General features: G+C 67.2%; 39 protein-coding genes (2 of these 39 only partly in view). 19 read left to right on the top strand and 20 right to left on the bottom strand.

What is annotated here, in order from left to right:
* From C8J40_RS04445 to C8J40_RS04395, 11 genes are all read left to right on the top strand, one after another.
* Nucleotides 1-580, top strand: partial view of an AcvB/VirJ family lysyl-phosphatidylglycerol hydrolase gene (locus tag C8J40_RS04445; RefSeq protein ID WP_132895979.1) — the 3' portion only. The gene continues 188 nt to the left of window position 1, outside the view; 580 of the gene's 768 nt are visible here — the last part of the coding sequence; its start codon lies off the left edge, out of view; it ends in the stop codon at nucleotides 578-580.
* Nucleotides 581-728: 148 nt separating this feature from the next.
* On the top strand, nucleotides 729-1022 hold the full coding sequence (locus C8J40_RS04440) for a DUF2147 domain-containing protein (RefSeq protein ID WP_243643278.1): 294 nt from the start codon (nucleotides 729-731) through the stop codon (nucleotides 1020-1022).
* A complete protein-coding gene (gene mprF, locus C8J40_RS04435) occupies nucleotides 1007-3574 on the top strand; it encodes a bifunctional lysylphosphatidylglycerol flippase/synthetase MprF (RefSeq protein ID WP_347812455.1) in 2568 nt (855 codons plus the stop codon). The genes C8J40_RS04440 and mprF overlap by 16 nt, the downstream gene beginning before the upstream one ends.
* Nucleotides 3575-3593: 19 nt before the next feature.
* A complete protein-coding gene (locus C8J40_RS04430) occupies nucleotides 3594-4253 on the top strand; it encodes a thymidylate kinase (RefSeq protein WP_132895978.1) in 660 nt (219 codons plus the stop codon).
* A gap of 82 nt (nucleotides 4254-4335) precedes the next feature.
* Nucleotides 4336-5133: a TOBE domain-containing protein gene (locus C8J40_RS04425; RefSeq protein ID WP_132895977.1), complete on the top strand. Its 798-nt coding sequence runs from the start codon at nucleotides 4336-4338 to the stop codon at nucleotides 5131-5133.
* A 214-nt stretch (nucleotides 5134-5347) separates the two neighbouring features.
* Nucleotides 5348-5800 carry a MarR family transcriptional regulator gene (locus C8J40_RS04420; RefSeq protein WP_132895976.1) on the top strand — a complete coding sequence of 151 codons (453 nt, stop codon included), beginning with the start codon at nucleotides 5348-5350 and terminating at the stop codon, nucleotides 5798-5800.
* Entirely contained in the window at nucleotides 5797-7854 is a 2058-nt protein-coding gene (locus C8J40_RS04415) for an FUSC family protein (protein WP_132895975.1), read from the top strand. The genes C8J40_RS04420 and C8J40_RS04415 overlap by 4 nt, the downstream gene beginning before the upstream one ends.
* Nucleotides 7851-8057 (top strand): DUF1656 domain-containing protein, encoded by a 207-nt coding sequence (locus C8J40_RS04410; protein ID WP_132737194.1) that lies wholly within the window; start codon nucleotides 7851-7853, stop codon nucleotides 8055-8057. Before C8J40_RS04415 ends, C8J40_RS04410 begins: the two co-directional genes overlap by 4 nt.
* Nucleotides 8054-8953, top strand: a complete 900-nt coding sequence (locus tag C8J40_RS04405) for an efflux RND transporter periplasmic adaptor subunit (protein WP_132895974.1) — start codon at nucleotides 8054-8056, stop codon at nucleotides 8951-8953. The genes C8J40_RS04410 and C8J40_RS04405 overlap by 4 nt, the downstream gene beginning before the upstream one ends.
* Nucleotides 8954-9114: 161 nt before the next feature.
* Nucleotides 9115-10494 (top strand): efflux transporter outer membrane subunit, encoded by a 1380-nt coding sequence (locus tag C8J40_RS04400; protein WP_243693232.1) that lies wholly within the window; start codon nucleotides 9115-9117, stop codon nucleotides 10492-10494.
* Nucleotides 10491-11990, top strand: a complete 1500-nt coding sequence (locus tag C8J40_RS04395) for a DHA2 family efflux MFS transporter permease subunit (RefSeq protein ID WP_132895972.1) — start codon at nucleotides 10491-10493, stop codon at nucleotides 11988-11990. Before C8J40_RS04400 ends, C8J40_RS04395 begins: the two co-directional genes overlap by 4 nt.
* 118 nt (nucleotides 11991-12108) lie before the next feature.
* Here the strand turns inward: C8J40_RS04395 and mdoH are convergent, their stop codons facing one another.
* The 20 genes from mdoH to C8J40_RS04295 all read right to left on the bottom strand — a co-directional run bounded on the left by mdoH (nucleotide 12109) and on the right by C8J40_RS04295 (nucleotide 46454).
* On the bottom strand, nucleotides 12109-13917 hold the full coding sequence (mdoH, locus tag C8J40_RS04390) for a glucans biosynthesis glucosyltransferase MdoH (protein ID WP_243693204.1): 1809 nt from the start codon (nucleotides 13915-13917) through the stop codon (nucleotides 12109-12111).
* On the bottom strand, nucleotides 13917-15410 hold the full coding sequence (locus tag C8J40_RS04385) for a glucan biosynthesis protein (RefSeq protein WP_132895971.1): 1494 nt from the start codon (nucleotides 15408-15410) through the stop codon (nucleotides 13917-13919). The genes mdoH and C8J40_RS04385 overlap by 1 nt, the downstream gene beginning before the upstream one ends.
* A gap of 87 nt (nucleotides 15411-15497) precedes the next feature.
* Nucleotides 15498-15743 (bottom strand): hypothetical protein, encoded by a 246-nt coding sequence (locus C8J40_RS04380; RefSeq protein WP_132895970.1) that lies wholly within the window; start codon nucleotides 15741-15743, stop codon nucleotides 15498-15500.
* Nucleotides 15744-16044: 301 nt separating this feature from the next.
* The gene (locus tag C8J40_RS04375) at nucleotides 16045-16734 is read right to left on the bottom strand and encodes a response regulator transcription factor (RefSeq protein ID WP_132895969.1); all 690 of its coding nucleotides are present in this window, start codon (nucleotides 16732-16734) and stop codon (nucleotides 16045-16047) included.
* On the bottom strand, nucleotides 16731-19391 hold the full coding sequence (locus tag C8J40_RS04370; RefSeq protein WP_132895968.1) for a sensor histidine kinase KdpD: 2661 nt from the start codon (nucleotides 19389-19391) through the stop codon (nucleotides 16731-16733). The genes C8J40_RS04375 and C8J40_RS04370 overlap by 4 nt, the downstream gene beginning before the upstream one ends.
* A complete protein-coding gene (gene kdpC / locus C8J40_RS04365; RefSeq protein WP_132895967.1) occupies nucleotides 19388-19969 on the bottom strand; it encodes a potassium-transporting ATPase subunit KdpC in 582 nt (193 codons plus the stop codon). The genes C8J40_RS04370 and kdpC overlap by 4 nt, the downstream gene beginning before the upstream one ends.
* A 277-nt stretch (nucleotides 19970-20246) precedes the next feature.
* Nucleotides 20247-22277 carry a potassium-transporting ATPase subunit KdpB gene (gene kdpB / locus C8J40_RS04360; RefSeq protein WP_132895966.1) on the bottom strand — a complete coding sequence of 677 codons (2031 nt, stop codon included), beginning with the start codon at nucleotides 22275-22277 and terminating at the stop codon, nucleotides 20247-20249.
* Nucleotides 22278-22291: 14 nt separating this feature from the next.
* A complete protein-coding gene (kdpA, locus tag C8J40_RS04355) occupies nucleotides 22292-23995 on the bottom strand; it encodes a potassium-transporting ATPase subunit KdpA (RefSeq protein WP_132895965.1) in 1704 nt (567 codons plus the stop codon).
* Between the two features lie 12 nt (nucleotides 23996-24007).
* Nucleotides 24008-24097, bottom strand: coding sequence for a K(+)-transporting ATPase subunit F (gene kdpF / locus C8J40_RS04350; RefSeq protein ID WP_055875324.1), 90 nt, complete (start codon nucleotides 24095-24097; stop codon nucleotides 24008-24010).
* Nucleotides 24098-24212: 115 nt separating this feature from the next.
* Nucleotides 24213-25061 (bottom strand): TorF family putative porin, encoded by an 849-nt coding sequence (locus tag C8J40_RS04345; protein WP_132895964.1) that lies wholly within the window; start codon nucleotides 25059-25061, stop codon nucleotides 24213-24215.
* Nucleotides 25062-25189: 128 nt separating this feature from the next.
* On the bottom strand, nucleotides 25190-26308 hold the full coding sequence (gene nhaA / locus C8J40_RS04340; protein WP_347812454.1) for a Na+/H+ antiporter NhaA: 1119 nt from the start codon (nucleotides 26306-26308) through the stop codon (nucleotides 25190-25192).
* A gap of 5 nt (nucleotides 26309-26313) precedes the next feature.
* Nucleotides 26314-27708, bottom strand: coding sequence for an FAD/NAD(P)-binding protein (locus C8J40_RS04335; RefSeq protein ID WP_243693203.1), 1395 nt, complete (start codon nucleotides 27706-27708; stop codon nucleotides 26314-26316).
* 329 nt (nucleotides 27709-28037) lie between these two features.
* Nucleotides 28038-30029, bottom strand: a complete 1992-nt coding sequence (locus C8J40_RS04330) for an alpha-L-fucosidase (protein ID WP_132895962.1) — start codon at nucleotides 30027-30029, stop codon at nucleotides 28038-28040.
* Entirely contained in the window at nucleotides 30026-32335 is a 2310-nt protein-coding gene (locus C8J40_RS04325; protein ID WP_132895961.1) for a GH92 family glycosyl hydrolase, read from the bottom strand. Before C8J40_RS04325 ends, C8J40_RS04330 begins: the two co-directional genes overlap by 4 nt.
* Nucleotides 32332-33780 carry a glycoside hydrolase family 125 protein gene (locus C8J40_RS04320; protein WP_243693202.1) on the bottom strand — a complete coding sequence of 483 codons (1449 nt, stop codon included), beginning with the start codon at nucleotides 33778-33780 and terminating at the stop codon, nucleotides 32332-32334. Before C8J40_RS04320 ends, C8J40_RS04325 begins: the two co-directional genes overlap by 4 nt.
* Entirely contained in the window at nucleotides 33777-36245 is a 2469-nt protein-coding gene (locus C8J40_RS04315; RefSeq protein WP_243693231.1) for a glycoside hydrolase family 3 C-terminal domain-containing protein, read from the bottom strand. Before C8J40_RS04315 ends, C8J40_RS04320 begins: the two co-directional genes overlap by 4 nt.
* Before the next feature lie 254 nt (nucleotides 36246-36499).
* Nucleotides 36500-39112 carry a glycoside hydrolase family 2 protein gene (locus tag C8J40_RS04310; RefSeq protein ID WP_132895958.1) on the bottom strand — a complete coding sequence of 871 codons (2613 nt, stop codon included), beginning with the start codon at nucleotides 39110-39112 and terminating at the stop codon, nucleotides 36500-36502.
* Nucleotides 39112-41400 (bottom strand): family 20 glycosylhydrolase, encoded by a 2289-nt coding sequence (locus C8J40_RS04305; RefSeq protein ID WP_132895957.1) that lies wholly within the window; start codon nucleotides 41398-41400, stop codon nucleotides 39112-39114. Before C8J40_RS04305 ends, C8J40_RS04310 begins: the two co-directional genes overlap by 1 nt.
* Entirely contained in the window at nucleotides 41397-43571 is a 2175-nt protein-coding gene (locus C8J40_RS04300; RefSeq protein ID WP_132895956.1) for a glycoside hydrolase family 2 TIM barrel-domain containing protein, read from the bottom strand. The genes C8J40_RS04305 and C8J40_RS04300 overlap by 4 nt, the downstream gene beginning before the upstream one ends.
* A 57-nt stretch (nucleotides 43572-43628) precedes the next feature.
* Entirely contained in the window at nucleotides 43629-46454 is a 2826-nt protein-coding gene (locus C8J40_RS04295; protein ID WP_243693201.1) for a TonB-dependent receptor, read from the bottom strand.
* Between the two features lie 377 nt (nucleotides 46455-46831).
* Between C8J40_RS04295 and C8J40_RS04290 the strand changes: the two genes are divergently transcribed.
* From C8J40_RS04290 to C8J40_RS04260, 8 genes are all read left to right on the top strand, one after another.
* The gene (locus tag C8J40_RS04290; RefSeq protein ID WP_132895955.1) at nucleotides 46832-47596 is read left to right on the top strand and encodes a copper homeostasis protein CutC; all 765 of its coding nucleotides are present in this window, start codon (nucleotides 46832-46834) and stop codon (nucleotides 47594-47596) included.
* Nucleotides 47597-47683: 87 nt separating this feature from the next.
* Nucleotides 47684-48421 (top strand): GntR family transcriptional regulator, encoded by a 738-nt coding sequence (locus C8J40_RS04285; protein WP_132737137.1) that lies wholly within the window; start codon nucleotides 47684-47686, stop codon nucleotides 48419-48421.
* Nucleotides 48422-48500: 79 nt separating this feature from the next.
* The gene (locus C8J40_RS04280) at nucleotides 48501-49508 is read left to right on the top strand and encodes an SIS domain-containing protein (RefSeq protein WP_132896249.1); all 1008 of its coding nucleotides are present in this window, start codon (nucleotides 48501-48503) and stop codon (nucleotides 49506-49508) included.
* A gap of 26 nt (nucleotides 49509-49534) precedes the next feature.
* Complete coding sequence (gene nagA, locus C8J40_RS04275; protein ID WP_132895954.1) at nucleotides 49535-50686, top strand: N-acetylglucosamine-6-phosphate deacetylase; 1152 nt, start codon at nucleotides 49535-49537, stop codon at nucleotides 50684-50686.
* Between the two features lie 4 nt (nucleotides 50687-50690).
* On the top strand, nucleotides 50691-53279 hold the full coding sequence (gene ptsP, locus C8J40_RS04270) for a phosphoenolpyruvate--protein phosphotransferase (RefSeq protein WP_132895953.1): 2589 nt from the start codon (nucleotides 50691-50693) through the stop codon (nucleotides 53277-53279).
* The gene (nagE, locus tag C8J40_RS04265; protein ID WP_132895952.1) at nucleotides 53276-54973 is read left to right on the top strand and encodes an N-acetylglucosamine-specific PTS transporter subunit IIBC; all 1698 of its coding nucleotides are present in this window, start codon (nucleotides 53276-53278) and stop codon (nucleotides 54971-54973) included. Before ptsP ends, nagE begins: the two co-directional genes overlap by 4 nt.
* Before the next feature lie 213 nt (nucleotides 54974-55186).
* A complete protein-coding gene (locus C8J40_RS20695; protein ID WP_243693200.1) occupies nucleotides 55187-55816 on the top strand; it encodes a TonB-dependent receptor plug domain-containing protein in 630 nt (209 codons plus the stop codon).
* Nucleotides 55817-56002: 186 nt separating this feature from the next.
* On the top strand, nucleotides 56003-57671 hold the 5' portion of the coding sequence (locus tag C8J40_RS04260) for a TonB-dependent receptor (protein ID WP_243693199.1). It continues 80 nt past the right edge of the window; only the first 1669 of its 1749 coding nucleotides appear in the window; it begins with the start codon at nucleotides 56003-56005; the stop codon falls past the right edge of the window.

Below are 57671 nucleotides of genomic sequence, written 5' to 3'. Positions count from 1 at the left end.
CCAGCGCCGCTATGCGGTCGTGTTGCTGAGTGGCGACCTCGGGCTGAAGATCGGCATGGCGCCGGAGATCGCGCGGCGGCTGGCCACAGACGGCGTGCCGGTGGTCGCGGTCAACACGCTGACCTATCTACGCAAAACCCGGACACCCGCGGACATCACCACGCTGATCGCGCGTGCCGAACAGCGCGCGTTGCGGCTCGGCCATACCGACCAGGTCATCCTGATCGGCCAGTCGTTCGGCGCAGACATGCTCCATGTCGGGCTGGTCGGACTCCCTCAGCCATTGCGCGCGAAAATCGCCCGCGTCGCGCTGATCGTGCCCGAGGACAACGTCCAGTTCCGCGCCTCGCCCAGCGAGGTGTTCGATCTCTGGACGCCGACCACGCCGGCGCTGCCGACTGCGCGCCACCTCACCTGGGCGCCTCTGCTGTGCGTCCAGGGCGTCGTCGAGACGAATAGTCTTTGCCCGCTGTTAACGCAGGCCAATGCAAGACGCGTCGCGCTGCCCGGTGGGCATCCGCTTCACCGCGACGCCTATGCGCTCTACGACGTGATATGGCGGTTCGTCTCCGCAGCTTGAGGATCGATTGATGGTTGCTGCACTGTTGGCGCTCGCGATGATCGCGGGAAGCCCCGCTTCCCCGTCTCCCGCCCCCGCGTCTCCCGCTCCCCCGTCTGCCGCTCCCGCGTCTGCAGTCGAGGGAATCTGGCACAATCCGAAGAATAGCGTGGCCGTGAAGACGGGCGCGTGTGGCGACAAACTCTGCGGCTGGGTCGTCCGCGCCAATGACGAGGCGCAGGCCGATGCCCGCGACGGTGGCACGCCGAAACTGATCGGTACCGCCTTGCTCCGCGAGTATCGCCCCAGTGGACGCGACACATGGTCGGGGCAGATTTTCGTCCCCGACATGGGACGCACATTCGGATCGACGCTGAAGCTGGTCGACACGAACACGATCACGGTGAAGGGCTGTCTGATCGGCGGCTTCTTCTGCAAGACACAGACGTGGCACCGCGGTTGACGCACATGACCGGTATCCGCGACTGGATCGCGCATCGTCGCGGCACGCTGATCGCGCTTGCGGTGCTGGTCGTCGCCGTGCTGGGCTTCGCCGCGATCCACAAGCTGACCGCGGAGATCCGTCTTTCTGAGGTGCGCGCGGCCTTCGCGGCGCTCGGCTGGCCCGAATTGTCCGCGTCGATCGCGCTCACCGTCGTCAGCTATATCGCGCTCACCTTCTACGACACCATCGCGCTGAAGGTGATCGGTCACCCCTTGCGATGGCGCACTGCGGCGGTCGCTTCGTTCACCAGCTACACGATCAGCCACAATCTCGGTCTGGCGATGCTGACCGGGGGCTCCGCGCGCTACCGCGTCTATAGCCGCGCCGGTCTCGACGAGGCGGCGGTGGCTCGGGTCGTGCTGATTGCAGGTGTCACCTTCTGGGCAGGAGTGATCGCCGTTGCGAGCCTGTCGATGGCGATCCATCCGGGGATGCTGCCGATCGTCCACTGGACGATGCCACCGCTGCTTGAGCGGACGATCGGGATCGCGATCCCGCTGGCGATGCTGGGGATCGTCCTGCGCTATCGGCATGGCGGCGCGCTCGGACTGTTCGGCTGGCGGCTGCCCTTGCCGAACTGGCGACAGGCGATCGCCCTCCTGCTGGTGTCCACCGTCGACCTCGCGGCGGCGAGCGCCGCGTTGTTCGTGCTGCTGCCGAACGCATCGCCAGACCTCTATCCAGTGCTGTTCCTCGGCTATGCCGTCGCGATCGTCGTCGCGTTGATCAGCCATGTCCCCGGCGGGCTCGGCGTGTTCGAGGCGGTGATCATCGCGACGATGCCGCAGGACAACGCCACGGTTCTCGCCGCGCTGCTCGCCTACCGGATCATCTATTATGTCGCGCCGCTGATCCTGGCGGCGATGCTGATGGCGTTTCACGAGGGGCGGCAATGGCGCAATCGGGATCGGGGCAAGGGTCGCGGCACCGATCCGCTGACGATCGCGCTGCCGCTTGCGCCGCTGCTGCTCGGCGTGCTGGTGTTCCTGAGCGGGGCGATGCTGCTCGTGTCAGGTGCGCTGCCCGCCGCGCCCGGCCGGATGGACACGCTGGCGACGATCCTGCCGCTGCCGATCAGCGAGATGGCGCACGTCGCTGCCAGCCTTGTCGGGGTGATGCTGCTGTTCGTTGCGCTTGGCCTGTACCGGCGGCTCGACGGTGCGTTCTGGGCGGCGCGCACCCTGCTCGTCGCGGGCACGCTGCTGTCGATCGCCAAGGGCCTCGATTACGAGGAGGCGACGATCCTGCTGCTCACCGCCGTCGCGCTGCAATGGACGCGCGCGGCCTTTTATCGGCGAACGCGACTGACCGCCGAGCCGCTGTCGCCCGAATGGCTGGTCGGCGTCGGCGCGGCGATCGGGCTGTCGGTGCTGATCGGGTTCTTCGCGTACCGCCGGGTCGGCTATTCGAGCGACCTGTGGTGGCAGTTCGAGACCAATGCCAATGCGTCGCGGTTCCTGCGCACCAGTCTCGCGGTCGGGCTCCTGTTGATCGGTGCGGCGATCTGGCGGATGTTTGCGGCGGCGCCGGTGCCGGTCGTCCACGACACGCTGCCCGACGACGTGGCTCAGGCAGCACTCGCACACGCCGACCGCACCGACGCGATGCTCGCCTTCACCGGCGACAAGCGCTTCCTGGTATCGGACAGCGGCGATGCGTTCCTGATGTACCAGGTCAAGGGCGCGAGCTGGATCGTGCTTGGTGACCCGGTCGGCCCAAGCGAGGCGTGGTCCGAACTGCTCTGGGCGATCCGCGCGCGCGCCGATGCCGCACAGGGCCGGCTGCTGCTCTACCAGATCGGCCTCAGGATCGTGCCGATCGCGATCGAGATGGGGTTGAAGCTCGTCAAATACGGCGAAGAGGCAACCATCGAACTCGAGGGCTTCACGCTGGAGACTCCCGAGATGCGCAGCGTCCGTAAGGCGGCGCGGGTCGCGGAACGCGCGGGCGCGCAGTTCGCGGTCGTCCCCGCCGCCGAGATGCCCGCGATCATCCCCGAGTTGCAGCAGATCTCCGACTGGTGGCTGGCCGACAAGGATCATGCCGAGAAAAGCTTCAGCGTAGGCCGGTTCGAGCCAGGCTATATGGCCAAGTTCGACTGCGCGGTGGTGCGGATCGAGGGCAAGGTCGTCGCCTTCGCCAACGTCTGGGGCACGCCCAATAGGCAGGAGCTGTCGGTCGACCTGATGCGCCATTCGAAGGACATGCCACAGGGCGGGATGGACTTTCTGTTCACGCGGCTGATGCTGTGGGGGCATGAGAACGGCTATCGCCATTTCTCGCTCGGGATGGCGCCGCTGTCGGGGATCGAGGCGCGGCGACTGTCGCCGACCTGGTCGAAGGTGGCGGCGTTCCTGTTCCGCCACGGCGAGCGCTTCTACGGATTCGCTGGCCTGCGCGCGTACAAGGAGAAATTCCGCCCGAACTGGACGCCGCGCTACATCGCGTCGCCGGGCGGCACGTCGCTGCTGCGGGGCCTCATCGATTTGCAGGCTTTGGTGAGCCGGTAAGGCTTGCTAGGGCTCCCCTATGAGCTTCCTAATGGCAATCGAAGGCGCCGACGGCGCGGGCAAGGCCACCGCCTCGGCGTTGGTGGTCGAGCAGCTACGCGCCGCCGGCCGCACCGCCGAAATCATGTCGTTCCCACGCTATACCGAAACGGTCGGCGGCTGGGCGCTCGGCGCGATGCTGGCGGGCACGCTCCCGCGCGGTACGACGCCGAAAGCGGCTGCGGTGCTGTATGCGCTCGATCGTATGGAATCGCGCGAGCACCTGCTGGCGACGATGGCGGCGAACGAGGTGGTGGTGTTCGATCGCTATATCGCCTCGAACATGGCGTATCAGGCGGCGCAGGTTCCTCGGCACGAGGCGGACGCGATGATGACCTGGATCGCCGACCTCGAGACGGGCTCGTTCGCGCTGCCGAAGCCCGACCTGTCGGTGTATCTCGACACCCCCGCCGACATCGCCCGTGGGCTGATCCTCAAGAAGCGCAAGCGGTCCTACACCGACGATGCGTTCGATGCGTACGAGGCGGATACCGGACTGCAGGACCGCGTGCGGACCAACTATGCGGCGATGGCCGAGGCCGGTCTGCTCGGACGCTGGGCGACGGTGTCGACCGTGACGGACGGCGCGTCGCGGTTACCCGCGGAGATCGCGGCGGAGATCGTAGCGCTCCTCGCCTGACCTGCCGTCATCCTCGCCACGCCGAGCCACGCGCGCACGATCGGGCTTACCTTCCCCATTCGCCAGTGAGTATGGAGGTCGGATGACGGACCCCGCCCTCCATGCCACGATCCTGCTCGCCAAGGATCAGACCGGTCGCGTCGGCGCCGACCGGATTGCGCTGCTCCGCGCGATCCGCGACGGCGGCTCTATCACCAGCGCGGCCAAGGTCGTCGGACTGAGTTACAAGGCGGCGTGGGACGCGGTGCAGGTCATGAACAACCTGTTCGACCGCCCGCTCGTGCTCCCTGCAGCGGGCGGCAAGGACGGCGGCGCGAGCCCGATCACCGAGGCGGGCGTGGCGGTGCTCGATGGCTATGCGGTCGCCGAAGCCGAGCTCGCCAGCGCGATGGCACGGATCGAGGCGAGCGTGTCGAACGGGTTGTCGTTGAAGCCTTTGCTATGGGGAATCGGGATGAAGACGAGCGCGCGTAACGTCTTGCGGGGGACCGTATCGCAGGTGACGCCGGGAACGATCGATGCCGAGGTAACGCTGGCCGTCGCCGAGGGAGTGGAGATCGTCGCCACGATCACGCGCGGCAGTGCGAAGGATCTCGGGCTGGTGCCCGGCGCAACCGCGCTGGCACTGATCAAGTCGAGCTTCGTCATCCTGGCGCGGGGCGACGAGAACCTACGGACGTCGGCGCGCAACACGCTGGCGGGGACGGTCATCGCGCGCGAGGACGGCGCGATCTCCAGCGAAGTGACGCTCGAACTCACGCTCGGCAAGACGCTGACCGCAACGTTGACCAAGGAGAGTGCGGACGCGCTCGACCTACAGATCGGCACGCGCGCGCTGGCCTTGGTCAAGGCGAGCCATGTGATCGTGGCGGTCGAGTAACACCGCTCGCTCTACCCGATACCACCCCGGCGAAGGCCGGGGCCCAATTGGGTAACGTTGCTAACTGAGTTCGGCCTTCCGTTACTGCAACCTTTCCACTTGGGCCCCGGCCTCGGCCGGAGTGGTTCCTATCAGTCCGCGGACGTTTCTAACTTTTTCGTCACAAACCGATTCCGCATTGCAGCATAAGTAAACGGCATTACTTAGCACGCTAATGACTTCCCCCCGTGCCGCCCTCGAATCCGCCTACGCGCGCACGCTGCTCCCGCTCGCGAAGATGTGGCGGCAGGCAGCGGATCGTGCGCTGCGCGATATGAACGTCTCCGCATCCACCGGCTGGGCGCTCGTCCAAGTCGGGCGGCTCGGCGACGACGTTCGTCAGACCGATCTCGCAAGCCAGCTCGACGTGACGCAGGCCTCGCTGGTCCGCTCGATCGACCAGATGACCGCGGCGGGCCTGGTCGAGCGTCGGCGCGACCCCGCCGACGCCCGCGTCAGCCGTATCCGCCTGACCGCACACGGCCGCGCACTCGTGACCACCATCGAAGCGAAATTCGCAACCTTGCGCGCCGCAATGCTCGACGACGTGTCCGACACCGATCTCGCCACCGCCTTGCGCGTCGCAGAGCAACTCGGCGCGCGTTTCACGGCGGATCGCGCGCGATGACCCTTACCCGTTTCGGGGGGAAGGAAGCGCTCTTCTCCGTCAAATGCTTCGTCGCCGCGATCCTCGCCTACTACATCGCGCTGAGGATCGGGCTGACGCGCCCCTATTGGGCCGTGACGACCTCGTACATCGTCGCGCAGCCACTCGCGGGCGCAGTCCTGTCGAAGGCGGTGTTCCGCGTCGCCGGCACCGTACTCGGCGCGGTCGCTGCGGTGGTGCTAGTACCCAATTTGGTCAACGCGCCCGAGTTGCTGTCGCTCGGCCTCGCGCTGTGGCTCGGGCTGTGCCTCTATATCTCGCTGCTCGACCGGACGCCCCGCGCGTACCTGTTCCTGCTCGCGGGCTATACGGCCAGCATCATCGGCTTTCCCGCTGTAACGACGCCGGGCGCGGTGTTCACGATCGCCGCGTTGCGCGTGCAGGAGATCACGATCGGCATCCTCTGCGGCAGCCTGATCCACGGCTTCGTCTTTCCGCAGACCGTTACCGCGACTCTGCTCGCCCGGATCGACGCGATCCTGGCGGATGCGGAACGCTGGTCGCGCGATTCGCTGGCCGGCGCGTCCGACGCCACGCTCGACCGCGATCGGCGGCGGCTGGCGCTCGACATCAACGAGCTTCACCAGCTCTCGATCCACCTGCCGTTCGACACCGCGCGGCTGCTGCCCCGCACGCGAACGCTCCACGCGTTGCAGGCGGAGTTGTCGATGCTGCTCCCCTTGGCCAGCGCGGTCGACGACCGCATCGTCGAGCTGAAGCGCGGCGCCGACGCGCCCCGTCCCGAAGCGCTCGCGCTGATCGAGGACGTCCGCGAGTGGCTGCGTGACCCTCCGCCTGTAGCGGACCGCGGCTCGACCGCGGACGCACTGATCGAACGCGCCCGCGCGCTCGAGCCGCCGGTCGGTGAGACGCTGATCTGGCGCGACGCGTTGCGGCTCAGCCTGCTGGCCCGGCTCGGCGAGCTGGTCGATGCGCACCGCAACGCACGCGACCTGCGCGACCAGATGCGCTCGCCGTCGCGCGCGCCGGTCACCCCCGCGGTCGCGCGCCTACTCGCCCGAATCGCCAGGCGACCGCTCCACCGCGACCGCGGCATCGCACTGCGCGCCGCCGCGGGCACGGTCGCAACGATCCTGCTAGGCTGCGTCTTCTGGATCGGCACCGGCTGGGCGGACGGCGCCGGCGCGGTGCTGATCGCGGGCGTGTGCTGCGCGCTGTTCGGCAACAGCGACGATCCCGCGCCGGCGATCAAGGCGTTCTTCTACGGCACCATCCTCGGCCTCGTCATATCCGCGATCTACGCCTTCGCGATCCTGCCACGCGTGACCGATTTCGTGACTCTGGTCGCGGTCCTCGCGCCGCCGATGCTGATCGGCGGGATGTACCTCGCGCGCCCGACGACTCTGCTCGTAACGCTAGGCGCACTGCTCGGCGGCCTCAACACGGTCGGGCTGAACGACCGCTTCGGCACCGATTTCAACAGCTTCATCAACGGCGGCATCGCCCAGCTGGTCGGCACGTTGTTCGCGGTGGTCACGGTCGGCCTGTTCCAGACGATCGGCGCGGACACCAGCGCGCGGCGGCTGATCCGCGCAGGCTGGCGCGAACTGGCGGCGCGCAGCGACTCGATGAGCCGCCCCGATGCGGCCGGCTGGATCGCACGGATGCTCGACCGGATCGGCCTGCTCGCGCCGCGGCTCGCCTCGCAGGGCGAGGATCCGGGCAAGCCGCTGCTCGACGCGCTGACCGATCTGCGCGTCGGCGTTGCGGTCGGCGAACTCAAGCAGTTGCGGCTCGACGGCACGCCCGACGAGGCCGCGACGATCACGCCGGTGCTGCGCGGGATCGGCGCACATTATCGCGCCCTGCGCCCCAACCAGCCTGCGCCTCCGGAGCCCGATCTGCTCGCCGGGATCGACACCGCGATGGCGGCGATGGCCACATCCACGCCTGATCGCCACCGCACGAGCGTCCTCGCGCTGACCTCGCTGCGGCGCAACCTGTTCCCGTCGGCGCCCCCTTATCTGGCACCAGCGTACGGAGTGGCCGCATGACCGGCGAAATCTCGATCGGCGGCGTCTATCTGCCGAGCATCCTGCTGCTCGCGGTTGCAGCCGTCATCCTCACCGGCATCGCCACGCGGTTGCTCGCCTTCGCCGGCGCCTATCGCGCGGTCACCTATCGACCGCTCGTCGACCTCGCCTTGTTCATCCTCATCCTCGGGCTGCTCGCCCTGCTGACCGGACCTTCCGCATGAATACCCGCCTGAAATCGCTGCTCGCCCCACTCGGTCGTTCCGCCGTCACGCTGATCATCGTCGCGCTCGCGGTGCTGGTCGCGCTGTGGTTGTGGCAGCGCTACGAGACCGATCCGTGGACGCGCGACGGGCATATCCGTGCCGATATCGTCCGCGTGACGCCAGACGTCGCAGGGCTGGTCACGCAGGTCGCGGTGCACGACAATCAGGCGGTGAAGCCCGGCGACGTGCTGTTCGTGGTCGATCGCCCGCGCTTTCAGCTGACGCTGGCGCAGTCGGATGCTTCTATCGCAAGCGCCCGCGCGACGCTGTTGCAGGCGCGCCGCGAGGCACAGCGCGACCTGGCGCTCGGCGATCTGGTCGCGAAGGAAACCCACGAGCAGAACGTTGCGCGCGTTGCCACCGCCTCGGCCGCACTCGCTCAAGCACAAAGCGCCCGCTCCACGGCGGCGCTCAACCTCGCCCGCACCACGGTCCGCGCGACGGTGCACGGCATCGTCACCAACCTCGATCTCCACCCCGGCGATTACATCGCGACGGGCGCGCAGGCGATGGCGCTGGTCGACACCGATTCGCTCCGCGTCGAGGGCTATTTCGAGGAGACCAAGCTCGGCAGCATCCACCTCGGCGACCCGGTGATCGTCCACCTGATGGGCGAGCCGCAGGCGCTGCACGGCCGCGTCGACAGCATCGCCGCGGGGATCAACGACAGCGAGCGGACGAACACGACGAACCTGCTGCCGAACGTCAACCCGACCTTCAACTGGGTGCGCCTGGCGCAGCGCATTCCGGTGCGCGTGAAGCTGACCCATGTGCCGAAGGGAACGCAGCTGATCGTCGGCCGCACCGCAACGGTGACGGTCGAGCCGAGGGTCGCTCCGGGGACGACGGCATGAAGCGCGCGACCAGCCCCCTTCCCGTCCGTCATCCTGACGAAAGTCAGGACCCAGGATCACAAGCGCCGCCCTTCGTGGCTCTGGGTCCTGACTTTCGTCAGGATGACGGAAGCAGAGGTAACCGTCCGGCGCATGCCCGCTGCCAAGGCCTCGCCCCGGCGATACTCGCACTCACCCTCGCCGCCTGCACCACCGCCGGCCCGAACTACGCCCTCCCCGACCGCGCCGCCGTCAACAACCCCTCCGCCCAGGGCCAGTTCGACAGCGGCCGCGAAAAGGCGTTCGTCGACACCCCGCTCCCCGACCATTGGTGGCAGCTCTATGGCGACCCCCGCCTCGACGGCTTCGTCACCGAAGCGCTCGCCGCCAACACCGACCTGCGCGCCGCCGACGCGAACCTGCGCCGCGCCGATGCGGTCGTCGCCGAAGTCGCCGCGGGCCGTACGCTGTCGACCGTGCTCGGCGGCGGCACCTCGCTCGACCGACCCTACACGACCGGCGGCAACCTTCCCGGCACGCTCGACTACAACCTCGGCATCACGCTAGCCTATCCGCTCGACCTCTCCGGCCGCATCCGCCGCGGGATCGAGGCCGCGCAAGGCGATGCCGAGGCGGTCGCCGCCGCACGCGACAATGTCCGCGTGACGGTCGCTGCCGAAACCGCGCGGAGCTATGCCGCCGCGTGCACCGCCAATTCGGTTCTTGCTGCAAACAACCGCATCCTCGCCTTACAACGCCAGACTCTCAACGTAACGCAACGCCTGCAACGCGGCGGCCGCGGGACAGCCTTCGACGTGACGCGCGCCAGAACCGCGGTAGACCAGAGCGAGGCGCTGATCCCCGCGCAGGTCGCGACCCGCACCGCCGCGCTGTACCGGCTGGCGACGCTGATGGGTCGCGCACCTGCCGATTACCCGAAGGACGTCGCCACCTGCGCAAAGCCGCCCGCACTCAATCGTCCGCTCCCGATCGGTGACGGTGCAGCGCTGATCCGCCGGCGCCCCGATATCCGCGGCGCCGAACGCACGCTCGCCGCCGCCACCGCGCGGATCGGTGTGGCGACCGCGAACCTCTATCCGCAGGTCAGCCTCGGCGGATCTGCAGGCTTCACCGGCCCCGTCTCGTCGCTAGGCTCGACCAACGCGTTCCACCTCGGGCTCGGGCCACTGATAAGCTGGAGCTTCCCCAACCGCCCGGTCGTTCGCGCCCAGATCGCGCAGGCTGGCGCAACTGCGGACCAGGCACTCGCCCAATTCGATTCGACCACGCTCGAAGCCCTCCGCCAGACCGAGACCGCGCTCTCAGCCTATGCGCGCGAAGGCGACCGCAACGCAGCCCTCCGCCGCGCGCAGTCCAGCGCCGCGCGCGCCGCGGACCAGGCCGGCACGCTCTACCGCTTCGGTCGCACCGACTTCCTGTCGCTGCTCACCGCGCAGGCCGCGCTGACCACTGCACAGGCAAACCTCGCCGCATCCGACGCGCTGCTCGTCGATCGCCAGGTCGACGTGTTCAAGGCGCTCGGCGGAGGGTGGCAGACGTGAGGCTCCGCAGACGCGGGCTCGCCTCGATTAACAGCGAGATCCGCGACGGCATCATGCCCGCCGCCGACACCATCGCGCGCGTCGCCAAGGACCCGGACGCGCTGCCGCATACGCCGAGCAACTACCGCATCACCGCGCTGATCATCGCGTGTGCACTGTTCATGGAACAGATGGACTCGACCGTGCTGGCCACCGCGCTGCCGACGATGGCACGCGATTTCGGCGTGCCGGCGACCAGCATGAGTTCGGCGCTGACCTCATACCTGCTCGCGCTCGCAATCTTTATCCCCGCCAGCGGGCGGCTCGCGGATCGGTTCGGCTCGCGCACCATTTTCCGCGCGGCGATCCTGATTTTCGTCGGCGGATCGATGCTGTGCGGCCAGGCCACCAGCCTGCCCTTCATGATGGTCGCCCGCTTTCTGCAAGGGCTCGGCGGCGCGATGATGATCCCGATCGGTCGCCTCGTCCTGCTCCGCAGCGTCGCCAAGGAGGACATGGTCCAGGCGATGTCATGGCTGATCATGCCCGCGCTGATCGGCCCGATCCTGGGCCCACCCGTCGGCGGCGCGATCGTGACGTATCTCGATTGGCGCTGGATCTTCTACCTGAACGTGCCGATCGGCCTGCTCGGCGTGGTGCTGGTGACGCGCTTCATCGGCGAGGTGCGCGAAGACAAACCAGCGCGGTTCGACGTCCCCGGCTTCATCCTGTCGGGTGTATCGCTCGGCTGCCTGCTGTTCGGGTTCGAGATGACCAGCCGCACCGGCGAACTGACACGCGCGATCGTTCTGATCGCGGTCGGACTGATTGCCGGCGTCGCCTACATCCGCCACGCGAAACACCGCAGCGACCCGATCCTCGACCTGTCGCTGATGCGGATCCCCACCTTCCGCCTGTCGGTGATCGGCGGATCGCTGACTCGCATCACGCAAGGCGCGCAGCCGTTCCTGCTGCCGATGATGCTCCAACTGGGCTTCGGCATGACCGCAGCGGCGAGCGGCGCGATCACGATCGCCGGCGCCATCGGCTCGCTGGGAATGAAGGGGCTCGCCCCGCGCGTGCTCCGGCGCTTCGGGTTCCGCAACAGCCTGATCGTCGGTGGCCTCTGCGCAAGCTCGGGCTATGCGGTCGCCGGCCTCTTCCGCCCCGACTGGCCGATCCCGGCGATCTTTGCGGTATTGTTGGTGTCAGGCTTCTTCATGTCCTTCCAATTCTCGGCGTACAACACGATCGCGTATGACGAGATTCCCTCGTCGCGGATGAGCAGCGCGACCAGCTTCTACGCGACGTTCCAGCAACTAATGCTGTCGCTCGGCATCTGCGTCGGCGCGGCATCGCTGCACGTCGGGATGCTCGGCACGGGCGCGACACGGCCGGCGCTGACGGACTTCACGCTGGCGTTCCTCGTGGTGACCGCGGTGTCGGCGTCGGCGACGATCTGGAACCGCCGGTTCGAGGTGGATGCCGGGGCGGAGCTGAGCGGACACCACGCCTAGTCGGCCGTCCTGACACCCCTATCGTCATCCTGACGAAAGTCAGGACCCAGAGCCACGAATAGCACCGCTTGTGACCCTGGGTCCTGACTTTCGTCAGAATGACGGAGGGCGCGCGGGGCTACCCGCTGTGCGCCGGCAGCGACGGCCGCGAGAGAACCGACACATGCTCGCCGGGCTCGACGAACATACCGTGACCGGTTGCCCACTTCCCTGCCTTCTCGCTCGCCGTCAGCATCGTCAGGAATGGACTGAGCAACAGCCCCAACGTCACCGGCGCGAGCCACGCCGCGGTCACCGGCGCGAACGGCGTCACCGCTAGCAGCGCGACGCCCACCCCGACATGCCAGCGATAGCGCGGCATCACGTCCGCCAGCGACAACTCTTGCGCATCGCGGTTCTGCGGCGCCCAGCCGGACTTGCGCCCCATCAATATCCCGGCGAGGTCCATCGTCTGCGTCAACGCGATCACCGGCGCGGACAACATCGAGAACGGCACGTCGACCAGCACCGACCGCACGATCCCGCGCCGCCCGCCAAACCCCGCGCGACGCTCGGCATTCGAGAACGCCCAGATCACGCTCAACAGTTTCGGCCAAAACAGCAGCAGCAGCGTCACGAACAGCACCTGCAACGAGGTCTGCGCCTCGACGATATTACGCTCGCCGAGCAGCGCCTGGACGACGCTGGTGGCAATCATGAGCAGCCACACCGGCGAAGTGATGAACGCCGACGCGCCCATCAGCAGTTGCAGCCGGCTGACCCAGTGAAACCCCGACGAGGTCAGCAGGCTGAGATGCTGGATATTTCCCTGCGCCCAGCGCCGATCGCGCACCGCCGCGTCGATCAGCGTCGGCGGATATTCCTCGAACGTCTCCTCGGTCATCAGCATGTGCACGCGCCAGCCGCGCCTGCGCAGCAGCGCGGCCTCGACCATGTCATGGCTCATGATGACCCCACCGAACGGCGCGCGGCCGGGAAGGTCCGGTAGCCCGCAACTCGACGCGAACGCCTCGATCCGGATCAGCGCGTTGTGGCCCCAGAAGGTCGCCTCCGAGCCCGACCACCAGACGAGCCCCGCGGTCGAGATCGGACCGTACAACCGGCTGGCGAACTGCATCCAGCGCTGGAAGAACGTCACGCCGTTGATCACCGCGGGCACGGTCTGGAGCAGCGCCACCGCGGGCCGCCGTTCGAGCACCTGCGCCATGCCGATGATCGTGTTGCCGCCCATCAGGCTGTCCGCGTCGAGCATCAGCATATAGCGATAGCCGCCGCCGAACCGCCGGATCCACTCGGCGACGTTGCCGGGTTTCCGCCCCACGTTCAGGGTCCGGCGACGGTAATAGAGCGCACAGTCGAGAGTCGGCGCGAGACGCTCCCACGCCGCGACCTCGGCCGCCTCCGCCGCTTCGCCGGAATCGCTCAGGATGAAGATGTCGAACCGGTCGGCGACACCGCCCGCGGCGATCGCGCGCGCCATCCACGCGATCCGCTCGAACACGGCGTCGATGTCTTCGTTATGAACCGGCATAAGGATCGCGGTGCGCCCCTCGAGCCGTTCGGACTGGCGCGGTGTCGGCACGAAGCCCGGATGGCCGCCGGTCATCAACAGCACGAAGCCGATCGCGGCGTTCATGAAACCGAACGCGATCCACGCGAACAACGGGAAGAACAGCGCCAGCAACACCGCGTCCCACAGGCTCAATCCGTCGGCGAGCAGAGATTCCTGCACCGCGGACGACGCCGCGGTGGCGAGCAGTCCGGTCATCAGGATGAGGATGATCCGGCGCGCGAGCATATCGTCGTTCGAGACGACCATGCCCGGCCCCGGCTCGGGCGCGGACCAGGGCGGCGGCGGCCCGTCGAAACGCTGCGGAAGCATCTCGATCGGCGACTCGCCCGGCATCATGGCGGGAAGGTCGGGCATCAGAAGATCGGCGTCAGCACGGTTTCGCTGAGCGCGCGACCGCCGCGCGTGAGGAACAACCTGACGTCGGCCGGGCCCTGCGCATCGGGCGCGATGTCGGCGGTCACGCGCCAGTGGTTTTTCTGGCCGACCACCGGATACGCCGCGTTGGCGAGAACTTTGCCGCGGACGACGTCGATCTTCGCGGTCACGCCGCTCTGCCGGTCGAGTCCGGCAAGACCGTCGCCGATGAAATCGACCACCAGCTTCCGCGCGCCCTTGACCGGCTCGGAACCCGGTCGGCCGGCGACGCCCTGCCAGCAATCGACGACATGCGCCGCACTGGCGACCGCGGTCGGGTCGCTCGATTGCCACGAAAGCGTGTAATCGAACTGCAACCGCTGGCCGGCTTTGGCAGGCGCAGCCGGCGTCCAGAACGAGACGACGTTATCGACCGTCTCGCTGTTGGTCGGGAACGCATAGAGCATCACCGCACCCTTGCCCCAATCGCCCTGCGGCTGAACCCATAGGTTCGGCCGGCGATCGTAGAACGCCCCGTCGTCCTGATAATGATCGAAATTGCGGTCGCGCTGGATCAGACCGAAGCCCTTGGGCGCCTGATCCGCAAAGCTGTCGAGCGTATCGTGCGGCGGATTGTTGAGCGGTCGCCAGATGCGCTCGCCCGCGCCGGTGAGCAACGCGAGGCCGTCGGAGTCGTGGATCTCGGGCCGCCAATCGACCGCGGCGGCGCGGTTGCCTTCGCCGTACCAGAACATGCTGGTCGCGGGCGCGACGCCGAGCCGCTCGATGTCGCGGCGGATGTTCAGTACGGATGAAACCTGCTGTTCGACGCCCGCGCCCGCGACATGCCGCGACTGGAACCGGTACGCCCCCGTGACGCTGGCTCCATCCATCAGCGCGTAGATCGTGTACGCGTCGGCGCCGGTCCGCTCGATCCAGAATTCGGTGAAGTCGGGAAATTCCTCGCGACCCGGCAGCCCCGTGTTGATCGCGAGCCCACGCGCGGACAGGCCATATTGATCCTGCGCGCCGGCGGTGCGGAAATAGGATGCGCCCTGGAACGCCACCCAGTCGCTGGTCCCGCCCGGCGCCATCGCGCGGAAACCCGCGATGCCGAGCGCGGCGGCATGCCCCTCTTCGGCCTCGAACAGGTCACGCGAAAACTCGATACGGCGCGCCTGCCCGCCCTCGACGACGTTGATCGCGACCGGCATCGGCGCATAGCGACCGAGCGGGAACAGCCGGATGCCGCCGGCCAGTGTCTTGTCGGCGCGGAAGCGGATGCTGCCGACCTTGTCGTAATCGATCGCGGCGGCGGCGGCGACCTTGGCGGGGGCTTGGTACGGCTTCGTTGCAAGAATTGCGGCGCGTTGCTGAAGCGTTTCCCACGAAAACGGCTCCGCCTTGCCGGGCGCTGCGCGCATCGCTGCGGCGGCCTGTGGCAGGACACCCAACAAACCCAGCGCGGTCATTACTTCGCGTCGACCGATCATGCAGAGCGCTCCCTCGTCATTATGCTGCAACGCGGTAGCATAAGGACATCGGGCGCGCGCGTCGACAGGTCCCGCCCCCGGCGCGGCCTATCGCGCCACGCGTCGCCAGCGAGCGCTGACCTTAACCCGGTCGTGGATGTGGTGGCCGACGATCACCAGCATCGCGCCGGCACTCGCGCAGAGGAAGCCGATCATGCCGAGCAGCAACGCGAGCGCACCGGTTGGTGGGTGGAGGCGGACGAGCGTGCGGATCGCGGTCGCCGCGATCGCGAGCGACAGGATACCGCTAGCGCGGAGGCTGAGGTCGGTGCGGAGGCGGCGGGCGTCGGTCATGCCACACTTCAGCTATCGCTCGCCGCATAAGCGTTCGAGATCGATTTTGCGGGGGAGCCATAGTGTTCGCGTAGTGCGCAACCCCGTCATCCCGGCGAAAGCCGGGACCTCGCGCGGCAGGGGCGACCTATGACAGGGAGACCCCAGCTTTCGCTGGGGTGACGGTTGGGTTGGGTAGCGTGACGGCTGGTTGCGCGGAATAAAGAGCAGACCGCCCGTTTCCTTGTTATCCCGCGAAGGCGGGAGCCCAGTCTGGATCCCCGCCTTCGCGGGGAAACAAGCTTTCTGCCTATGAACTCGTTCAGGCGTCGACCAACAGCCGGTATCCGATCCCGAGCTCGTTCGCGATCACCGTGCCAACGCCCCCCGTCCCCTCCAGCTTCTGCCGCAGGTTGCGCACTACAATGCGGAGATATTCGATCCGCCGGTCATGATCGGTCGGCCACGCCGCTTCCAATATCCGCTGGTGCGTCACGACCCGCCCAGGATGCGCCGCCAGCGCCGACAACACGTCGAACTCCTTGCGCGTCAGATGCGCCTCCTCGTTCCCGCGGCGGACCAACCGATTCTCGAAATCGATCTCCACCCCATGCGCGCGCAATACCGTCGGCCGCGATGTCGCCTCGCCGCGCCCCCGCAAAGCCACCCGCAACCGTGCGAGCAACTCCTCCGTATCGAACGGCTTGGTCACATAATCCTCGGCCCCCAAATCGAGCGCCGCCACCTTCTGGTCGGTCGCCTCGCGCGCGGAGACGACGAGGATGATCGGATCACCGAGCTTCTTCAGCAGCGGCACCAGTTCCAGCCCGTCCCGATCGGGCAACCCCAGGTCGAGCAACACCGCCGTCAACGGCCGGCTCGCCGCGATCCGCAACGCCTCACGCGCGTCGACCGCCTCCTCGACGCCGTACCCTGCCCGCTCCAGCGTGTTCTTCAACAGCCGCCGGATATGCAGTTCGTCGTCGACGATCAGGACCGTCTGCGCACTCATAAATTCGCTCCATCGGTATCGCGAACGAGCAAGGCCACGGGGAAGCACAGGCTGAACCGTGCGCCGGTCAGGTCTTCGCGATTGCTGGCTTCGACACTCATCCCCATCGCTTCGGCGAACGCCTTCACAATCGCAAGCCCGAGCCCCGTCCCGCCGATCGCGCGGTCGGAGCCTTCGAGGCGGCGGAACGTCTCGAACACCTCCTTTTCGCGACCCGGCGGCAGGCCCGGCCCCTGGTCGATCACCGACAGCCGCAGCATCCCGAACCGGTGTTCCGCACGGACCACGATCGGCGTCCCCGGATCGGCATAGCGACCGGCATTGTCGAGCAGGTTGAGCAGGCAATGATGGAGCAACTGCGGATCGACACGGACCAAAGGCAGGTTTGGCGCGACGTCGAGTTCGATCGCATGACCTTCGAGCACGCGCTTGGTATCGTGTACCGCGCCCGCCACTGCGTCGGTGAGGTCGGTCGGTTCGAGCCGCAACCGCAACGCACCCGCCTCGACCCGCGCCATGTCGAGCAGATTGCCGACGAAGCGGTTGAGCCGCGCCGCCTCGCTCTCGATCGTCGCGATCAGCTCGGGCGTGACGCCGCGGTGCAATTCCGCCGCCGCCGCCATCACCGATGTCAGCGGCGTACGCAGGTCGTGGCTGACCGACGACAGCAGCGCGGCGCGCAACCGATCGCGCTCGCGCACCGCGTCGACGTCACGCATCTCGACCTCGAGCCGCGCGCGTTCGAGCACCAGCGACGCCTGATCGACCAGGCTCATCAGCAGCGGCAACTGGTCCGATCGCACGGGATCGCCCCCCGCCTCACGCGCGAGCCCTAGCACCGCCAGCGTTCGTTCGCCCGATCGCAACGGCTGGAAAAACCACTCCGACGCAGCCAGCGTGCTCGACCCGCGCCCCGCCGGCACGCCACTGTCATAGGCCCATTGCGCGGCCGCCATCTCCATCGTCTCGAGCCGGTAATCCGCGCCGTTCGCGGCCTGCACCGCAAGGCCGGTATCTTCCGCGACGAGGATCACCGCGCGGACGCCGAACAACCGCCCGATTTCCTCGCAGATTGCACGCGCCAGTGCGACCGGCTCGTTGAGCGAGGTCAGTTGGCGCAGGAACCCCGCGAGCGCGGCGTTGGTGCGGGCGCTCGCGGCGGCGATATCGGCCTGAGCGCGAACCCGCGACGTGAGCTGGCTCGTCACGAACGCGATGCCGAGCAGGACGAGGATCGAGATGACGTTCTCGGGATTGTTGATCGTCAGCGTGCCGGTCGGCGGCAGGAAGAAGAAATTATACGCGATCGACGAAACCACACCTGCGAACAGCCCGGTGCGCAGGCCGAACAGGCTCGCCGCGGCCATCACCGGCAACAGGTACAGCAGCGCGACGTTGCCGAGGTTGAGGATGTGGAACAGCGCGCTCGCCACGCCGGTAACGCCCGCGACCATCGCCGTCGTCCAGGCATAGCCTGCCTTGCTGCCCCAATCGCCGGTGCGTTTTCTCCCGGTCGGCGCCGCAGTGCCCGCCTCCATCGGCAGGACGTGGACGGCGATGCCCGGCGTCTCGCGGACCATCTGGTCGACGACCGAACCGTGGCGGAGTTCGAACCAGCGCGAGCGGCTCGACTTGCCGACCACGAGCTGCGTCGCGCGGGCCTCGGTGGTGAAGGTCTTCAAGCCATCGACCACCGACGTCGCGGGGACGGTCGCGACATCGCCGCCGAGTTGGGTCGCGAGATTGAAGACGGCGGCAAGCTGGCGGTGCTCGGGCTCGCCGAAAGTCTGCGCGCGCGGCGTCTCGATATATACCGCGGTCCACGGCGCGTGCATCGCGTCGGCGATCCGCTTGGTCGCGCGGACGAGGCCGAGCGCGCCGGGCAGTTCGCTGATCGCAACGACGATCCGCTCGCCGCCTGCCCATGTCCCGCCGACGCCAAGCGCGCGGACATGTTCGAGCATCTGCGCGTCGACCGCCTGCGCGGCGCGGCGGAGTGCCAGTTCGCGTAATGCAGAGAGATTAGACTTGGAAAAGAAATGCGCGAGTGCCCGCGTTGCTTCGTGCGGCAGATAGACCTTGCCCGCCTTCAACCGCTCGATCAGTTCGTCGGGCGGAATGTCGACGACTTCGATCTCGGCAGCCTCCACGATGCTGTCGGGAACCGTCTCGCGGACGCGGACGCGCGTGAACGAGGCGACGACGTCGTTGAGGCTCTCGATATGCTGGATGTTGATCGTCGAATAGACGTCGATGCCGGCGGCGAGCAGTTCCTCGACGTCCTGGTAGCGTTTCGGGTGGCGGCTTCCGGGGGCGTTGGTGTGGGCGAGCTCATCGACGAGGACCAGCGTCGGCGCGCGTTCGAGGATCGCGTCGAGGTCCATCTCGTCGAGCGTGCGGCCCTCGTACGGGATCGCTTTGCGCGGGACGATCTCGTGGCCCCGCGTGAGCGCTTCGGTTTCTACGCGGCCGTGCGTCTCGACCACTCCGATGACGACATCGACGCCGGCGCGGCGGCGTTCGGCGCCTTCGGAGAGCATCTCGTAGGTTTTGCCGACACCGGGCGCGGCGCCGAGGAAGATCTTCAGACGACCGCGGCCCTCCTGCGACGCTTGTCGCAGAAGGGCCTCGGGGGATGGTCGTCCGTCGTCGTTCAACGCGCGCCCGTCGCGTCCAGCGCGCGGTTGAGGGCGAGGACGTTGACGCGCGGCTCGCCGAGGATGCCGAACAGCGGGCCGTCGACGTTGGCCGTGACGAGTGCGCGGACCTTGTCGACGGGCAGACTGCGGGTGCGAGCGACGCGATCGACCTGAGCAAAGGCGGAGGCTGGCGACAGATCGGGGTCGAGACCCGAACCCGATGCGGTGGCGAGGTCGGCCGGGAGCGGCCCGGTCACGCCTTCCGCGCGGCGTTTCGCGACGTCGGCTTTGGTGCGATCGACTAGTGCCTGGCTGGTTGGACCGAGGTTGGAGCCCGACGAGGCAAGGCCGTCATAGCCCTTGCCGGCGGCCGATGGGCGCGTCTGGAAATAGCGGTCGGTGGTGAAGGCTTGGCCGACGACGGTCGAGCCGATCGCCTTGCCGTTGGCCATGACGAGGCTGCCGTTCGCTTGCGCGGGGAAGATGGCCTGTCCGATCCCGGTCATGGCGAGGGGATAGACGATCCCGAGCAGCAGCGCGAACAGGATCGTCATGACGAACGCCGGGCGGAGGGCGGAGGTAAAATCGGAGGTCATTCTATCGTCTCCATGTGTCCCCGCGAAGGCGGAGACCCAGTCTGGGCACCCGCCTTCGCGGGTGAACAATTGTTGTGGGCTAGGTCGACGGAGGTTGCGCCCCGCGCCTTCCCACCTGGCTCCTCCCCGGCGAAGGCCGGGGTCCAGTTGGGTGACGTCGCCCACTGGAGTTGCGCTTCGTTACCTCGACCTTTCCACTTGGGCCCCGGCCTTCGCCGGGGTGGCGGTGGGTCGCGGTGCGATGGCACGCGAGCGCAGGACACGCTGATGTTGGTCATCATGCCAGCCCCAGCGCACCGACGAGGATGTCGATCAGCTTGATCCCGACGAACGGCGCGATCAGCCCACCCAGCCCGTACACCGCCAGGTTCCGCGCGAGCAGTGGCCCCGCCGCCATCGGCTTGTACGCCACGCCCTTGAGCGCAAGCGGCACCAGCATCGGGATGATGATCGCGTTGAAGATGATCGCCGACAGGATCGCGCTTTCGGGTGAGCCGAGCCGCATCACGTTGAGCACGCCCAGCCCCGGATAGAGCGCGACGAACATCGCTGGAATGATCGCGAAATACTTCGCGACGTCGTTCGCGACCGAGAAAGTCGTCAGCGCACCGCGGGTCATCAGCAGCTGTTTGCCCAGGCCGACGATCTCGATCAGCTTGGTCGGATCGCTGTCGAGGTCGACCATGTTGCCGGCCTCGCGCGCAGCCTGCGTCCCGGTGTTCATCGCCACGCCGACGTCGGCTTGGGCCAAAGCCGGCGCGTCGTTGGTGCCGTCGCCGCACATCGCGACCAGCCGCCCGCCCTGCTGTTCCTTGCGGATCAGGTCGAGCTTGTCCTCCGGTGTCGCCTGCGCGAGGAAATCGTCCACGCCTGCTTCGGCCGCGATCGCGGCGGCGGTGAGCGGGTTGTCGCCGGTGATCATCACCGTGCGGATGCCCATCGCCCGCAGCTCGCCGAAGCGCTCGCGGATGCCCGCCTTGACGACGTCCTTGAGGAAGATCGCGCCGAGCAGCCGCCCGTCCATCGCCACCGCCAGCGGGGTGCCGCCAGCGCGCGCGATCTCGTCGGTGATCCGGCGCAGTTCGGTGGCGGCGGCGGTCGCCCCCGCCCCCGGATTGGCCTTCAGGATCGAGTCGACCGCGCCCTTCTGGATCAGCGATCCGCCGACGATCACGCCCGAGATGCGAGTCTGCGCGGTGAACGGAATGACCTCCGCATCGACCGGCAGTGCGCTGGTCGTCACGCCGAACTTTTCGCGTGCGAGCACGACGATCGAGCGGCCCTCGGGCGTTTCGTCGGCGAGACTCGCGAGCAACGCTGCCTCGGCCAGATCCTCGTCACGCGTGCCGCCGACCGAGCGGAACTCGCTCGCCTGACGATCGCCGATCGTGATCGTGCCGGTCTTGTCGAGCAGCAGCACGTCGATATCGCCAGCCGCCTCGACCGCACGGCCGGACTTGGCGAGCACGTTGAAGCGCACCAGACGGTCCATCCCCGCGATCCCGATCGCCGACAGCAACGCCGCGATCGTCGTTGGGATCAGCGTGATGAGTAGCGCCGCCAGGATCGCGACCGGCACGCGGCCGCCCGCATAGCTGGCGAAACCAGGGATCGTGCCGACCGCGATCAGGAAGATGATGGTCAGCCCGACGAGCAGCAACGTCAGCGCGATCTCGTTCGGCGTCTTCTGCCGCTCGGCGCCTTCGACGAGTGCGATCATCCGGTCCAGAAAGCCTTCGCCGGGGTTGGCGGTCACCTTCACCCGGATCTCGTCAGAGATGACGCGCGTGCCCGCGGTCACCGCCGAGCGATCGCCGCCCGCCTCGCGGATCACCGGCGCGCTCTCGCCGGTGATCGCCGCTTCGTTGACCGAGGCGACGCCCCAGACGACTTCGCCGTCCGCCGGGATCAGGTCGCCCATCGTCACCAGGACGATGTCGCCCGCGCGGAGCATGCTCGCGGGGACGGACTCGACCTGGTCTCCCTTCATGCGGCGAGCGGTCAGTTCCGCTTTAGTCGCGCGCAACGACGCGGCCTGCGCCTTGCCGCGGCCTTCGGCGAGCGCTTCGGCAAAGGTGCCGAACAACACCGTCAGCCACAGCCAGATCACCAGCTGTATCTTGAAGCCGACCGACAGGCCGTCGCCGCCGACGTTGACGAGGATCGTCAACAGCGTGGCGACGACCGCGGTGACGAACATTACCGGGTTGCGGATCAGCTGCCTGGGGTCGAGTTTCCGGAAAGCGTCGCCGATCGCGGGAACGATCAAGTCGGCCGTGAACAGCGACTTGGTAGGGGTGCGTGCCATTTTGGCTTGTCCCGTCAGAAGGTTTTGCCGCTGATCATCGCGAGATGATCGGCGATGGGACCGAGCGCGAGGCTCGGCAGGAAGGTCAGGCCACCGACGATCAGGATGATCCCGACCAGCAGGCCGACCCACAGTGCGCCCGTCGTCGGGAACGAGCCTGAGCTCTCCGGCGTGTATTTCTTGGCCGCGAGACCACCGGCGATGGCGAGCATCGGCACGATGATGAAGAAGCGGCCGAGCCACATCGCGACGCCCAGCAAGCCGTTGTAATACGGCGTGTTGGCGGTGAGTCCGGCGAACGCCGACCCGTTGTTACCGACCGCGCTGGTGAAGGCGTAGAGGATCTCGCTGAACCCGTGCGGACCCTTGTTGAGCGGCCCCGCAAGCCCGTCCGGCAACACGGCGCTCAGCGCGGTGAAGCCAAGGATGACGAGCGGCAGGATTGCGATCGCCAGCACCGCCAGTTTCACTTCGCGCGCCTCGATCTTCTTGCCGACATATTCGGGCGTGCGGCCGACCATCAGGCCTGCGACGAACACGGCCAGGATGGCGAACAGCAGGAAGCCGTAGATGCCCGCGCCGACGCCGCCGATCACGACTTCGCCGAGCTGCATGTTGAGCAGCGGGATCATGCCGCCCAAGGCCGTGAAGCTGTCGTGCATCGCGTTGACCGCGCCGCACGATGCCGCCGTCGTGACGACCGAGAACAAGGCGGACGCGGCGATCCCGAAGCGGACCTCCTTGCCTTCCATGTTGCCGCCCGCGACGCCGATGCTGTGGAGGATCGGGTTGCCCGCGGCCTCCTGGGCATAGGTGATGGTGACGCCGGCGAGGAACAGCACGAGCATCGCCGAGAGGATCGCCCAGCCCTGCCTGGTGTTGCCGACGGCCTTGCCGAAGGTCCAGGTCAGCCCGAAGCCGATGACGAAGATCGACAGCATCTGCACGAGGTTGACGAGCGCGGTCGGGTTCTCGAATGGATGCGCCGAGTTCGCGTTGAAGAAGCCGCCACCATTGGTGCCGAGCATCTTGATCGCTTCCTGGCTCGCCACGGGGCCGAGCGTCAGCGTCTGCTTGAGCCCTTCGAGCGTCGTGATGTCGACGGTGCCGGCAAGCGTCTGCGGCACGCCGCTGGCGATGTAGAAGATCGTCACGACGACGCAGATCGGCAGCAGCACGTACAGCGTGACGCGCGTCATGTCGGCCCAGAAATTGCCGATCGTCGCACTCGATCGCCGCGCGAACCCGCGGAACAGCGCGAATGCCAGCGCGATGCCCGTTGCCGCCGACAGGAAGTTGTGGATCGTCAGCCCGAACATCTGGCTGAAGTTCGACATGGTCGATTCACCGGCATAGCTTTGCCAGTTGGTGTTCGCGGTGAAGCTGATCGCGGTATTGAACGCGAGGTGGGGGCTGAGCCCTGGGAGCCCCTGCGGATTACCCGGCAACACGCCCTGCAGACGCAGCACCGCGTAGGTCAGCGCCATCAGCACGGCATTGAAAACGATCATGTGCAGGGCATAGCGGCGCCAGCCCTGCTCCGCCTTCGGATCAATGCCGCTGAGCTTGTAGAAGCCGGTCTCGACCGGGCCGAGGATCGCATGGATCGGCGTGCGGCGGCCTTCGTACAAGGCGAACAGCCACAGGCCGACGGGTTTGGTCAACGCCAGCAATATGCCGACGAAGCCCAGGATGAGAATCCATCCTTCGAATGTCATGAGGACGCGCTCCTAAAAGCGTTCGGGACGGATAAGCACCGCCACGAGGTAAAACAGCAGCCCGAGCGCGACGATCGCGGCGAGCCAGAGGTCGAGGGTCATGATGGTGTCCTCATGGGCTCAGGCGTTGTCGCACAGGCGGACATAGGCGAGCGTCGCCGCCACCAGTCCGATCATGATCGCGATCCAGAGTAGGTCCTGCATAGCTCGGGTCCTTTCAGAACGCGGCGGTGAGCGAGGCAACCACGGTGCCGTCGGCGATCGATCTGGTGCCGTCCTGTCCGCGGGAGAAGCTCGGCTGGAGATACGCTGCACTGCGACGCGTGATGTCGGTGTCGATGTAACTCACATTCAGCGTCAGATTTTTATACGTAGTGTCCGCACCCAGCGACCAATCCCAGTAGCTGCCGGTCGGCGCCGCGCTGGTGGCATTCGGGCCGAGCCCGTCATTGCCCCAGCTATGGCCGATATGCGCCTTGGCGGTGATCGGCGTACCGGGAATCGCGAACGCACCGTCGCCGGTCAGGTAGAGGTTGTCCTCCTTGTCACCCGCGTCGGTGTAGACGCCCGCCGCCGCGTCGGCGCCGGTGCGATACCATTTGCCGAGCGCCTGCTGCTTCGGTGCGTAGAAGGCGCTCGCGGTCAGCGTCGCCGGACCAGTCGTACCGCTGAGCTTCACATAGGGTTCGGCATAATCGGTCTTCGACGCGCCGCCCGGATACATGTACCAGGTCAGGCCGACGTCGAGCGTCGCGTTGTCCGCGAGCTTGTGCTTGTAGCCGCCGATCAGGTCGAGCTCCATGTTCGAGCCGCCGAACGTGCCCCAGCCCGACAGGTTCGAGCCCCAGGCGCCGACATACACGCCGCTCTCGTGCGCGATCGTCAGCCCGCCCTGGATCGCGCCGTCCTTGTCCGACTGCGACACGCCGCGCAGGCGGTAATCGGTCGCGAGCGTGACGGAACCGGTGACGGTGACCGGCGCGGGCGGCGCGGTATCCTGCGCGAACGCGGGCGTGGCGATACCGGCGAGAAGTCCGGCGGCGGCGGTGAAACGAAGAATGTGCATTGCGGTCCCCATGCGCGCGCCGCCGGAAGGATGGCGGTTCGCGAGGACTGGCAATTAGGCTCCGGCGACGTAGCAATTCGAGATCGATTGCCGGGCTTACGCGTATGTTTCGCGTAGTATTGTCGGAATTATGGTGCGGTGCGGCGAAGGATCAGCCAACCGGCGATGCCCGACAGGATCGAGCCCGCGAACACGCCGATCTTGACCGAGTCCAGCGCGTGCGGCGCGTCCGCGAACGCCAGGCCACCGATGAACAAGCTCATCGTGAAACCGATCCCGCACAGCACCGCCATGCCGTAAACCTGCGCCCAGGTCGCGTTCCGGGGCGCTTCGGCCAACCGGACCGTCACGAGTCCGCGGATCGTCGCGAAGATGCCGATCTGCTTGCCGAGGAACAGACCGAGCATGATCCCGACCGGCAACGGCGAAATCACGTCCGCCGCCACCATCCCGCCGAACGCGATGCCCGCATTGGCGAACCCGAACGCCGGCACGATCAGGAAACTCGACCAGGGCTGGAGCGCGTGTTCGAGGCGTTTCAGCGGCGGCTGCCCCTCCCCCGTCCGCAGCGGGATCGTCAACGCGACCGCGACGCCGGCGAGCGTCGCATGGACGCCCGACAGCAAGACACCGTACCAGATGCCGACGCCGATCAGCAGATACGGCACCAGCGACCGCACCCCCAACAGGTTCAGGACGACCAGCACGCCGAGCCCCACGCCCGCGCTAAGCAACGGCAACAGCGCGATATGGCCGGTGTAGAACAGCGCGATGACGAGGATCGCGAGCAGGTCGTCAATCACCGCGATCGCCGTCAGCAGCACTTTCAGCGAAGTCGGCACGCGCGAACCCAGCAAGGCCAGGATGCCAAGCGCGAACGCGATGTCGGTCGCCGCCGGGATCGCCCAGCCGCGCAGATTGGCGGGCGTCCCCATGTTGACGAGCAGATAGAGGCACGCCGGCACCACCATGCCCGCGAGCGCTGCCGCGCCGGGCAGGATGCGCTCCCCCCAAGTCGAGAGATGCCCCGAGATGAACTCGCTTTTCACCTCCAGCCCGATCAGCAGGAAGAACAGCGCCATCGCACCATCGTCGATCCAGTGATGAACGCTCAGACCGGCGACTTCATGGTGGAGCGTCGCGAAATAGGCCGGCGCGAGCGGTGAATTGGCGACGAGCAATGCCGCGATCGTCGCGGCGAGCAGCACGATGGCCCCTGCCGCCTCGCCGGCGAAAAACCGCCTCACCGCGGTCAAAGCCCTTCGCCGCCAACCCATTGCGCGTTGGACAGGCGGCGCGCGAGATCCCAGCTCTGGACGCGGATATCGGGCACCGCGACGACCTCCCACAGCCCGCCGCGGGTCATCGGCCCGATACAGTGGATGCGGTCGTCGGGCGTGCCGTCAGCGCGGATCGCCCGCGACTGAGCATCGACGTCGACGCCGAGCCGCAACGGATCGGGCCGGATCGCACCGGCCGCGAGCAGATGCTTCACGAGCGGCTCCTCGGAGCGCAACAGATCGCCCTGCGGCCCCGTGCAATTGACGATCCGCGCCGCGCGCGTGACGACCGGATCAGTCTCGCCCCGTGGTCGCCACGTCAGCCTTGCCTGCGTACCGTCGGCTTCGGCGGACACGATCTTACCCGCCGCGAAGCTCAGCCGCCCGGTCGCGACGAGCGCCTCGACACGGTCCGCAACGGCTGGAGCAAGCCGGTGGCGGTGGACGTCCCAATACGGGCGTAGATGGCGAAGGAAGCGCCCGCGCACTTCCTGCGACGCCGCTGCCCACAGCATCTGCGTGACCGGACGAAGTTCGTCGACGGCGCAGCGCCAGCCTTCCTGCGCAGCGCGTGCACGAACATGGCGGACGAGATCGGTCAGCCCACCCTGCGGTTTGTCCGAAACCCCGCGATGCGCCGGCGCGCCATCGACATGCCGTCGCGGCGACAACCCGCGTCGCGACATCGCCAGGATATTTCCGGCGAACCCCTGCGCATCGAGCAGCAACGCCGCGTCGATCGCGGTCAGCCCGGTTCCGACCAGCACGACGGTATCGTCCGCGCTCAGCCCCTCGGCGAGGTCGGCCGCCCACGGGTCCGCGTAATAGACACCGGCCGGCAGCGCGTCCGGCTTCAACCCCGGCGGCGTGTGCGGGGGCAGATTGCCGAGCGCGAGCACCGCGGTATCGGCCGCGATCTTGCGCCCATCCGCCATCGTCAGCGTCACGCCGTCGCCTTCGACCGGATCGATCGCGCAGACCTCGCCCTCGACATGCACCAGCCGGCCATCCGATTCCGCGATCGCCGCATCGAGCAGTTCGCGAAGATATGCGCCATAGGTGGTACGCGGGACGAAGGTCTTGCGGTCGCCCTTGCCATGCGCCTGCAGCCAGCGGACGAAGTGGTCGGGATCGTCGGGCAGCGCGCTCATGTTCCCCGCACGGACGTTGAGCAGGTGATCGGGATGCGCCGCACTATACGCGACGCCCCGCGCAAGCTGCCGATCGCGCCGCTCGATCAACGTCACGCGCGGCCCCTCGTGCCGCATCAGATTGACCGCGAACAGCGCGCCCGAAAACCCGCCCCCGACGACCACCACATGATCCTCAGGCCCCGCGATCCGCGGCATAGTTGCTGATTGGTCCATCTGTACGCTCACCCGCAGTGTCGCGGGAGGCCATGCCCGATCGGAGCCGGCTAGCCCAGCCCCGGTGCCAAAAGGCCCGTCCTCTGCAACCCCCGTCATCCTGACGAAAGTCAGGGCCCAGAGCCACAAGCGTGCCGTCCGTTACTCTGGATCCTGACTTTCGTCAGGATGACGGGGTTGAGAGAGACCCAATCCCCCCGTCATGCCGGACTTGTTCCGGCATCCACCGCTCCGCTTGATCACGCTTATCGAGCCTGCGGAACGGTGGACCCCGGAACCAGTCCGGGGTGACGGAGATAGCGGTGACGTGGTGCCGCCTGCTCCTACCCTTACGGTCGGAACGCACCGATCCCCGCGATCGCCATCTTCGGCTGCGCGGTCGCCACCGTCGTGAACCCCAGCATCAGGTACCGCGCCTGCCGAGCCTTCGCGAAGGTGATGCGCTGCGTGGCGCGCGCATAGGCGATGTTGCCGAACTCGCCCTCGTCCGCCGGCGTCCAGGTCTTGCCGTCCTCGCTCGTCTCGACGCGGTAGCGCCCCGGCGGGCCGGCATCGGGCAACGCCTGACGGGTCGGCGTCAGGCTGAACCCGGCGACCTGCTCCGCCTTGCCCATGTCGATCATCAGCATCACCACACTCGTCGGCGTCGGCGCAGGCGTCGTCCAGACGGTCGCGAGATCATCGTCGAGCACCGCCTCCGCACCCGGCAGCCCCGGTTTGACCACCCCGGCCAGCGACATCTCGCCCGCGAAATCCGGCTTGCCCGCCTTCATCGCCAGACTGTGCTGGATCGCGCTGACGATCGTCCACCCGGACTTGGCGACGATCTTGTTCCCCGCCGCCTGCGATGCTGCAACCGCGACCGGCGCCACACTCAGGAACAGCGACAGCTCGGTGATCGCCGGGCACGCCGGCGCCTCGACGATCCGCAACCGCACGCGTCGCGCGGTCACCGGCTCGGGCAGGCGGATGATCCGCTGCGCGCCGATGCACTCGTGCATCGCAACCTCGCGCCACGCGCCCTTGGCATCCGCCACGTCGATCGCGAACTTCGTCACGCGCACGCCGAGGTCGAGCGCCTCGCGGATCCGGATGAGGTCGAACCGGCGCCCCGGCGGCAGGTCGAGCACTAGCGACGGCGTCTTCACCGCATCGGGCGTGCTCCAATAGTTGTCACGATTGCCGTCGAGCACGTTGGCCGGCGCGAACCGGCTCCCGCGCGATGGACCGCTCGCCACCGCGCCCTTCGCCAGATCGGTCTTGAAGCTGCCACGCAACGCATCACCGAACGACTTCAACGACGCGAGATCGGGCTCGGCGATCAGTCCGCGGCGATCGGGTGGCAGGTTGAGCATCATGTTGGTGCCGCGCCCGACCGACTCGTCGTGGAACTGCATCAGCCGCTGCGGCGACTTCACCTGCAGATCCTCGTCGGCATGATAGAACCAGCCCGGACGAATCGATGTGTTCGTCTCAGCCGGCCACCAGAGCGGCGCGCCGCGCACGCCCGAATTACCCTCGCTCTGCACATACGGATGGTTCGGCATCGTCGGCCAGCACGGATCGCCCGCGCGCCCGTCCTCGTTGCCGACCCAGCGGATATCCGCGCCGAGCGGATCGAAGGTGCACGCCATCGGCTGCAATTTATGGACCAGCGCGATGATCGACGGCCAGTTATAATATTTCGGCGCATCGATCTTCCGCGCCTCGCGCGCGCCGCCATAATAGCCGTCGCCGCCGTTCGCGCCGTCGAACCACACCTCGAACAATTCGCCGTAATTCGTACAAAGATCGGTCAGCTGCGCAAGGAAATACTCGACGTACGCGGGGGTGCCATAGTCGGCGCGGTTGCGATCCCAGGGCGACAGATACAGGCCGTAGGAAATCCCGCCGCGCCGGCACGCATCGCCCAGTTCGCGGACGATGTCGCCCTTGCCGCCCTTGTACGGGCTGTTGCGGATGCAGTGCTCGGTGAGCCTGGTCGGCCAGAGGCAAAAGCCGTCATGATGCTTGGCGGTCAGGACGAGCCCGGTCAGCCCGGCGCTTTTCGCCGCCGCGACGATTTGATCCGGGTCGAACGCGGTCGGGTCGAACAGCTTGGGGTCTTCGTCGCCATAGCCCCATTCCTTGTCGGTCCAGGTGTTCAGCGTGAAGTGGACGAAGCCGTAGCGCTCGCGTTTGTGCCAAGCGAGCTGGCGGACGCTGGGCGTCGCGCCCCACGGGGCGGGTGCACCGACCGGGCCGGCGGCGTTCACGCGGCCTGCCGCGGCGGTAGCGAGCGTACCGGCGATCAACGCGCGGCGGTTCAAGTCGAAGGTCATCGCGAAACTCCGGTGGTTGCTGGCGGCCGATCGGCAGTCGCGCGGCCAAAATCACGGTTGGGCGTGTCGCCCATTTCGAACACGAGCCGCCCGCCGCGGACGATGTCGGCATGCGCGATCCAGCTCTTCGTCCAGGGCTTGCCGTTCCACGTCACCGACTGAACGTAAGGCCGGTCCGCCGCATTGCCGCGCGCCTCGACGACCAAGGTCTTGCCGCTCCCAACGCGCATCTCCGCCCGATCGAACAGCGGCGAGCCGAGCACATAGTTCGCGCTCACCGGATCGACCGGATACAGCCCGAGCGCGCTCAGCACGAACCACGCGCTCATCTGCCCGCAATCGTCGTTGCCGATGATGCCGTCGGGATCGTCCTTGTACATCTCGGTCAGCAGCCGCCGGACCATCGCCTGCGTCTTCCACGCCGCGCCGCAATACGTATACATATAGGCGACGTGGTGGCTCGGCTCGTTGCCGTGCGCATATTGCCCGACCAGCCCGCTGATGTCGGGCGGCGCGTCCTTCGGCAGGATCGACGGCGCGTTGAACAAGCCATCGAGCTTGGCCTCGAACTGCGCATCGCCGCCCATCGCCGCGATCAGGCCGTAGACGTCGTGCTGGTTGAGGAACGTCGCCTGCCAGCCATTGCTCTCGGTATAATCGCGCCATTTGCTCGAATGGCCGAGCGCGATTGGATCGTATGGCGTCGTCCAGGTCCCGTTAGCGAGCTTGGGCCGCGCGAACCCGATCGATGCATCGAACACGTTGCGCCAATTCCCGCTCCGCTTGCGCAACCGCGCGGCATCCGCACTCGCGCCCGCCGCATCGGCCAGATGCGCAGACGCGTAATCGTCATATGCATATTCGAGCGTGCGCGAGACGGACTCGAACACCGTGTCCGCGGGAATATAGCCCATCGTGTCGTACGGCTTGATCCCGAGGCTGTTGTCCATCGTAGGCATCGCGAAATCGAACGACCGGCGGCGCACGTTCGGCCACGCGGCGGCATAGTTCGCGGGCACGCCTTTCGCGCGCGCCTCCGCCATCACCGACACCGAATGCCAGCCGATCATGCAGCCCGTCTCGACACCCTGCAAAGGCCAGACCGGCGGGCCGTACGGGCTCTGCTGCGTCTGCCGGATCAGGTCGCCGACGAGCTCCGCGGTACGCTCGGGCTCGATCAGCGTGAGCAGCGGATGCAGCGCGCGGTACGTGTCCCACATCGAATAGGTGCTGTACGCGCGGTCCTTGCCGGTCACCGTATGCACCTGCCGGTCGAGCCCGACATAACGCCCGTCGACATCGGAGAAGAGCGTCGGCGCAAGCTGCGCATGGTACAGCGCGCTCGCCATGATCGTACGTTGCGCGGGTGTGCCGCCCTCGACGCTGACCGCGGCGAGCGCAGGCGCCCAGCGCTTGGACGCATCAGCACGGTAGCGATCGAAATCCCAATGCCGCGCCTCGGCCGCAAGGTTCGCGCGTGCGCCCGCGACGTCGACCGCGGAGATGCCGGTGCGGATCACGATCGGCGCCGCACCCGCGTCGTCATAGTGCAACACGGCCTTGACGCGCTTGCCCGCGACGCCCTTCGCACCCGCTGGCTGCGCGACGTCGCCATCGCCGTAGAACACGATCCGGTCGGGCGTGCGCGAAACCTGCATCGCGAAATGGATCCGCCGCCCCTTCGCCCAGCGGAACACGCGCCGGCTGCCAGTCAGCATGCCGGTCTCGTCGATGTTCAGCGAGGCGTCGTCGATCAGCACGCCCTGGTCGGACTTGTCGAGGATCAGGTGCGACAGGTTGACGAGGATATGCCCCGCGCCCGCCGGAAAAACGTGGCGCTGGATGCCGGTCCGCTCGGTCGCGGTCAGTTCCGCGCGGACGCCCGACTCCAGCGTCACGCGGTAATAGCCAGGCTCCGCATGCTCGGCCGAGAACCGCTGGCGATACCCGGCGTCAGGATCGGCAAGCGTGCCCGGCGTAAGCTGCACCTTTCCCCGCGCGGGCACCACCAGCACGTCGAGCATGTCGCCGATCCCGGTGCCCGAAAGGTGCGTATGGCTGAACCCCATGATCGACGTGTCGGTGCGGTGATACCCCGAGCACGCATCCCAGCGCTCGACATCGGTATCCGGGCTGAGCTGCACCATGCCGAAGGGCAACGTCGCACCCGGATAGGTGTGGCCGTGACCACCGGTTCCGACGAACAGATCGGACGCCGTGGTGGTGCGCGGCGTAGCGGCAAACGTTCCGCGCGCGGTCAGCGCAAGCGCGCCACTACCGGCAAGAAGCATACGGCGGGAGATCATGCGCGGACTCCGAGAAGGGCGGAATTTTTGGCGGCGATGTCGACGATCATTTCGCCGAACAATCCGTTGGCCCAGGCGAACCAGGCGCGGGTAAATTTCGCGCCGTCGTCTTGGTTGAAAGATTCGTGCATGAACCCGGTACCGCCATGCGTCGATTTGAGCGCGGCGAGCGACCGCGCGACGGTCGCGTCATCGCCCGTCTCGAGCGCGTTCAGCGCGTGCATCACGATCGACATCGGCCAGATCTCGCGCAAGCCCGTATGCGGACTGCCGATCCCCTCCGCCGCCTTGCCGGTGAAGAAATACGCGTTGTCCTTACTCCACGCGCGCGCCGCGGTGCGCCGCCAGAGCGGATCGTCGGCCTTCACCGCCCCCAGATACGCCAGCCCCGACAGGCTCGGCACGTTAGCGTCGTCCATGAAGATCGCGTTGCCATAGCCATCGACCTCATACGCCCAGACCGGCTGGCCATCCGGCCCCTTGGTCATGCCATGCAGCCGCAACGCCGCCTCGACCTCGTCGGCCAGCGCGCTCGCATCCGCTGCCAGCACCGCATCGGGCCGGGCGCGCGTCGCGAGTTCCGCCAACTGGCGCAGCGCGCGGACCGCGAAGATGTTCGACGGGATCAGGAACGGGAGCACGCACGCATCGTCCGACGGCCGGAACCCGCAATGGATCAGCCCGACCGGGCGCGACGGCGGACCATAGCCGTCGAGCGCCATGCTTTCCCCGACGATCGGCGACGACCGGCGGAAGCGATACGGCCCCGGCCCGTCCTTGCGCTGCTGCTCGCGAAACGTCCGGATCGACGCGCGCGCGCCATCCGCCCACAGCGCGTCGAACGGCGCGGTATCGCCGGTCGCCTGCCAATAGGCGTGCGCAATCCACATCGGGTAGCAGAGCGAATCCACCTCCCACTTCCGCTCGCCGACGCCCGGCTTCATCACCGTGTCGTCGCCCAGCGACCAGCTCAGATTGGTCTTCGCCGAGGGGTCGTGCATGAACGCGTTGGCGTACGGATCGATCAGGATGCACCGCGCCTGCCGCGCGATCAGCCCGCGGAACAACGTCCGCAACGCCGGATCGCGCTTGGCCAGCGGGAGGTACGGATGGACCTGTGCCGAGCTGTCGCGCAGCCACATGCAATCGATGTCGCCGGTGATGACAAACGCATCGGGCTTGCCGTCGACCGCGCCCATGAACACCGTCGTGTCGAGCGTGTTCGGATAGCAATTGCCGAACATCCAAGCGAGTTCGGGATCGGCGATCTTTGCCGAAACGCGCGCGATCTCCGCCTCGACCGCGCGGCTGGTGTAGCGACGATCGTCAAGCTTCGGGCGCTTGCTGACGAACGACGGTGCGGCCGCCCGCAGCGGTCGCGCAAGCCCCAGTGCCGCAGCACCGGCAATCAGCATGCGCCGGTCTATCATCCTGGGGTCGATCATTTCGGCAAATCCTGCGTTCCCGTCACGGTGAAGACGGTATCGACACCCGGTCCGTCGCCGGGCTGGCCGCCACCGATATGCAGCCGGTATTCGCCCGGTACGACGCGACGCGTTCCCGCCGCATCGACGCTGCTCATGCCGCGAGGATCGATCGTAAATGCCACGCGTGCCGTCTGGCCCGGCTTCACTGTCTGGCGCCTGAACCCGACGAGCTGGCGCTGGAGGACGGGATCGTTGAAGCGCGGCTTTACCGCCGGCTCGGGCGGCACGAGATACGCCTGCACCACCTCGTCGCCCGCAACCTTGCCGGCATTGCGCACCGGTACTTCGATCGTGACGCTCTCGCCTGCCGCGATCGTGGTGCGCGCGAGTTTCGGCGCGGCATAAGCGAACTGCGTATAGCTCAGCCCATGCCCGAAGCCCCAGAGCGGCGTGCCCGTGAAGTATCGATAGGTCCGCTCACGCATGTTGTAGTCGATGAACGCCGGGAGATCGCGCGTCTTCGCGTAGAACGTCACCGGCAGTCGCCCGCCCGGATTGCTCTTGCCAACCAGCGTATCGGCGATCGCCTGCCCGCCAGCCTGCCCCGGATACCAGCCGACCAGGATCGCGTCGGCATGTGCCTTCGCCCAAGTCATCGCGACCGCGCTGCCGGTCATCAGCACGACGACCAGCGGCTTGCCGGTCGCCTTCGCCGCTTCGAGCAACCGCACCTGCGCGGCGGGGAGCCCGATATCGGTCCGATCGCCGCCCGAGAACCCGGCCACCTCGATCTGCAACGCCTCGCCCTCAACCGCAGGCGACAGCCCGACGAACGCGACGATCGCATCGGCATCCTTCGCCGCGGCAACCGCCTCCGCAACCTGCGCCTCCGCCGGCGCGGTCCAGGTCAGCCGCAGCCCCTGATCCTCACCGCTATGCGCGAGCTCGACGCGGATCGCATGTGGGCCCGCCGCCAGCGTTACAGCCGCCTCGACGTTCTTGCCGCTGCCATCGTCGTCGGCGATCGGCTTCCCGTCGATCCATAACCGCGCAGGATCATGCCCCTTGCAGTCGAAACAGCGCGGCACGTCGAGCCGGAACACATACTCGCCCGCCGCCGGCGCGGTGATCGTGCCGGTCCAGCGCACCGAGAACGCCGCCGGATCGATCCCGGGCGCGGGCGCGGTGCGATCCCAGTCGAAGTCGATCAGCCGGTCGGCGCGCACCACCGACGTCCCGGTGAAATCGCTCGACCGGAAATATTCGCCGCGCAGCGATAGCGCTGTGTCGGGCACCGGCACGGGCACGCCCTCGGCGATGCTCGACCCTTGCGCGTACCGCACGCCCGCAAATGACGTCCGCAGCGCCGCCAGTGGCGTGATCGGCGCCGCAGCGGTACCGTGGTAATTCGCCTCCAGCACGTCGACGCTGTCCGCATTCGGCCCGATCACCGCGATCTTCGCCGATGGTTTGAGCGGCAGCACACCGTTGTTCTGGACCAGCACCATCGCCTTCCGCGCCGCCTCCAGCGCCAGCGCGCGGTGCGCAGGCGTGTCGAACTCGGTCGGCTTGATCCTGTCCCACGGGCTCGTCGCCCCGAACGCGCCGCCGAGCATCTGTCGCACCGCGAAGGTCCGCGTCAGGCTCGCGTCGAGCGTCGCCTCGGGCACCAGTCCCCGCCGCACCGCGTCGCCGAGCGCCGCGTAGGTCTTCCCGCAGTTGAAATCCATGCCAGCGGAAATCGCTGCCGCCGATCCGCTCGCATTATCGGGCCGGTAATAATGATAATTCGCGATGTTGCCGACCGCATCGCAGTCCGACACGATCAGTCCTTTGAAGCCCCATTCCTTGCGCACCGTCTGGTCGAGCAACGGCGCCGACGCGCACACGGGAACCCCGTGGATCGAATTATACGCGCACATCGTCGACAGCGCCTTGCCCTCGGTGAGCGCCATCCGGAACGCGGGCAGGAACGTCGCCTCGCGGTCGTGCGGCGAGATGTCGACATCGAACCCATCCCGCCCCGCCTCGGGCCCGCTATGCGCGGCGAGATGCTTGGGCGTGGCGATGACCTTGGGGTGCGCGAGGTCCGGCCCCTGCAACCCGCCGATGAACGCGACGCCGAGCCGCCCCGTCAGATACGGATCCTCGCCATAGGTCTCCTGCCCACGACCCCAGCGCGGATCGCGGAAGATGTTGATGTTGGGCGACCAGATCGTCAGCCCCTGATAGCGTTCGCGGTTCCCCGCCGGCAGCGCGTTGGACTTCGCGCGCGCCTCGGTCGACACGACATCGCCGACGCGCCGGAGCAGCGCCTCGTCCCACGTCGCGGCGAGGCCGATCGACTGCGGAAACACCGTCGCGACGCCGTTGCGCGCGAGCCCGTGCAGCCCCTCGTTCCAGTAATCATACGCGGGCAGGTTCAGCCGCGGGATCGCCGGCGCGACGCTCTGCAGCTGCGCCGCCTTCTCGTCGAGCGTCATGCTGCGCACCGCCGGATCGACAGTTTGGGCAAGCGCTGACGACGCGAGCAAAAGGCCCGGGGCAAATGCGAGCCGGGCAAACCTGGTCGAGAGGCGCCCCCTCCCCCCATCCGTCATCCTGGGCTCGACCCAGGATCCAGAGCCACGGGCGGCGGCGTCCGTAACTCTGGATCCCAGCGTTCGCTGGGATGACGGCGGGGTGGTATGCTCGCGCACTCTCTGGGCCGACGAGGCGGTGGTGGCGTGATCGCGCATCACGACTTCACCGCCGCGACACCGGCCAGTGTCCGGACCGACAAGGCACGCCGCAGCGCCACAGCCGACGCCTTCGAAGCAACAGTCACCGTAACGCTCTCCCCCGGCAGCAGATCGAACGCATTGTCCGATGGCGTCGCCTCGACCTTCCCAAAATCGAGCCACACCGCGCGCGCCAGCTTGGTCGCGGTCAGCGTCAGTCGATCACCGTCCCATGTCGCGGCGAGTCCCGGATCGGGGAGCGTCATCGTCTTGGGGGCCGCCGACACCAGCACGCGCGACGTTACGCGGTCACCCACAAGCAACTCCGCCACCGCGATCGTCCGCGCCGGATCGCCGCCCGCGAACAGCGTCGCATCCGACAAAGTGGCAACCGCCGTTGCGGACAGAGGCGCCAACGTCGCAGCCTCCTCGCGCGTCGCGACGACCTTGCCGTCGACGTCGAGCGTCCGCACGCGCCACTTCGCCTCGGTCGACACCGTCGCGTCCGAAATCAAGCTCACCTTCATCGACCCGTCCTTGCGCTCCGCGGCGATCGCCAGCGGCGCATAGAAATGCCGAGCGCGAAACTGCAGCGCCTTCCAGCGGCCGTAATAATCGATGCTGGCCCATGACGCGCCCGGCCAGACGTCGTTGATCTGCCAGAACAGCGACCCCATCGTCACCGGCCGGCACGCGCGGTGGTGCAGTGCGGCGAGTTCGATCCCCTCGGCCTGCATCACCTGGCTCAGATACACGAACTCGGCGAAGTCGCGCGGCTCGGGGTATTTCTCGCGGATGTAGAACAGCAACCGGTCGTTGCCCTCGCCCTTCAAAAACTTCTGGTGCGCCTTCATCACCGGCGAGGTCGGCGAGAAGTCGGCGTCGGTCGCGAACGTCCGGATCGTCTTCATCTCGGGCATCGACTGCAGGCCGTATTCGGACATGAACCGCGGGCAGCTGTCGAGATACGCCTCGACCGGCTTCTTGCCGCCCCAGACGTCCCAGTAATGCCGGTCGCCATCGCCATCGATGTCGGGCTTGTCCTCGTAATTGTTGCTCGGCGAACCCGGCCAATAGACCGCATCGGGATCGCGGCGTTCGGCGGCATCGCGCAGCACGCGGTCGAAGATCACCGCCATGCCGACGCCGATCCGCTCCTGCTCGTCCGCGCCGACTGCCTTCTTGAAGGCGATCCGGTCGGACCAGTTCGCCCAGCCGCTGAGCACTTCGTTGTTGCCCGACCACAGCACGATCGAGGGATGCGCCTGGAGCCGGTCGACCTGTTCCTCCGCCTCGATGCGGACGGTCTCGCGGAAGTCGCGGTCGGGCGGCGTGACGGCGCCGCCGAACATGAAGTCCTGCCACACCATCAAGCCCATCTGGTCGGCGAGATCGTAGAACGCGTCGTCGAGATAGTAGCCACCGCCCCACACGCGGATCATGTTCATGTTGGCATCGCGCGCGCCGGCCATGACGGTGCGGATCTGGCTCTCGGGCACACGCGCGGGAAACATGTCGAACGGGATCAGGTTCGCGCCCTTGGCGAACACCGGGATGCCGTTGACGACGAACGCGAACCCACGTCCCTGCGCATCCTTCTCGCGACGCAACTCGACGGTGCGCAGGCCGGTGCGGCGCTGCGCGGTGTCGATCGTCGTGGTGCCGTCGGTCAGCGTCGCCTTCACGGTGTAGAGCGGTTGCGCGCCATAGCCCGCGGGGAACCAGCGCTGCGGATTGGCGACGCTCACCGGCACCGCGACATGGCTCGCGCCCGCCGCGACGGTGACGGTCCGCGCTGCCTGCGTCACGCGACCGTCCGGCCCCGTGACCGCCACCTGCACGGTAACCGGCCGCTCTTCGCCCGCGACCACGTCGAGTTCGGCCGACAACCGCGCTTCGGACTTCGTCAGCCCTTCCTGCGTAACCCGAAACGCCTCGATCCGCGCGTCGTCCCACGCCTCGATCCGCGCCGGACGCCAGATCCCCTGCGTGACGATCCGAGGGCCCCAGTCCCAGCCATACTGGTATTTCGGCTTGCGGATATAGGGTGAGGTCTGCTTGCCCATCGGCTCGTCGCCGTAGATCGAATCATATTCGCCGGGCAGCGGGTTCTTCGCCTGCAGCACCATCGGCTGCAACGTCCGGATCGGCGAGCGGAACGTGATCAGCAGGTCGTTCGCGCCAGGCTTCAGCACCGCCTTGACCGGCACGCGCCAGCGCCGATGCGCATTGTCCGCCGCCAGCAACCGCGTGCCGTTCAGCCGCACCTCGGCAAAGGTGTCGAGCCCGTCGAACACCAGGTCGATATGATCGCGCGCCAGCAGTTCGGGCGTTGCACGGACAACGGTGTGATATTGCCAGTCGGTCAGCCCGACCCACTGGATCTTCGCCTCGTTCAGGCCCTTGTACGGATCGGGGACGATCTTCGCCGCCATCAGGTCGGTCTGTGCGCTGCCCGGCACGGTCGCGCGCAGCCAGCGTGCCGCCTTCGGATGCGCCTTGGCCGCAGCGGTATCAGCGGGATCGATCCGCATCGACCAGCCCTTGTCGAGCACGACGCTCGTGCGTGGTGCCGCCCAGGCGGGCGTCGCGACGATCGCGGCGAGCAGCAGAACAGCCGTGCGCCGCATCACTTCTTCTCCGACAGCTGCATCGATTCGACCGCGTAGAACGGCGACTCCATCGACGCGGTGAACAACAGGCAGATATCCGCGTCGCCCTTGCCCTCGGGCAAAGTGCCGCGGAAGCTCATGCGGTTCGGGCTCGCCGCCGGGTTCGGCAGCGGGAAGGTCGCCGCGATCGTTCCCTTGCAGCCGCCGGTGCGGACCACGAGTTCGCCGTACGTCGTCACCGCATAATGCCGCCGCAACGCCTTCTCGTCATGCGCTAGACCGTAATGCCGCGGAATACGTGCGACATCGACGGTGAAGCTGCGCGCGATATCGAGCGGTGCGGCGGGATACATCGTGCACGTGTCGAAGATGTTGACGTTGAACACCGGCGTGTTCGCGGTCGCCTCCGACGTCAGCGGCACACGCAACCCGATCGCACCATCGGGGCACGCGACCAGCTCCGAACTCGACCGGCGCAGCAGCGCGACCCGGCTCGTCTCGAACAGACGCGGTTCCGCGGTCGGACGACCGTCGCTGGTAAAGGCCGCCGCGCGGATGGTGGTCCCCGGCCTGAGCGACAACGGCGTGGCATAGGCCTTCGATCGCGCGGTCGGCGCCTTGCCGTCGACCGTGTAGCGGATCGTGCCATAGCCCGTCTGCGTCGCGAGCGTCACGGGCACCTTGCCGCGGCGCAGCGCATCGCCGCGCGTGCCGGGAATCGCAAAGTCGACCGCGAACGCGCTGTCCGCCGCGGCGATACCAGCGCGGGCATAGCGGCCCATCTGCGGCTCGAGCCGCGCCACGAAGTCGTCGAAATTACGCGCGGACTTCGGCGACCAGGTCCGCTCGGCGAGCGCCGACAGCCGCGGGAAGGTCGCGTGCTGAAGCTGCTCGGGCGTCACCAGATATTCGCTGAACGCGTTAATCTGCGCGCCCAGCACATGCTTCGCCTTGTCGAGCGCCAGCCCCGCGGGCTCGGGCTCGTATGCATAAAGCCGGGCGAGCGGCACGATCGCATCGCCGTTCGAGATGCGCCCCGGCGGCTCGTCGCTGCGATTGCTCTGCAAGCTGTCGAGATACAGGATCGGCGCGGGGCTTAGCACGACGTCATGCCCCTGGTTCGCCGCATCGACAGCCCCCTTCTCGCCACGCCACGACATCACCGAGGCCGATGGCGGCAAGCCACCCTCGAGGATCTCGTCCCAGCCGATCAGCCGGCGGCCGTGCTTCGCCAGATACTCGCCGAGCTGGTCGATCATCCAGCTCTGCATCTGCATCTCGGTCTTCAGCCCGAGCGCCTTCATCTTCGCCTGCACCGCGGGCGACCGCTCCCACTGGTCCTTGACCGCCTCGTCGCCGCCGAGATGGATGAACTGCGACGGGAACACCTCCATCAGCTCGTCGAGCACGTGCTTGATGAAGGTCATGCTGCGATCCTCCGGGCTGAACAGCCAGGGGTTCACGCCCCAGTCGTGACCGACCGCAGGCCGATCGCCGAGCACGCCGACTTCGGCCGGATACGACGCGACCGCCGCCTGCGCATGACCGGGCAGATCGATCTCCGGCATGATCGTGATCGCGCGCTCCTGCGCATACGCGACCAGCGCCTTCAGCTCGGCCTGCGTGTAGAACCCGCCGACCTTCTCGCCCGGCGCGCCACCCGCAGACGGTGGCGTCCGCCACGCGCCGATCCGGGTCAGGTCGGGATAGCGCTTGATCTCGACGCGCCAGCCCTGATCGTCGGTAAGGTGGAGATGCAGCACGTTCATCTTCTGCGCCGCGAGCTGATCGACCATCGCGTACAACGTCGGCATCGACACGAAATGCCGCGCCGGATCGATCATCAGCCCGCGCCACTTGAAACGCGGCGCATCGCGGATCGTCATCGCCGCCAGCGTCACCGGCTTGCCGACCGCCGCATCGGGGCTGAGCAACTGCGCCAGCGTCATCGCGCCGTGGACGAGGCCCGCATCGCCGCTCGCCGCGATCGTCACGCCCTTCGCATCGACGGTCAGCGTGTAGGCCTCGTCACCCGCCACGCTCGCGTCGCGCACGAAGCGGATCGGCCCCGTGCCGGCGTCGCTGGCGAGCGAGAGCCCGCGCACGACCCTGACCTGTTGCGCGAGCAGCTTGGCCGCGGTCTTGGCGCCTGCGTCGCTCGCGACGATCCCTGCCCCCTCGCCGATCGTCAGCGTGCCCGCGTGAGGCTCGATCGACGCGGGCATCGGGATCAGCTTCGGCCCTTCGGCCACCGCCGCGGTCGAGGACATCAGCAGCGCGAGCACCAGAGGGCGGAAACGGATCATTTAGGGTCCTTCGGCAATTGCGCTGGATCGGGTGGATAGACGGCGGAGCCGGCCTTGAACGGTTCGTAGTCGCGGACGACGCCGCCTGCGCGCGCACCCTCCGCGGTGAGGATATCGACGGTGACCGTGACGGGCGTAAGACGACCGGTCCAGGCCGCGGACACCGTCGCGGTGCCGCCCGGTGCGATGACCGGAAGCGCCTGTTCGCCTTCGCCGAGCACGACGCGATCGCCGCCGATCGCGCGCCAGTGCAACCTTGCGCCGACCAACGGATAGGACGGCAATGCAGCCTTCGCAGCGCCCATCACGGTCACGGTGAAGCCGGTCGGCGTTTCGCCCGCCATCGTCAGATCGACCTTCGCGGAAACGTCGCGGTTGGCGGCTTCCCACGCGAAATAGCTCGGGCGGCGCTGGCGATCCGCATCGACGAGGCCGTGATCGACATAGCCATCGGCCATGCCGGCGAAGAGGTTCTTGTTCGAGCGGTAGTCCGCATAGCTCCAGAAGATCGCGCCGCCGACCCAGGGCCGCGTCGCGAACGCCGCGAGCTGGTCCTTGAGGTTGTCGGTACGCGCGACGTCCGCGCTCGCCGAATCGTGCGAGAACGGCCCGGGCCAGCCGAATTCGGAGATCACCAGCATCCGGTCGGGATACGCCTTGTCGAACGCGTCGAGCCACGGCCCGACTTTGTCCGCGCCGCCGCTCCAGGTCCCGAAATAGGCGTTGGCCATGACGAAGTCCGCCTCGACCAGGGCGGGTACGCGGACCGGACGCTCCGCGATCTGCGAATCCGCAAACGTCACGAACCGACCCGGATCGATCGCATTGATATGCGCCTTCATCGCCTTCACGAACGCGAGCCCCTGCGGCGTCGCGGCCTCGCTCTCGTTCATCACGCTCCACGCGAGCACGCTTGGATGATTGCCGCTTTCGGCGATCATCTCGGCCATCATCGCCTTTGCGCGCACGAGCAGCCGGGGATCGCCCAGCTGCGCCGCGGTCATCTGCCAGATCGGGATTTCGGGGATCAGCAGCATCCCCGCGCGGTCGGCGGCGTCGAACACGCTCTGCGGCTGCGGATAATGCACCGGCCGCGTCAGCGTGACGTGCAACGCGTTCAAATCACGCATGTCGTGCAGGATCGTGCCGCGCGTTTCGGCGGCGCCTTCCCACGGCGAGTCCTCATGCCGAGTCACACCGGTCAAGCGCACCACGACGCCGTTGACGTACAGTTTCCGGTCGCGGATCGCGAGCGTGCGCAGACCAACCGTGTCCTCGCGCCGGTCGAGCACCACGCCCCTCTCGTCGCGCAGTTCGGCGACGATCCGGTAGAGCTTGCCCGCACCGATCTGCCACAGTTGCGGCTTGGCGATCGTCAGCGCGGCGTCGGGCGTCGCGGCGGACGACGCGGCCACCGTCACCCCTGTGAAAGCCCGTGCAACCACGCGGCCGTCGGGATCGATCGCGATCGTCGTAAGAGAATAATCATGTGGTTTGGCATCGACATTCTCGATTCCGACGCCGCTCGTGACAATCGCGCTGTCGGCTTTCAAAGCCTGCCGGATACGCTGGCGGCGGATCAGCCCGCCCTCGGCAATCCGCAGCGATACGTCGCGGGTGATCCCGCCGCTATGCCACCAGTCGTACCAGACGTTCCCCGACGCCTGGAGACGCATCGCATACCCCGGAATCGTCACGAACCCCGGCCGATCGTCGGCGGCAACGACGATCCGGTTCGCGCCGGGCTTCAACATCTTCGAAACGTCGATATCGAACGCGGTATGCCCGCCCTCATGTGTCCCGACGAGCGTGCCATTCACCCAGACACGCGCGGCATAGAACACTGCGTCGAAATGCAGTTCGAGATGCTTGCCGACGATCGCCTCGGGCACGACGAGCGTCCGCGCATACCAGCCGACGCCTTCGGACCCGGCGCCGCGCGACAGCGGCCAGCTATGTGGGACCGCAACGCTCTCCGCGCCCGCCGGATCGGCCTTCAGCCATGCAGCCTCGGCCGGCGCGTCCTTCGCCAGCCAGAAGCTCCACCCCGCATCGAGGTCGATCCGCTCGGCCGCGGCGGGCAGAGGCACCAGCATCAGGACGGCCGAGGCGAACCCGACACCATGATGCCCGATCCGCCGCAACCCTGCCCTGATACATCCCGATATCATGCGTGCCGTCGTACTTCCGTCGAAGAGAAAAGCGCGCCATCGCGACGCGCCGAGACGTCACATCCGGAACGATACCGATGCCGCGAAGGTACGACCATTCTTGTAGAACGCGGTCGGGCGATCGCGCGTCGTGTTATACTGGAGATAGGTCGCGTCGAGCAGGTTCTGCGCGTTGACCGACAGCGTGATCGCCGGCGTGATGTTGAACCCGGCCGAGAAATCGAGCTGGTTGTACGGTGCCACCATCTCGCGCGATCCCAGACGACCGATCGTCCGGAAATACGCGGTGCGGTAGTTATAGCTCAGCCGTGCCTGGAACGGCCCACTCTCGAAATACGGGATGATGTTGACCGTGTGCTTCGACAGATACGGCAGGTTGAGCTCGGCGCCGGTCACGTCGATCGACGAGGTGCTGCTGTCCTGGTACGAATAGTTCGCCTGCAGCCCGAAGCCGCCCCAGATCTCCGCCTGGCCCGAGACCAGTGCGCCGTTGACCTTGGCCTTGGCGCCGTTGATCGGCTGGCTGACGTTGTAGGTCGTGATTCGATTCTGCAGCGCGTTGAAGTAATCGACGTTCTGGCGCGAACTGATGATGTAGTTCTCGATATCGCGACGGAACAGCTCGACCGCGAGCAGCGTACCGGCGCGCGGATACCATTCCGCGGTCAGTTCGTAGTTGGTCGACTCATACGGCTTCAGGTTCGGGTTGCCGCCGCCGCCATCCAGCGTGGTGTCGTTGAGCGACGTCGCCGCCGCCAGATCCTGATAGCGCGGCCGCGAGATCACGCGCGCCACCGCACCGCGGATGATCACCTGCGGGTTGACCGAATAGGCGATGTTGAGGCTCGGCAGGAACTTCATATAGTCGGTCGAGGTCCGCGTCGGCACCGGCTGTGGGTTCACCACCCCGCTCGGCGTCGTCGCGAAGTTCGAGATGTCGCGGGTATAGACCAGACGACCACCGATGTTGCCGCGGAACCCGCCCTGGTCGAAATTGGCTTGCGCATAGGAGGCGATGACCGTCTCCTTGACCTTGGTCGAGGCGCCGACCTTGTTCACCAGCGGGCTGTTGATCGCACCGGCGAGGATATCGATCACCGACTGCTCGGGCAGGTTCAGATAGCTGGTCGCGTTGCCCATGCCGCCGCTGCCGTCGAACGTACCGCTCGGCGTAATCAGCACCGGCACGCCGAGCTGCGCGATCGTCTGCGAGCTGGTCAGGTACGTATTGATGCCGCGCGCGTCGATCTTGTTGACATGGTCGGTCACGCGGCTGCCGAGCAGGATCTCGGTGAACGGCCCGAACGAGACCGGGATCGTCGCGTCATAGCCGCCGAAGATGTCGCGGTCGGTGGTGACGCTATAGTCGAGACCACCGATCTGCGCGGCGTTCAGCTGCGTGCCGTTGACGACGACCGGACGGCCTTCGATCTGCGCGGGGTTGTTGTTGGGGTTGGTGAAATAGTTCGCCGGGTTGGTCTGGTCGCCGACGAAATTCACCGTCGCGGTCGTGTCGGTGAACGCATAGCTGTACGGCAGCTTGGTCTGGACGTTGAACAGATATTCCGGGTTACGACCGCCGGTCGCCTTGCTCCAGCCGCCCGCGAACGAGACCTTGGCGCCGCCATCGCCTTCCCAATCGGTGAAGAAATTGAGGTTGTCGGTCTTCAGCTTGGTCTTGCGGACCAGCGTGTCGAGCTGTGCGGACTGGCTGTTCGCGGCACCGAACGATGCGCCGGTGACGACGCCGTTGCTGATCGTTGCCGACTGCAGCACGTCGCCGGTCCAGGCGCCGGGGATCGTGTACATCGACTGGCTGTAGTTGTTGTAGTTGCCGTCGATGTGCAGGCCGTTGAGCGTGAACGTCAGATCGGACGACGGACGATATTGCACCGTTCCCGACACGCTCTTGCGCTCGCGCGTCTGCTGGAAATACGCGTAGTTGATCCCGAACGGCGAGGCCGCATTGTAGAGATCGGCGATCGTGCCGCCGGTGATGGTCGCGCCCGGGCTCTTCAGGCTCAGCGTACCGTCCTGCGCACGGTTGACGAACGGGCTGTTGCGCGTCCCGTCCGCATTCGCCGCAACGTTGTCATAGCCAAAGAACTCGACACCCGAGCGCGTCAGGCTTTGCTTGTCGTAGGTCGCGGCGACGAGGACGCCGAACGTCTCGTCCTTGTTCTTCCAGCTGTACAGGCCCGAGCCGCGGACGTTGCCCTTGTCCGAACGGTCATTGTACGAATAGCCACCCGAGGCGAAGATCGCATTGGCCTTCAGGTCGAGCGGGCGACGGGTGCGGACGATGACCGTACCGCCGAGGCTGCCTTCCTCGATGCGCGGCTCGGGCGACTTGTAGACTTCGAGGCGATCGACGAGTTCGGGTGCGAGCAGCGAATAGTTGAAGGTGCGGCTCGACGGATCGTTGTCGTTGCCGCCCCAGTCGGCCGAGGCGAGCGCGTGGCCGTCGAGCAGCATGCGGTTGAGCGCGGGATCGGTGCCGAGGATCGCGACCTTCTCGCCCTCGCCGAAACGACGATCGATGCTGACGCCGGGGATGTGCGACAGCGACTCAGCGACGTTGCGATCGGGGAACTTGCCGATATCCTCGGCCGAGATCACGTCGACGACAGCGTTGGCGTTACGCTTAACCGCAATTGCGCTGCGCAGGCTGCCGCGGATACCGGTGACGACGATGTCCTGGTCGGCATCGACGGTGGCGGGTGCACCGTTCTGCGTATCCGAACCCGCAGGCGTGGTTGTCGGGGGCGTCGTTGTCGGGGAGGTGGTCGCGACCTGCGCCATCGCCGATGGGGCGAAGAGGGAACCTGCAAGACCGAACGTGATCGCGCTCGACGCCAACAAAACCTGCTTACGGAAAACCATCGTCAAAGCCCCTTCCCAATCGACGCCGCGGCGTCATCCCGACCCGGAAACTCCGCGCCACATCCACCCTTACCGCTGGTACTATTTTGGTCGCTATATGTGCGGTCTGGTACGGATATCGTATAACCAATTTGATTACGAAATCCATCGGTAATTACAGTTTGGTTACCATGCGGCGGAACTTTTGCGACGATCGGTTAGGTTGCTGTTTAATAGCGATTTATATGTGACGGACCCGCTGGGGATGGATTGGCGGCCGCCCAGGATCGGTCATGGCCGCAATACCTTTTCTTGCTTTGTGATTGCCACTTTGTCGTTGAACACACCGACTCGATCGGCCAGACGTAATAAAATTACGACCAATCGAAAGCCGGCGAATGACCCTCGAAATCTGCGTCGACGACATCACCGGCGTCGATTCGGCGGTTTCGGGGGGCGCCGATCGCCTCGAGCTCTGCGCGGCGCTGGCGCTCGGCGGCTTGACCCCGACGCCCTCGCTGATCGCCGCGGCACGCGACCTGCCCATCCCTGTCCATATGCTCGTGCGCCCGCGTGAAGGGGGCTTCCGGTACAGCGCACGCGAGGCGGCACTGATCGCTGCGGACATCGCCGCGGCGGCTGACGCGGGGCTGGCGGGGGTCGTGATCGGCGCCAGCGCGGCGGATCATAGTCTCGACATCCCCCTTCTGGCGCACCTCGTCGACCATGCGCGAACCTGCGGTGCGGCGCGCGGGTCACCGCTCTCGCTGACGCTGCACCGCGCGTTCGACCTCTGCCCGGACCTTCCCGCAGCGCTCGAGACCGCGATCGCGCTCGGCTTCGATCGGATCCTGACCTCCGGCGGCGCGCCCAAGGCGATCGACGGCGTGCGGATGCTGGAAGCGCTCCATCGCGTTGCCGCCGGACGGATCGTCATTCTGCCCGGCAGCGGCATCGATGCGGGCAATGTGACCCGCTTCCTCGATGTCGGCCTGCGCGAGGTTCATGCGTCGTGCGGCGCCACGCTCTCGCCCACCGAAACGGATGACGATACCCGCGAACGCCAATTCGGGTTCTCCGCGCCCTATCGAAGGGTCACCGATGCACACCGTGTCCGCGACCTGAAGATGGTACTCGATTCCTTCGATCCGCAACCCGCTTGAACAATACCAATATATAACGTATCCCATTCCCCTGCTGTCGGTTCGCGCTTCGCAATGCTCGTGCCGATACCATTGAAAGTCGCGTCCATGTCCTTTTCGACAAGCATTGGCAGGTTCCGGGATGGCAACCCCGCGCCGTTGTACGTTCAGCTCCAGCAATTGATCCGCGATGCGATCAACCGCAACGTGCTGGCCAAGGACGACGCGCTGCCGGCCGAACGCGATCTTGCGATAGAATACGACGTGTCACGCATCACCGTGCGGAAAGCGATCGGCGGGCTGGTCGAAGAAGGCTTGCTCACCCGCCGGCGTGGCGCGGGGACGTTCGTCGCCACCCGCGTCGAGAAGAGCTTCTCGAAGCTGTCGTCCTTCTCGGAGGATATGCAGTCGCGCGGCCGTACGCCGAGCAGCGCGTGGGTCAGCCGGACGATCGGCATGGTGACTCCGGAGGAATCGCTGTCGCTCGGACTGTCGCCTGGCTCGGCCGTGTACCGGTTCCAGCGCATCCGCTACGCCGACGACACGCCGATGGCGCTCGAATACTCGACGATCGCCGGCTACTGCCTGCCGACGATCGATGCCGTCCAGGACTCGTTGTACGAAGCGCTCGAAACGGCGGGCAACCGTCCGGTCCGCGCGCTGCAACGCCTGCGCGCGGTCCATTTCAGCCCGGAACATGCCAAGATGCTCGGCGTCGATGCAGGCCATGCGGGCCTGTTCATCGAACGCCGCGGTTTCCTGCGCGATGGCCGGGCCGCCGAATTCACCCAATCCTATTACCGTGGCGACGCCTACGATCTCGTCGCCGAACTCAACGACATCTGACGCCGGCGCACGGGCGCCGGCCGGGGGGCTTACCGTGACCGAGACTATCACCGCGACCACCGCGTCGCCGCAGACGCTGATGTACAGCGAGGCCGCCGAGGCCGCAGACGCGGTCGCGCGGCTGCTCGCCGCCAACCGTGAGGCGTTGGCCGCACTTGGTGAGCGCCTCCGCGCCGCGCCGCCAGCGGTGGTCGTGACCTGCGCGCGCGGCTCGTCCGATCATGCCGCGACTTACGGCAAATACCTGATCGAGACGCTGCTCGGCGTGCCGGTCGCGTCCGCCGCGCCGTCGGTGTCGTCGGTCTACGCCGCGCCGATGGCGCCGGGCACCGCGCTGGTCATCGCGGTGTCGCAGAGCGGCCGCAGCCCCGACTTGCTTTCGACCGTGTCCGCGTATCAGGCGGCCGGCGCGCATGTCGTCGCGTTCGTCAACGACGAGGGCTCGCCGCTCGCCGAGATGGCCGACACGATGATCGCGCTGAAGGCCGGGCCGGAGCGCTCGGTCGCGGCGACCAAATCCTATATCTGCGCGCTCGCGGCGTTCGCGGCGCTGACCGCGGCATGGTCGCAGAACGACGCGCTGACCAAGGCGATCGACACGCTCCCCGACATGCTGACGCTCGCATTCGGTGCGAACTGGACGTCGGTGGTCGATGCGCTGGCCGACGCCAACAACCTGTTCGTGATCGGTCGCGGCTATGGCTACGGCATCGCGCAGGAAGCGGCGTTGAAGCTCAAGGAAACCTGCGCGCTCCATGCCGAGGCGTTCAGCGCCGCCGAAGTCCGCCACGGACCGATGGCGATCGTTAATGACGGCTTCCCGGTGATCGCGTTCGCCACCTCCGACACCGCCGGCGACGGCGTGCGCGAGGCCGCCGCCGAGTTCCGCGCACGCGGCGCCGTGGTCTGCCTCGCCGATGCCAAGGCGAACGGCGACACCGCCCCCGCCGCCTACACCGCGCATCCGGCGATCGAACCGATCCTCATGATCCAGAGCTTCTACCGCATGGCCAATGCCCTGTCGCTGCGTCGCGGCCTCAATCCCGATGCGCCTCTGCATCTCAGCAAGGTGACGAAGACGGTATGAGCGGGAACGGTATGAGTGCGCATGACATGAACGAGTCCCGGTTCCACGTCGTCAACGGCACCGTCGTTACCCGCGACGGACTATTGAACGGCGCGACGATCCGCGTCGTCGGCGACCGGATCGCCTTGATCACCCCGCTCGAGCGGGTCGCGTCCGAGGCGATCGACCTGGACGGTGGCTGGCTCGTCCCCGGCTTCGTCGACACGCAGGTGAATGGCGGCGGCGGCGTGCTGCTCAACGACCAGCCGACCGTCGAAGGCATCGCCGCGATCGGCGCCGCGCATGCGCCGTACGGCACGACCGCGTTCATGCCGACGCTGATCAGCGACACCCCCGACGTGATCGCGGCGACGCTCGACGCGATGGACGCCGCGATTCTGGCTGGCGTTCCCGGCGTGGTCGGTGCGCACATCGAGGGCCCGTGGATCAACCCGTCGCGCAAGGGCATCCACGACCCCGCCAAATTCCGACTGCTCGACGACGCGATGATCGCGCTGCTGATCCGTCCGCGCAAGGGTCGCGTGATGGTGACGCTGGCACCCGAGCTGACCGACGCGGCGTCAATCGCGCGGCTGGTCGCCGGCGGCGTGATCGTCAGCGCGGGCCACACCGATGCGGACTATGAGACGATCATCGATGCGGTCGGCGCGGGTCTCAGCGGGATCACGCATCTGTTCAACGCGATGTCGCCGCTGCTCCACCGCGCGCCGGGCGTGGTCGGCGCCGCGCTCGACGATCGCCATGTCTATTGCGGGCTGATCGCCGACGGTCTCCACGTCCACGACGCCGCGCTCCGCCTCGCGCTCAACGCGCGTCCGCACGATCGGCTGATGCTGGTCAGCGACGCGATGCCGTCGGTCGGCGCGGTCGACAAGGATTTCCGCCTGCAAGGGCGCCTGATCCATGTCGAGGATGGCAAGTGCTTCGGCGAGGACGGGACGCTCGCCGGCTCCGATCTCGACATGGCCGGCGCGGTCCGCAATTTCGTCGCGCGCACGCAGGCCGACGTGCCTGCCGCGGCAGCGATGGCGGCGACCAACCCCGCCGCCTTCCTCGGCCTGTCGCACGAACGCGGTGCGCTCGCGCCCGGACTGCGCGCCGACTGGGTCGCGCTCACCGCCGATCTGAGGCCCGCGGGCACCTGGATCGGCGGCCAACTCGTCGCGGGCAGGACGTGAACCGATGAAGCCTATCATCCTGACGTCGCCCCTCCAGGGCTGGGCATCGCCACTCGAGGCGGTCCCCGACCCGGTCTTCGCCGAACGGATGATGGGCGACGGGATCGCCGTCGATCCGACCGGCGACTGCCTGCATGCACCGTGCGACGCGGTCGTGCTGAGCGTCCACGCCAGCGGCCACGCGATCACGCTGCGCACGCCGGAGGGCGCCGAGATCCTGATGCACATCGGCCTCGACACGGTGGCGCTCGGCGGGCGCGGGTTCAGCCCGTGCGTGAGCGAGGGCGCGAGCGTCCAGCGGCTCGACCCGCTGATCCGCTTCGACCTCGACCTGCTGGTCTGCGAAGCGCGGGCGGTCATCACGCCGGTGATCGTCACCAACCCCGAACGCTTCACGATCGTCCGCCGCGAGACGGACAAGCTGGTCGGTGTCGGCGAGGCGATGATGACGCTCGAACCCCGCGTCGATGCTGCCGACGTCGCTATAATCGAAGGCGACACGGTCCGCCGCACGATCGTCGTGCCGCTGGTCCACGGCATTCACGCACGCCCCGCCGCCCGGATCGGCGAAACCGCGCGGAAGTTCGTGTCCGAAGTCAAAATTACAAAGGAAGAGCGCGACGGTAACGTCCGCAGCCCGGTCGCGCTGATGGCGCTTGGCGTAAAGCTCGGCGACGAAATCACGCTCGCCGCCACCGGTCCTGATGCCGCGGAAGCGCTCGCCGCGATCGGCGACCTGATCCTCGGCGGCATGGGCGAAAAGGCCGGATCCGTTGCGGCCCCCGCCGCCCCCGTGTTCCCCCGCGAAGGCGGGGGCCCAGGAATCACAAACGATGGCGCCCTTGGCTACTGGCCCCCCGCCTCCGCGGGGGAACAGAAGGTCGCTGCGGGGAAGGTTCTGACCCTCCCAGCCGACGGCCGCCTCCCCGGCGTCACCGCCTCCCCCGGCATCGCGATCGGCCAGGCTGGACTCTTCCGCCTCGCCGAGATCACCGTGACCCGCGAAGGTGCTGACGCAACCACAGAACGCACCGCGCTGGACGCAGCGCTCGCCACCGTCACCACGCGCCTAGCCAGCAAGTCCGCAACCGCCACGGGCGCCGAGCATGCAATCCTTTCCGCGCATACCGCCCTGCTCGACGACCCAACCTTGACCGACGCCGCCCACGCCGCGATCACCCAAGGCGACAGCGCAGCCTACGCATGGCGCACCGCAATCCGCGCGCAGGCCGATGCACTAAAAGCAACCGGCGACGCCCGCCTCGCCGAGCGCGCCGACGACATGCTCGACCTCGAACGGCAGGTGCTCCGCGCGCTCGCCGGCGAAGACCTTGACGAACGCCTGAGCTTCCCGCTCGGCACGATCCTGCTGGCCGACGACCTGCTCCCCTCGCATCTGCTCGGCCTCGACACCGCGTCGATCGTCGGCTTCTGCGTCGAGCGCGGCGGGCCCACCTCGCACGTCGCGATTCTCGCCGCGACGATGGGGCTCCCAGCCCTCGTCGCCGTGGGCCCAGCCCTCGCCGAGATCACGGCTGGCACGCCGCTGATCCTCGACGCCGGCGCAGCGCTGCTCCACGTCGCCCCCGATGCCGAGACGCTGGCGACCGCCCAAACCGCGTTCGACGCGCAAACCGAACGCCGCCGCGTCGCGCTCGCCAACGCCGCACGCGAATGCCGCACGCAGGACGGCGTCCGGATCGAAGCGTTCGCCAATCTCGGCTCGGCCGACGATGCCGAGGCCGCAGTCCGCAACGGCGCCGAAGGCTGCGGGCTACTCCGCACCGAATTCCTGTTCCTCGAACGCGACAGCGCGCCGAGTGTTGAGGAACAGACCGCCGATTACCAGCGCATCGCTGACACGCTCGACGGTCGCCCGCTGATCGTCCGCCTGCTCGACATCGGCGGCGACAAGCCCGCCCCCTACCTCCCGATCGCCGCGGAAGAGAACCCGGCGCTAGGCCTGCGCGGCATCCGCGTCGGCCTAGCCCATCCCGAGATGCTCGACGCCCAGTTGCGCGCGATCCTCGCGGTCCGCCCCGCCGGCCAGTGCCGCATCATGGTGCCAATGATCGCGAGCCTCGCCGAACTCCGCGCGGTTCGCAAAGCACTCGACGCCGCAGCCGCCGCGACCGGACACACCGAGCACGTCGCCCTCGGCATCATGATCGAGACACCCGCCGCCGCGATCACCGCCGACCTGCTCGCCAGCGAAGCCGACTTCCTGTCGATCGGCACCAACGACCTGACGCAATACGCCCTCGCGATGGACCGCGGCAATCCGGCGGTCGCGAGCGACCTCGACGGGCTCCACCCCGCGGTGCTGCGGCTGATCGCACGCACTTGCGAAGGCGGCGCGGTCCACGGCAAATGGACCGGCGTATGCGGCGGCCTCGCCTCCGATCCGCTCGCGGTACCGATCCTGATCGGCCTCGGCGTCACCGAATTGTCGTCCGCGCCCGCGCTCGTCCCCGAGATCAAGGCACTGGTCGCGACGCTGACGATCGACGCCTGCCGCGCGCATGCCGCGGCGGCGATGAACTGCATCTCAGCCGCGGACGTGCGAACGCTCGCCCGGAGTTTCCGCCCATGAAGTCGCTGCTCGAAGCCCTCCAGCCGCTCGGCCGTGCGCTGATGCTGCCGATCGCGGTACTCCCCGTCGCCGGGCTTTTGCTGCGATTGGGCCAACCCGACCTGCTCGACATCGCCGTGCTCAGCGCCGCGGGCGATGCGATCTTCTCGCATCTCGGGCTGCTCTTCGCGATCGGCGTCGCCACCGGTTTCGCGCGCGACGGCAACGGCGCCGCGTGTCTCGCGGGCGTGGTCTGCTACCTCGTCACCACGCAGGGCGCGCAAGCCCTGATGACCGTCCCCGCCGACGCGCTCAAAGGCCTGACCGGCGACACCATCGCGCTCGCCACCGCGGCGTGGAAGGCCAAGGCGATCGCCCGCCTCGACGTCCCGATCGGCATCCTCTCGGGTCTGATCGGCGGCAGTTTCTACAACCGCTTCTCGGCGATCGCGCTCCCCGAATATCTCGCCTTCTTCGGCGGAAGACGGTTCGTGCCGATCGTCAGCGGCGTCGCTGGCCTCGTACTCGGCCTGATCGTTGGCCTTGGTTTCGGTGCGCTCAGCACCGGCATCGACGGCCTCAGCTACGGGATCAGCGGCGCCGGCGGGTTCGGCCTGTTCGCGTTCGGGCTGCTAAACCGCCTGCTGCTCGTCACGGGGCTGCACCATCTGCTCAACAACATCGTCTGGTTCGTCGCCGGCGATTACCAGGGCACCACGGGCGATCTCCGCCGCTTCTTCGCAGGCGATCCGACCGCGGGCGCGTTCATGGCCGGGTTCTTCCCGGTGATGATGTTCGGCCTGCCCGCCGCCTGTTTGGCAATGTACCACGCCGCGCTGCCCGAGCGCCGCAAAGCGGTCGGCGGCATGCTGCTGAGCCTCGCGCTCACCTCGGCACTGACCGGCGTGACCGAGCCGATCGAGTTCAGCTTCATGTTCCTGGCCCCGGTGCTCTACGCGATCCACGCGGTGCTGACCGGCGTGTCGATGGCGTTGATGGATGCGCTCGGCGTCAAATTGGGCTTCGGCTTTTCCGCCGGGCTGTTCGACTACGTGCTGAACTACGGCAAGGCGACCAAGCCGCTGCTCCTGCTCCCGGTCGGCCTCGCCTATGCCGCGATCTACTACGTGCTGTTCCGCACCGTCATCAAGCGCCTCGACTTGCCCACCCCCGGCCGCGAGCGCGATGCACCCGTCGCCGCGGCAACCGTCGCCAAGAGCGAACGCGGCGCCGCCTTCGCCGAAGCCCTCGGCGGCGCAGCCAACCTCACCAGCGTCGGCGCGTGCACGACCCGCCTGCGCCTGATCGTCGCGGACCAGGGCGCAGTGGATGAGGCACGGCTGAAGGCGCTCGGTGCGCGCGGCCTGATCCGACCGTCCGACAAGGCGCTCCAGATCGTGCTCGGCCCGATCGCCGATTCGGTCGCGGTCGAGATCCGCGATGCCATCGCAGCAGGTGGTACGGCACCGGCAGCGATCGCCCCCGCCGCCAAGGTCGCCGACATCCGCTTGACCCCGGCGACGCTCGCAGCGCTCGGGGGCGCGGACAATGTCGAGGCGGCGACGCAGCACGGCACGCGCCTGCGCATTCGCCTCAAGGACGCCGACCGCGCCTCGGTTCCGGCGCTCGAGGCCCTCGGCGTTCACGCGATCGCCCGCCCCGCTCCCGGACTGCTGCATCTGCTGATGACGGACGACGCGACGGTCGTCGCATGATATTTCCGTAGCAAAGTCCGACGATATCAAAGCACCACTGCAAGATATGTGACACGTTCGGACACATACCGGGATATCGCTACAACAGCACGCCGCGAAAGCATCCGCACCCGCCAATAGACCCTATACTGTCATCTTCGCTCCATATCGGATCGATCGCACTGCGACCGCAATCATCGCGTCGCAGCTCGATCGATCTTTAAAGGGGTTTAGATGCGTAAGACTTTATTCTGCGGCGCGGCACTCGCGACGCTGGTCCTGCCGGCGATGGCGCAGGCGCAGTCGACCGGCACGGTGGATGCGGAATCGGACATCGTCGTCAGCGGATCGCGGGCCAAGCCCGACGTCAACGGCATCCAGACGCCCGATACACCAAAGGCGAAGGCGGTCCTGACGCAGGAACTGATCGAGCGTCGCACGCCCGGCCAGACCATCCTCGACACGATCAACCTGGTGCCCGGCGTCAACTTCACCAACAGCGATCCCTATGGCGGCTCGGGCGGTCAGCTGCGGATCCGCGGGTTCGACGGCAACCGCATCTCGCTGACGTTCGACGGTATTCCGCTCAACGATTCGGGCAATTATGCGATCTATTCGAACCAGCAGCTCGATCCCGAGCTGATCGAGCAGGTCAACGTCAATTTCGGCGCGACCGACGTCGATTCACCGACCGCCAGCGCGTCGGGCGGCACGGTCAATTACCGGTCGGTGATGCCGAAGGACAAGCTGGGCGCGACCGTCGCCTATTCGCACGGCACCAACGACATGAACCGCGTCTTCGCCAAGATCGATACCGGCGTGTTCACCTCGTTCGGTACCAAGGCCTGGGTGTCCGCCAGCTAGCAACGCTACGACCAGTTCCGCGGCTCGGGCGAGATCAACCGGCAGCAATATAATGCCAAGCTGTACCAGCCGATCGGCAGCAAGGGCGACTTCATCGCGTTCGGCGCGAACTACAACCAGAACCGCAACAGCTCGTACAGCAACCCAACGCTGGCCAACATTCGCACCACGCTCGGCACGACGGTCGTGCCGACGACCGGGGTCAGCGCCGCGACGCCGTACACGCTCGACCTGAACAATGCGCAGTACGACACGGTGTTCGACGACAAGACCAACGCGTATCTCTATGACGCCAGCTGTTCGCTGCCCTCGGCGAGCGGCGTCAACGGCACCAGCCAGAACGACCGGTCGTCGTGCGGGAATGCGGCGTCTACCGCCATCAACCCGTCGAATACCGGCAATTTCCGGGTCAACTCGCGCTACACGCTGACCGACAAGCTCGTCTTCACGTTCGACGGTGCGTACAGCTTTACGCGCGCCAATGGCGGCGGGTCGGCGGTGTTCGCCGAGAGCAATGCGAACGCGACCAATGCCGCGGGCACGGCAGCGGCGACCAGCGTCTACACCTATCAGCTCCAGCGATTGGGTGCAGGGACCGCGGCGGGCGTCGACATCAACGGCGATGGCGACACGCTCGACTATGTCCGTGCGTATTTCCCGTCGAACACCCGCACGCAGCGCTTCACCGCGATCGCCGGGCTGCGCTATGACATCGACGCCGACAACGCGGTCCGCTTCGCCTATACGTGGGACCGCGCCCGCCATCGCCAGACCGGCGAGGCCAGCCTGCTCGATGCAAACGGCAACCCGTACGATGTGTTCAGCGCGCTCGACGGCGAAGGCAGTTCGGCGATTCTCGATGCCGCCGGCAACGTCGTCAACAAGCGCAACCGCCTGTCCTACGCGATCCTCCACCAGGTTTCGGGCGAGTATCGCGGGTCGTATTTCGGCGATGCTCTGAAGCTGACGCTGGGCCTGCGCGCACCGTTCTTCCGCCGCAGCCTCACCAATTATTGCTACACGATCCCGGGCAATTCGAGCGACGGCTATTGCACCTCGCAAACCGCCGAGCAGGTTGCCGCCAATGCGACCACGGCCACGTACGGCGCGCCCTACAAGAACCGCATCAAGTCGTACAACGCGGTGCTGCCGAACGTCGGCATGACCTATGCCTTCACCCCGAATGCGAGCATCTTCGCCAGCTATGCCAAGGGCTTCTCGGCACCGCGCACCGACAATCTGTACGCGTTCGACGACGTCAAGATCTCGCCCGTGGCGGAGGTGAAGCCCGAAAAGACCGACTCGTTCGATCTCGGGCTGCGCTATTCGTCGCGGCTGATCCAGGCGCAGCTGGCGGGCTGGTACATCCATTACGACAACCGCATCATCTCGACGCTGACCACGCTCGAGGGCGGTGGCACGCTGACCACCGATCGCAACGTCGGCACGGTCAAGAGCAAGGGCCTCGATGCGAGCCTCGGCATCACCCCGATCCGCAACATCTCGCTCTATGGGTTTGCCTCGTACATCGATGCCAAGCTACAGGACGATGCGGTCGACCCGACCACCGGCGCGATCACCGCGGCGACCGCGGGCAAGTTCGTCGTCGAGACGCCCAAATGGCAATATGGCGGGCGCGTCCAGGCATCGTTCGACCCGGTGTCGATCGGCGCACAGGTCAAGCATGTCGGCCAGCGTTACGTCACCGACGTCAACGACCTGATCGCCGCGGGCTACACCACGGTCGACCTCGACGCACGGTTCGATCTGGCGTTTGCCGGGCTCGACAAGACGTTCTTCCAGCTGAACGTCTCGAACCTGTTCAACGAACGCTATTTCGGCAATCTGAGCACGG

The organism is Sphingomonas sp. PP-CC-3A-396 (assembly GCF_004343105.1).
Classification (GTDB): domain Bacteria; phylum Pseudomonadota; class Alphaproteobacteria; order Sphingomonadales; family Sphingomonadaceae; genus Sphingomonas.
Note: the sequence above shows the minus strand (reverse complement) of the source record. Positions and strands in the feature narration are given on the sequence as shown.

Coding starts and splice junctions, on each gene's coding strand:
- C8J40_RS04430 (WP_132895978.1), top strand. CDS start 3,594: ATGAGCTTCCTAATGGCAATCGAAGGCGCCGACGGCGCGGGCAAGGCC.
- C8J40_RS04425 (WP_132895977.1), top strand. CDS start 4,336: ATGACGGACCCCGCCCTCCATGCCACGATCCTGCTCGCCAAGGATCAG.
- C8J40_RS04420 (WP_132895976.1), top strand. CDS start 5,348: ATGACTTCCCCCCGTGCCGCCCTCGAATCCGCCTACGCGCGCACGCTG.
- C8J40_RS04415 (WP_132895975.1), top strand. CDS start 5,797: ATGACCCTTACCCGTTTCGGGGGGAAGGAAGCGCTCTTCTCCGTCAAA.
- C8J40_RS04410 (WP_132737194.1), top strand. CDS start 7,851: ATGACCGGCGAAATCTCGATCGGCGGCGTCTATCTGCCGAGCATCCTG.
- C8J40_RS04405 (WP_132895974.1), top strand. CDS start 8,054: ATGAATACCCGCCTGAAATCGCTGCTCGCCCCACTCGGTCGTTCCGCC.
- mdoH (WP_243693204.1), bottom strand. CDS start 13,917: ATGCCCGACCTTCCCGCCATGATGCCGGGCGAGTCGCCGATCGAGATG.
- C8J40_RS04385 (WP_132895971.1), bottom strand. CDS start 15,410: ATGATCGGTCGACGCGAAGTAATGACCGCGCTGGGTTTGTTGGGTGTC.
- C8J40_RS04380 (WP_132895970.1), bottom strand. CDS start 15,743: ATGACCGACGCCCGCCGCCTCCGCACCGACCTCAGCCTCCGCGCTAGC.
- C8J40_RS04375 (WP_132895969.1), bottom strand. CDS start 16,734: ATGAGTGCGCAGACGGTCCTGATCGTCGACGACGAACTGCATATCCGG.
- kdpC (WP_132895967.1), bottom strand. CDS start 19,969: ATGACCTCCGATTTTACCTCCGCCCTCCGCCCGGCGTTCGTCATGACG.
- kdpB (WP_132895966.1), bottom strand. CDS start 22,277: ATGGCACGCACCCCTACCAAGTCGCTGTTCACGGCCGACTTGATCGTT.
- kdpA (WP_132895965.1), bottom strand. CDS start 23,995: ATGACATTCGAAGGATGGATTCTCATCCTGGGCTTCGTCGGCATATTG.
- kdpF (WP_055875324.1), bottom strand. CDS start 24,097: ATGACCCTCGACCTCTGGCTCGCCGCGATCGTCGCGCTCGGGCTGCTG.
- C8J40_RS04345 (WP_132895964.1), bottom strand. CDS start 25,061: ATGCACATTCTTCGTTTCACCGCCGCCGCCGGACTTCTCGCCGGTATC.
- C8J40_RS04335 (WP_243693203.1), bottom strand. CDS start 27,708: ATGGACCAATCAGCAACTATGCCGCGGATCGCGGGGCCTGAGGATCAT.
- C8J40_RS04330 (WP_132895962.1), bottom strand. CDS start 30,029: ATGACCTTCGACTTGAACCGCCGCGCGTTGATCGCCGGTACGCTCGCT.
- C8J40_RS04325 (WP_132895961.1), bottom strand. CDS start 32,335: ATGATCTCCCGCCGTATGCTTCTTGCCGGTAGTGGCGCGCTTGCGCTG.
- C8J40_RS04320 (WP_243693202.1), bottom strand. CDS start 33,780: ATGATCGACCCCAGGATGATAGACCGGCGCATGCTGATTGCCGGTGCT.
- C8J40_RS04315 (WP_243693231.1), bottom strand. CDS start 36,245: ATGACGCTCGACGAGAAGGCGGCGCAGCTGCAGAGCGTCGCGCCGGCG.
- C8J40_RS04310 (WP_132895958.1), bottom strand. CDS start 39,112: ATGCGGCGCACGGCTGTTCTGCTGCTCGCCGCGATCGTCGCGACGCCC.
- C8J40_RS04305 (WP_132895957.1), bottom strand. CDS start 41,400: ATGATCCGTTTCCGCCCTCTGGTGCTCGCGCTGCTGATGTCCTCGACC.
- C8J40_RS04300 (WP_132895956.1), bottom strand. CDS start 43,571: ATGATATCGGGATGTATCAGGGCAGGGTTGCGGCGGATCGGGCATCAT.
- C8J40_RS04295 (WP_243693201.1), bottom strand. CDS start 46,454: ATGGTTTTCCGTAAGCAGGTTTTGTTGGCGTCGAGCGCGATCACGTTC.
- C8J40_RS04290 (WP_132895955.1), top strand. CDS start 46,832: ATGACCCTCGAAATCTGCGTCGACGACATCACCGGCGTCGATTCGGCG.
- C8J40_RS04285 (WP_132737137.1), top strand. CDS start 47,684: ATGTCCTTTTCGACAAGCATTGGCAGGTTCCGGGATGGCAACCCCGCG.
- C8J40_RS04280 (WP_132896249.1), top strand. CDS start 48,501: ATGTACAGCGAGGCCGCCGAGGCCGCAGACGCGGTCGCGCGGCTGCTC.
- nagA (WP_132895954.1), top strand. CDS start 49,535: ATGAACGAGTCCCGGTTCCACGTCGTCAACGGCACCGTCGTTACCCGC.
- ptsP (WP_132895953.1), top strand. CDS start 50,691: ATGAAGCCTATCATCCTGACGTCGCCCCTCCAGGGCTGGGCATCGCCA.
- nagE (WP_132895952.1), top strand. CDS start 53,276: ATGAAGTCGCTGCTCGAAGCCCTCCAGCCGCTCGGCCGTGCGCTGATG.
- C8J40_RS20695 (WP_243693200.1), top strand. CDS start 55,187: ATGCGTAAGACTTTATTCTGCGGCGCGGCACTCGCGACGCTGGTCCTG.